The sequence below is a fragment of the Actinotalea subterranea genome (assembly GCF_008364845.1).
Taxonomy (GTDB): Bacteria; Actinomycetota; Actinomycetes; order Actinomycetales; family Cellulomonadaceae; genus Actinotalea; species Actinotalea subterranea.
Genome location: NZ_VTTP01000011.1, coordinates 1 through 54883 on the forward strand (window position 1 = coordinate 1; position 54883 = coordinate 54883).

59 protein-coding genes (1 of these 59 cut by a window edge) are annotated in these 54883 nt (G+C 73.5%); 29 read left to right on the top strand and 30 right to left on the bottom strand.

Annotation, left to right across the window (positions count from 1 at the left end):
- Positions 1-219: 219 nt before the first annotated feature.
- Together FZ988_RS15385 and FZ988_RS15390 are read right to left on the bottom strand one after the other, a co-directional pair.
- Positions 220-1404: a site-specific integrase gene (locus FZ988_RS15385; RefSeq protein ID WP_149204922.1), complete on the bottom strand. Its 1185-nt coding sequence runs from the start codon at positions 1402-1404 to the stop codon at positions 220-222.
- A gap of 300 nt (positions 1405-1704) precedes the next feature.
- The gene (locus FZ988_RS15390) at positions 1705-2055 is read right to left on the bottom strand and encodes a DsrE/DsrF/TusD sulfur relay family protein (protein ID WP_149204923.1); all 351 of its coding nucleotides are present in this window, start codon (positions 2053-2055) and stop codon (positions 1705-1707) included.
- 80 nt (positions 2056-2135) lie between these two features.
- Here FZ988_RS15390 and FZ988_RS15395 point away from each other — a divergent pair, with 80 nt between their 5' ends.
- From FZ988_RS15395 to FZ988_RS15400, 3 genes are read left to right on the top strand one after another with little or no spacing between them, the layout of a single operon-like run.
- Positions 2136-2804 carry an ArsR/SmtB family transcription factor gene (locus tag FZ988_RS15395; protein WP_149204924.1) on the top strand — a complete coding sequence of 223 codons (669 nt, stop codon included), beginning with the start codon at positions 2136-2138 and terminating at the stop codon, positions 2802-2804.
- The gene (locus FZ988_RS18605; protein ID WP_188079130.1) at positions 2801-2962 is read left to right on the top strand and encodes a hypothetical protein; all 162 of its coding nucleotides are present in this window, start codon (positions 2801-2803) and stop codon (positions 2960-2962) included. The genes FZ988_RS15395 and FZ988_RS18605 overlap by 4 nt, the downstream gene beginning before the upstream one ends.
- Positions 2959-4140 (top strand): cysteine desulfurase family protein, encoded by a 1182-nt coding sequence (locus tag FZ988_RS15400; RefSeq protein WP_149204925.1) that lies wholly within the window; start codon positions 2959-2961, stop codon positions 4138-4140. The genes FZ988_RS18605 and FZ988_RS15400 overlap by 4 nt, the downstream gene beginning before the upstream one ends.
- 207 nt (positions 4141-4347) lie before the next feature.
- Here FZ988_RS15400 and FZ988_RS15405 read toward each other — a convergent pair whose 3' ends face one another.
- Both FZ988_RS15405 and FZ988_RS15410 read right to left on the bottom strand, forming a co-directional pair.
- On the bottom strand, positions 4348-5037 hold the full coding sequence (locus FZ988_RS15405; RefSeq protein ID WP_149204926.1) for a response regulator transcription factor: 690 nt from the start codon (positions 5035-5037) through the stop codon (positions 4348-4350).
- A 17-nt stretch (positions 5038-5054) separates the two neighbouring features.
- A complete protein-coding gene (locus tag FZ988_RS15410) occupies positions 5055-6269 on the bottom strand; it encodes a sensor histidine kinase (RefSeq protein WP_149204927.1) in 1215 nt (404 codons plus the stop codon).
- A gap of 133 nt (positions 6270-6402) precedes the next feature.
- On the opposite strand from FZ988_RS15410, the gene FZ988_RS15415 reads away from it, so the two are divergent.
- From FZ988_RS15415 to FZ988_RS15425, 3 genes are all read left to right on the top strand, one after another.
- Positions 6403-7275, top strand: a complete 873-nt coding sequence (locus FZ988_RS15415) for an ABC transporter ATP-binding protein (protein ID WP_149204928.1) — start codon at positions 6403-6405, stop codon at positions 7273-7275.
- Positions 7275-9527: an FtsX-like permease family protein gene (locus FZ988_RS15420; RefSeq protein WP_149204929.1), complete on the top strand. Its 2253-nt coding sequence runs from the start codon at positions 7275-7277 to the stop codon at positions 9525-9527. Before FZ988_RS15415 ends, FZ988_RS15420 begins: the two co-directional genes overlap by 1 nt.
- A gap of 395 nt (positions 9528-9922) precedes the next feature.
- Positions 9923-11383, top strand: a complete 1461-nt coding sequence (locus tag FZ988_RS15425; protein ID WP_149204930.1) for a serine hydrolase domain-containing protein — start codon at positions 9923-9925, stop codon at positions 11381-11383.
- Between the two features lie 3 nt (positions 11384-11386).
- Here FZ988_RS15425 and FZ988_RS15430 read toward each other — a convergent pair whose 3' ends face one another.
- Positions 11387-12217 (bottom strand): MerR family transcriptional regulator, encoded by an 831-nt coding sequence (locus FZ988_RS15430; protein WP_149204931.1) that lies wholly within the window; start codon positions 12215-12217, stop codon positions 11387-11389.
- A gap of 78 nt (positions 12218-12295) precedes the next feature.
- Here FZ988_RS15430 and FZ988_RS15435 point away from each other — a divergent pair, with 78 nt between their 5' ends.
- Positions 12296-12649, top strand: coding sequence for a nuclear transport factor 2 family protein (locus FZ988_RS15435; protein WP_149204932.1), 354 nt, complete (start codon positions 12296-12298; stop codon positions 12647-12649).
- A 222-nt stretch (positions 12650-12871) separates the two neighbouring features.
- A complete protein-coding gene (locus FZ988_RS15445) occupies positions 12872-16018 on the top strand; it encodes an AfsR/SARP family transcriptional regulator (protein WP_149204933.1) in 3147 nt (1048 codons plus the stop codon).
- A 111-nt stretch (positions 16019-16129) separates the two neighbouring features.
- Here the strand turns inward: FZ988_RS15445 and FZ988_RS15450 are convergent, their stop codons facing one another.
- Genes FZ988_RS15450 through FZ988_RS15460 form a run of 3 tightly spaced genes read right to left on the bottom strand, consistent with a single transcriptional unit; the run spans position 16130 to position 18105 of the window.
- The gene (locus FZ988_RS15450) at positions 16130-16891 is read right to left on the bottom strand and encodes an ABC transporter permease (protein WP_149204934.1); all 762 of its coding nucleotides are present in this window, start codon (positions 16889-16891) and stop codon (positions 16130-16132) included.
- 9 nt (positions 16892-16900) lie between these two features.
- Positions 16901-17728, bottom strand: a complete 828-nt coding sequence (locus FZ988_RS15455) for an ABC transporter ATP-binding protein (protein ID WP_149204935.1) — start codon at positions 17726-17728, stop codon at positions 16901-16903.
- A gap of 20 nt (positions 17729-17748) precedes the next feature.
- Positions 17749-18105 carry a DUF1048 domain-containing protein gene (locus FZ988_RS15460; protein ID WP_149204936.1) on the bottom strand — a complete coding sequence of 119 codons (357 nt, stop codon included), beginning with the start codon at positions 18103-18105 and terminating at the stop codon, positions 17749-17751.
- Positions 18106-18359: 254 nt separating this feature from the next.
- Between FZ988_RS15460 and FZ988_RS15465 the strand changes: the two genes are divergently transcribed.
- From FZ988_RS15465 to FZ988_RS15480, 4 genes are all read left to right on the top strand, one after another.
- Positions 18360-18824, top strand: coding sequence for a fluoride efflux transporter FluC (locus FZ988_RS15465; RefSeq protein WP_246169560.1), 465 nt, complete (start codon positions 18360-18362; stop codon positions 18822-18824).
- Positions 18821-19213: a fluoride efflux transporter CrcB gene (gene crcB / locus FZ988_RS15470; RefSeq protein ID WP_342781345.1), complete on the top strand. Its 393-nt coding sequence runs from the start codon at positions 18821-18823 to the stop codon at positions 19211-19213. The genes FZ988_RS15465 and crcB overlap by 4 nt, the downstream gene beginning before the upstream one ends.
- A 124-nt stretch (positions 19214-19337) precedes the next feature.
- Positions 19338-19889 carry a universal stress protein gene (locus tag FZ988_RS15475; RefSeq protein ID WP_149204938.1) on the top strand — a complete coding sequence of 184 codons (552 nt, stop codon included), beginning with the start codon at positions 19338-19340 and terminating at the stop codon, positions 19887-19889.
- A gap of 123 nt (positions 19890-20012) precedes the next feature.
- Positions 20013-20372, top strand: coding sequence for a hypothetical protein (locus FZ988_RS15480; protein WP_149204939.1), 360 nt, complete (start codon positions 20013-20015; stop codon positions 20370-20372).
- Positions 20373-20403: 31 nt separating this feature from the next.
- Here the strand turns inward: FZ988_RS15480 and FZ988_RS15485 are convergent, their stop codons facing one another.
- Entirely contained in the window at positions 20404-21264 is an 861-nt protein-coding gene (locus tag FZ988_RS15485; protein ID WP_149204940.1) for a cytochrome c biogenesis CcdA family protein, read from the bottom strand.
- Between the two features lie 16 nt (positions 21265-21280).
- Complete coding sequence (locus tag FZ988_RS15490; RefSeq protein ID WP_246169561.1) at positions 21281-21985, bottom strand: DsbA family protein; 705 nt, start codon at positions 21983-21985, stop codon at positions 21281-21283.
- A 208-nt stretch (positions 21986-22193) separates the two neighbouring features.
- On the opposite strand from FZ988_RS15490, the gene FZ988_RS15495 reads away from it, so the two are divergent.
- Both FZ988_RS15495 and FZ988_RS15500 read left to right on the top strand, forming a co-directional pair.
- Positions 22194-22766, top strand: coding sequence for a hypothetical protein (locus tag FZ988_RS15495; RefSeq protein WP_149204941.1), 573 nt, complete (start codon positions 22194-22196; stop codon positions 22764-22766).
- The gene (locus FZ988_RS15500; protein ID WP_149204942.1) at positions 22759-23130 is read left to right on the top strand and encodes a BlaI/MecI/CopY family transcriptional regulator; all 372 of its coding nucleotides are present in this window, start codon (positions 22759-22761) and stop codon (positions 23128-23130) included. The genes FZ988_RS15495 and FZ988_RS15500 overlap by 8 nt, the downstream gene beginning before the upstream one ends.
- A gap of 68 nt (positions 23131-23198) precedes the next feature.
- Here FZ988_RS15500 and FZ988_RS15505 read toward each other — a convergent pair whose 3' ends face one another.
- A complete protein-coding gene (locus FZ988_RS15505; protein ID WP_223145160.1) occupies positions 23199-23570 on the bottom strand; it encodes a carboxymuconolactone decarboxylase family protein in 372 nt (123 codons plus the stop codon).
- Positions 23571-23665: 95 nt separating this feature from the next.
- Positions 23666-24526, bottom strand: a complete 861-nt coding sequence (locus FZ988_RS15510) for a damage-control phosphatase ARMT1 family protein (protein ID WP_149204943.1) — start codon at positions 24524-24526, stop codon at positions 23666-23668.
- A gap of 266 nt (positions 24527-24792) precedes the next feature.
- On the opposite strand from FZ988_RS15510, the gene FZ988_RS15515 reads away from it, so the two are divergent.
- From FZ988_RS15515 to def, 4 genes are all read left to right on the top strand, one after another.
- Positions 24793-25185, top strand: a complete 393-nt coding sequence (locus FZ988_RS15515) for a NifB/NifX family molybdenum-iron cluster-binding protein (RefSeq protein WP_188079131.1) — start codon at positions 24793-24795, stop codon at positions 25183-25185.
- 10 nt (positions 25186-25195) lie between these two features.
- Complete coding sequence (locus tag FZ988_RS15520; protein WP_149204945.1) at positions 25196-26080, top strand: nucleotide-binding protein; 885 nt, start codon at positions 25196-25198, stop codon at positions 26078-26080.
- Positions 26077-27000, top strand: coding sequence for a nucleotide-binding protein (locus FZ988_RS15525; RefSeq protein ID WP_149204946.1), 924 nt, complete (start codon positions 26077-26079; stop codon positions 26998-27000). Before FZ988_RS15520 ends, FZ988_RS15525 begins: the two co-directional genes overlap by 4 nt.
- A gap of 72 nt (positions 27001-27072) precedes the next feature.
- A complete protein-coding gene (gene def, locus FZ988_RS15530; RefSeq protein ID WP_149204947.1) occupies positions 27073-27558 on the top strand; it encodes a peptide deformylase in 486 nt (161 codons plus the stop codon).
- A gap of 28 nt (positions 27559-27586) precedes the next feature.
- Here def and FZ988_RS19245 read toward each other — a convergent pair whose 3' ends face one another.
- Positions 27587-28006: a Fur family transcriptional regulator gene (locus FZ988_RS19245; RefSeq protein WP_149204948.1), complete on the bottom strand. Its 420-nt coding sequence runs from the start codon at positions 28004-28006 to the stop codon at positions 27587-27589.
- A 107-nt stretch (positions 28007-28113) separates the two neighbouring features.
- Between FZ988_RS19245 and FZ988_RS15540 the strand changes: the two genes are divergently transcribed.
- Genes FZ988_RS15540 through FZ988_RS15550 form a run of 3 tightly spaced genes read left to right on the top strand, consistent with a single transcriptional unit; the run spans position 28114 to position 32113 of the window.
- Entirely contained in the window at positions 28114-29139 is a 1026-nt protein-coding gene (locus FZ988_RS15540) for a metal ABC transporter substrate-binding protein (protein WP_188079132.1), read from the top strand.
- Positions 29140-29146: 7 nt separating this feature from the next.
- Positions 29147-31441, top strand: a complete 2295-nt coding sequence (locus FZ988_RS15545; protein WP_149204950.1) for a metal ABC transporter permease — start codon at positions 29147-29149, stop codon at positions 31439-31441.
- Positions 31442-31453: 12 nt separating this feature from the next.
- Complete coding sequence (locus FZ988_RS15550) at positions 31454-32113, top strand: 3'-5' exonuclease (RefSeq protein WP_149204951.1); 660 nt, start codon at positions 31454-31456, stop codon at positions 32111-32113.
- Between the two features lie 60 nt (positions 32114-32173).
- Here the strand turns inward: FZ988_RS15550 and FZ988_RS15555 are convergent, their stop codons facing one another.
- From FZ988_RS15555 to FZ988_RS15565, 3 genes are read right to left on the bottom strand one after another with little or no spacing between them, the layout of a single operon-like run.
- Entirely contained in the window at positions 32174-32488 is a 315-nt protein-coding gene (locus FZ988_RS15555; protein ID WP_149204952.1) for a DUF6510 family protein, read from the bottom strand.
- Entirely contained in the window at positions 32485-33237 is a 753-nt protein-coding gene (locus tag FZ988_RS15560) for an FAD-binding oxidoreductase (RefSeq protein WP_149204953.1), read from the bottom strand. Before FZ988_RS15560 ends, FZ988_RS15555 begins: the two co-directional genes overlap by 4 nt.
- Positions 33207-33806: a sulfite oxidase-like oxidoreductase gene (locus FZ988_RS15565; RefSeq protein WP_149204954.1), complete on the bottom strand. Its 600-nt coding sequence runs from the start codon at positions 33804-33806 to the stop codon at positions 33207-33209. The genes FZ988_RS15560 and FZ988_RS15565 overlap by 31 nt, the downstream gene beginning before the upstream one ends.
- Before the next feature lie 242 nt (positions 33807-34048).
- Between FZ988_RS15565 and FZ988_RS15570 the strand changes: the two genes are divergently transcribed.
- Both FZ988_RS15570 and FZ988_RS15575 read left to right on the top strand, forming a co-directional pair.
- Positions 34049-34990 (top strand): NAD(P)/FAD-dependent oxidoreductase, encoded by a 942-nt coding sequence (locus FZ988_RS15570; RefSeq protein ID WP_188079133.1) that lies wholly within the window; start codon positions 34049-34051, stop codon positions 34988-34990.
- Positions 34990-35649, top strand: coding sequence for a class I SAM-dependent methyltransferase (locus FZ988_RS15575; RefSeq protein WP_188079134.1), 660 nt, complete (start codon positions 34990-34992; stop codon positions 35647-35649). Before FZ988_RS15570 ends, FZ988_RS15575 begins: the two co-directional genes overlap by 1 nt.
- Before the next feature lie 70 nt (positions 35650-35719).
- On the opposite strand, the gene FZ988_RS15580 is transcribed toward FZ988_RS15575, so the two are convergent.
- Positions 35720-36235, bottom strand: a complete 516-nt coding sequence (locus tag FZ988_RS15580) for a VOC family protein (RefSeq protein ID WP_149204955.1) — start codon at positions 36233-36235, stop codon at positions 35720-35722.
- Between the two features lie 63 nt (positions 36236-36298).
- Between FZ988_RS15580 and FZ988_RS15585 the strand changes: the two genes are divergently transcribed.
- Positions 36299-37123: a helix-turn-helix transcriptional regulator gene (locus FZ988_RS15585; RefSeq protein WP_149204956.1), complete on the top strand. Its 825-nt coding sequence runs from the start codon at positions 36299-36301 to the stop codon at positions 37121-37123.
- Here the strand turns inward: FZ988_RS15585 and FZ988_RS15590 are convergent.
- The 7 genes from FZ988_RS15590 to FZ988_RS19250 all read right to left on the bottom strand — a co-directional run bounded on the left by FZ988_RS15590 (position 37083) and on the right by FZ988_RS19250 (position 42286).
- Positions 37083-38204, bottom strand: a complete 1122-nt coding sequence (locus FZ988_RS15590; protein ID WP_149204957.1) for a sensor histidine kinase — start codon at positions 38202-38204, stop codon at positions 37083-37085. The genes FZ988_RS15585 and FZ988_RS15590 overlap by 41 nt on opposite strands.
- Positions 38201-38923 (bottom strand): response regulator transcription factor, encoded by a 723-nt coding sequence (locus tag FZ988_RS15595; protein ID WP_149204958.1) that lies wholly within the window; start codon positions 38921-38923, stop codon positions 38201-38203. The genes FZ988_RS15590 and FZ988_RS15595 overlap by 4 nt, the downstream gene beginning before the upstream one ends.
- 31 nt (positions 38924-38954) lie before the next feature.
- Positions 38955-40340: an urease accessory protein UreH domain-containing protein gene (locus FZ988_RS15600; protein ID WP_149204959.1), complete on the bottom strand. Its 1386-nt coding sequence runs from the start codon at positions 40338-40340 to the stop codon at positions 38955-38957.
- 178 nt (positions 40341-40518) lie between these two features.
- Positions 40519-41136, bottom strand: coding sequence for a flavodoxin family protein (locus FZ988_RS15605; RefSeq protein ID WP_149204960.1), 618 nt, complete (start codon positions 41134-41136; stop codon positions 40519-40521).
- Between the two features lie 48 nt (positions 41137-41184).
- Positions 41185-41691, bottom strand: coding sequence for a DUF4395 domain-containing protein (locus tag FZ988_RS15610; RefSeq protein WP_149204961.1), 507 nt, complete (start codon positions 41689-41691; stop codon positions 41185-41187).
- A gap of 1 nt (position 41692) precedes the next feature.
- The gene (locus FZ988_RS15615) at positions 41693-42148 is read right to left on the bottom strand and encodes a thioredoxin family protein (protein WP_149204962.1); all 456 of its coding nucleotides are present in this window, start codon (positions 42146-42148) and stop codon (positions 41693-41695) included.
- Positions 42149-42214: 66 nt separating this feature from the next.
- Positions 42215-42286, bottom strand: coding sequence for a putative leader peptide (locus FZ988_RS19250; RefSeq protein ID WP_425457998.1), 72 nt, complete (start codon positions 42284-42286; stop codon positions 42215-42217).
- Between the two features lie 122 nt (positions 42287-42408).
- On the opposite strand from FZ988_RS19250, the gene FZ988_RS15620 reads away from it, so the two are divergent.
- The gene (locus FZ988_RS15620) at positions 42409-44097 is read left to right on the top strand and encodes a long-chain-fatty-acid--CoA ligase (protein WP_149204963.1); all 1689 of its coding nucleotides are present in this window, start codon (positions 42409-42411) and stop codon (positions 44095-44097) included.
- A gap of 31 nt (positions 44098-44128) precedes the next feature.
- Here FZ988_RS15620 and FZ988_RS15625 read toward each other — a convergent pair whose 3' ends face one another.
- Genes FZ988_RS15625 through FZ988_RS15640 form a run of 4 tightly spaced genes read right to left on the bottom strand, consistent with a single transcriptional unit; the run spans position 44129 to position 48960 of the window.
- Positions 44129-46003, bottom strand: coding sequence for an alpha/beta-hydrolase family protein (locus FZ988_RS15625; RefSeq protein ID WP_149204964.1), 1875 nt, complete (start codon positions 46001-46003; stop codon positions 44129-44131).
- A gap of 11 nt (positions 46004-46014) precedes the next feature.
- On the bottom strand, positions 46015-47337 hold the full coding sequence (locus tag FZ988_RS15630; protein WP_149204965.1) for a lycopene cyclase family protein: 1323 nt from the start codon (positions 47335-47337) through the stop codon (positions 46015-46017).
- 58 nt (positions 47338-47395) lie between these two features.
- The gene (locus FZ988_RS15635) at positions 47396-47872 is read right to left on the bottom strand and encodes an ACT domain-containing protein (protein WP_149204966.1); all 477 of its coding nucleotides are present in this window, start codon (positions 47870-47872) and stop codon (positions 47396-47398) included.
- Positions 47869-48960 (bottom strand): lactate/malate family dehydrogenase, encoded by a 1092-nt coding sequence (locus FZ988_RS15640; protein ID WP_149204967.1) that lies wholly within the window; start codon positions 48958-48960, stop codon positions 47869-47871. The genes FZ988_RS15635 and FZ988_RS15640 overlap by 4 nt, the downstream gene beginning before the upstream one ends.
- Positions 48961-49380: 420 nt before the next feature.
- On the opposite strand from FZ988_RS15640, the gene FZ988_RS15645 reads away from it, so the two are divergent.
- The 4 genes from FZ988_RS15645 to FZ988_RS15660 all read left to right on the top strand — a co-directional run bounded on the left by FZ988_RS15645 (position 49381) and on the right by FZ988_RS15660 (position 52930).
- Positions 49381-50073 (top strand): hypothetical protein, encoded by a 693-nt coding sequence (locus FZ988_RS15645; protein WP_149204968.1) that lies wholly within the window; start codon positions 49381-49383, stop codon positions 50071-50073.
- Between the two features lie 369 nt (positions 50074-50442).
- Positions 50443-51036, top strand: coding sequence for a copper resistance CopC family protein (locus FZ988_RS15650; RefSeq protein WP_188079135.1), 594 nt, complete (start codon positions 50443-50445; stop codon positions 51034-51036).
- A gap of 32 nt (positions 51037-51068) precedes the next feature.
- Positions 51069-51689, top strand: a complete 621-nt coding sequence (locus FZ988_RS15655) for a copper chaperone PCu(A)C (protein WP_149204970.1) — start codon at positions 51069-51071, stop codon at positions 51687-51689.
- On the top strand, positions 51686-52930 hold the full coding sequence (locus FZ988_RS15660; protein WP_149204971.1) for a Dyp-type peroxidase: 1245 nt from the start codon (positions 51686-51688) through the stop codon (positions 52928-52930). The genes FZ988_RS15655 and FZ988_RS15660 overlap by 4 nt, the downstream gene beginning before the upstream one ends.
- A gap of 47 nt (positions 52931-52977) precedes the next feature.
- On the opposite strand, the gene FZ988_RS15665 is transcribed toward FZ988_RS15660, so the two are convergent.
- Positions 52978-54156 (bottom strand): acyl-CoA dehydrogenase family protein, encoded by a 1179-nt coding sequence (locus FZ988_RS15665; protein ID WP_149204972.1) that lies wholly within the window; start codon positions 54154-54156, stop codon positions 52978-52980.
- Between the two features lie 38 nt (positions 54157-54194).
- Positions 54195-54883, bottom strand: partial view of a nitronate monooxygenase gene (locus FZ988_RS15670; protein WP_149204973.1) — the 3' portion only. 778 nt of this gene lie beyond the right edge of the window; the window shows 689 of its 1467 coding nt (coding positions 779-1467); its start codon lies beyond the right edge, outside the window — the gene reads right to left on this strand; its stop codon occupies positions 54195-54197.

A 54883-nucleotide genomic window follows, 5' to 3' on the forward strand; every position in this document is an offset into this window, starting at 1 on the left:
CGATCACCCCTCCAGCGTCCCGGAGGGGGTCAGTCCCAATCCGTCGTCAGAGGGTCAGTCTCAACGCGTCGTCGACAGGGACTGGTGCTGGCCATCGGGACCACCTCCTTGGGCGAGACGGTCCATGCTCGTCCGGGCCAATAGCCGAGCCGATGACGGTCCGCGCCTGCCCCCGTTCGTCATCGGCCCGGTCATCGGGGGACGCTGTGCGGGCGGCCTTCAGCGCTCGGGCTTGGGTCGGCCCGATGGGAGGAGCAGGTCCATCGCTGCCATGTGACCGGAGCGCACGGGCGCGATCGGGTGGCGGTACACCTCGGCGGTGATCGCGACCGACCGGTGACCGAGGGTGTCGGAAATGTCCTCGATCGGCACGCCAGCGGCCGAGAGCAGGCTCGCCGCCGCATGCCGGAGCATGTGCGGGTGGAGGTGCTCGAGCCCAGCCTCACGCGCCAGGCGGCTGTACGTGCGTCGGACGTTCGACGGGTCGAGCGGTGTGCCGACCTCGGTCGTGAAGACCAGGTTCAACGTGTTCTGCCACCCCCGCGCAACTCGAGCACGGTCCCCCTTCTGCTGGGCGCGTTGAGCTTTGAGCGCCGCGACAACCGGGGGAGGGATCTCCAACGTGCGTCGGCTCGTGCGTGTCTTTGGCGGTACGAGAACGAGGGCGCCCATCGGGGTGCGTCGGAGGCTCGCGGCCACGGTGATCGTCGGGCGCTTGCCCTTGAGCTTGACCTGATCCCACGTCAAGCCGGCGGCCTCGCCGGGGCGAAGCCCGAGGAGCAGCGAGATCGTCACCAGGTTGCCCAGCCGATCCTCTGCGGCGACCTTGAGGAGACGACGCGCCTGCTTCACGGTCAGTCCGTAGCGCTCCGCCGTCGGACCGGCGGGCGCGCGGACCTTCGCGGCGACATTGCGATCGACGACGTCCCGGCGCACCGCGTAGTCCAGAACCCGCTCGGCGAGGCTCCGCGCGAGCCGCATGTAGCGAGCCGAGCGGCCGGCCTCTTGCATCTCGAGGAGCATCTTTTCGACGTCGGCTGCTCGTAGTTGCGAGACCGGGAGGTCGCCGAGTGATGCGGAGATCCGCCCACGCAATAGTGATGCGTAGTTGGAGAGCGTGGCGTCGGATACGTGTCCCTGGACATCTCTGGTCATCCATAGCTCGGCCGCTTCGCTGAAGGTGACGTGACGCGCATGGAGGTCCACGCCCTTGCGGCTGGTCTCCTGGAGGGCCAGGAGCTTCTCTTTGACGTCCTGCCTTGTGGATCCGACGACCTTGGGTCGTCGCCGACGACCGTCGGGGGAGGGACCGAGGTCGATCTGCCCGACCCAGCGGCGTCGATCGGCTTCGTAGTAGATCGCGCCGTCGCCTCGCTCGCGCCGTTGCCGCACCACTTCGCCCACCGCCCGTCTGCCTGGGGTGCCTAAGGGGGAGCCTAAGTAGGGGCGCCTGGCGTGGGCAAAGATGGACAGTGGTGGACCGCAATGGATGCATGACCTGCGGAAACGCCGCGAGAAGCCCCGGCCGTCGGCAGTAGGCCGGAGCCTGGGGGTCAAGGGGTCGCAGGTTCAAATCCTGTCATCCCGACAGTGAAAGAGCAGGTCAGAGGCCCGCACCGCTTCGGCGGGGCGGGCCTCTTGGCGTCCGGAAGGAGGTGGGTGGGTCTGCCCGGTGGGCACCGGGCGACGTCTCACCGGCTGGCGTCAGACGTTGATCACCTTGTCAGCCCAGAGGGTCCACTCGCCGAGCTCCGCCATCGACGAGCGGTGCACGCCCTCCAGGAGCCGGTCGTCGGTGATCCCGCGGGCGTCCATGCACGACGAGCAGGCGCCGACCACCCCGCCCGCGCGAACCAGGGAGGTCGTCTGCTTGCCGGTGTTGTAGTACCCGTTCGGCACCGACTGCCCCGTGACCGCGGAGGCGAGCGCGTCGCCGAAGAGGAAGACCCGGACCTCCTCGTCGGCCTTGGCCATCTGCAGCGCCCAGCGCAGGCCGTTGTAGACGCGCTCGGTGCCGTAGGGCGGGTCGTGCAGGGCGAACAGGATGCGCGCCATTGGACACTCCAAAGATCGTTGGAATACTGCACCTCGCACGCTAGGGTTCGCAGGGTCGTGTTGTCCAGCAGGAGGTCCGGATGAGCAGGCGCCAGGCGAAGGACGCGGTCTTCGAGCAGTTCGCGCGCATCGGCAAGGCGCTGGCCAGCGCCAGGCGCGTCGAGCTCGTCGACCTGCTGGCCCAGGGAGAGCGGTCTGTCGACGCACTGGCGCGGGCCACCGGCATGAACCTCACGACAGCCTCGGCGCACCTGCAGGTGCTGCGCCAGGCCCGACTCGTGGTGACCCGTCGCGACGGCGCCCGGGTCTTCTACCGGCTCGCCGGCGACGACGTCGCCGACCTGTACCTCGGCCTCCAGCGGGTGTCCGAGGCACACCTGCCCGACCTTGCCGCCGCCCGGGCCGACTACCTGGGTACCGACGACGCCGAACCCATCGACCGCGACGAGCTCTGGCGCCGCGCCGAGGCCGGCGACGTCACCGTCATCGACGTGCGCCCGGCCGAGGAGTACGCCGGCGGGCACCTGCCAGGCGCGATCTCGATCCCGCTGGAGACGCTCGCCGAGCGACTGGACGAGATCCCGACCGGCACGGAAGTCGTCGCCTACTGCCGCGGACCCTACTGCGTCCTGTCGTACGACGCCGTCCGACTCCTGCGTGAGCGCGGCCGCACCGCCCGCCGCCTCGCCGATGGCGTCCTGGAGTGGCGCGCCGCCGACCTGCCCGTCGCGACCGGCGGCGCCGCATGAGCAGCATGGGTGCCGTCATCCACCACCTCGACGGTGGCGACCTGGGGTGCGCACGCCTCCTCATCCGGACACGTGACGTGGTGGCCACCCTCGACGGCGGCGACGTCGTGCACCTGGCCACCACCGACCCCGACCACCCCTGGAGGGTGGCCCGGTGAGCCCCTCGCCGCCGCGTCCCGCCGCCCTCGATCGTGGGCCGATCTACCTCGACCACAACGCCACGACGCCCGTCGACCCGCGCGTCATCGAAGCGATGCTCCCCGTCCTTGGCGACGGCTTCGGCAACCCGTCCAGCGACCATGCCTACGGCGGTCCCGCGAAGGCGGCGCTTGCGCAGGCGCGCGCACGTGTGGCCGCCCTGATCGACGCCGCCCCCGAGGAGATCGTCTTCGCCGGGAGCGGCTCGGAGGCCGACGCGACGGCGATCCGTGGCGTCGTCGCGGCCGCGCGTCGCACCGCGGATGCCCGCCCGCACGTCATCACCCAGGCGACCGAGCACCCCGCTGTCCTGGCCGCCTGCGCGTACGCCGAACGCCATCACGGCGCGGACGTCACGGTCCTGCCCGTCGACACCATGGGACTGGTCGCCCCGTCCTCCCTCGCGGCCGCGCTCCGACCCGAGACGGTTCTCGTCTCGATCATGCATGCCAACAACGAGACCGGAACCATCCAGCCCGTCGCCGAGCTCTCACGCCTCACGCACGAGGCAGGCGCGCTGTTCCACACCGACGCGGCCCAGAGCGTCGGCAAGGTCCCGGTGAGCGTACGAGACCTCGGTGTGGACCTCCTCACGCTGGTCGGGCACAAGATGTACGCACCCAAGGGCATCGCCGCGCTCTACGTGCGCGACGGTGTCACGCTCGAGCCGCTGATCGGCGGTGGCAGCCAGGAACGGGGGCGCCGCGCGGGTACGGAGAACGTGCCCCATGCCGTCGCCCTGGGCGCCGCGGCGGAGCTCGCGCAGGCCGACCTGGAAGCGGGCTCCGTCGCGCGGCTCACCACCCTGCGCGACCGGCTCCAGACCGAGCTCGAGGAGCACCTGCCCGGGCGGGTTCACCTGAACGGGCATCCGGAGCACCGGCTGCCGCAGACTCTCAACGTCAGCATCGACGGCGTGATCGGCCACGACGTCCTCCAGACCTGCGCAGGTGTCGCGGCCTCGACCGGCTCCGCCTGCCACTCCGGCGACCGCACCCCGTCCCCGGTCCTGACGGCCATGGGCGTAGCGGCCGAACGAGGACTTGCGGCGCTGCGACTCACCCTCGGCCGCTGGACCACGGAGGACGACATCGTCACCGCGGCGCGGGCGTTGGCGTCTGTGGCGGATCACCCGTAGCAGAGCGTGACGGCACGAACCGGCCTCAGGGGCCTGCCGAGTGCCACCGGCCCTGGCGGCGATGGACGCGCCCACCTCCCGGTTCAGTGCTGGTCGACACCACACGAAGCGGAGTTGAGCTGGCCGTCGGGACCACCAGCGTGTCGAAGACGATCCACGCTCCACCGTGCCGTCAGCCGGCGACCAGCTACCGAGGACTCTTCGTCCTCACCGAGCGACGAGGCCCGCCTGGTAGGCGATGACCACGAGCTGCGCCCGGTCCCGCGCCTGGAGCTTCGTCATGGCGCGCTGGACGTGGGCCCGGACGGTGAAGGGGCTCAGGTACATCCGATCGGCGATCTCGACGTTGGACAGGCCCGTGGCCACGAGCGTGACCATCTCGCTCTCCCGGGGCGTCAGCGCGGCCAGCCGTTCGAGACGCTGCGGCGCGGGATCGACCGGCGTCGCGAGGAAGCGGGCGACGAGCGAGCTCGTGGCGGCCGGCGACAGGAGCCGGTCGCCGGCCGCGACCGTGCGCACGGCGTCGAGCAACCCGCGGGCATCGACGCCTTTGCCGATGAAGCCACTGGCCCCCGCACGCAACGCCTGGGCGACGTTCTCGTCCGTCTCGTACGTCGTCAGGACGAGCACACGGCTGCCGTGCAGGGCGGGGTCGGCGCAGATCGCAGCCGTCGCAGCCAGGCCGTCGGTGCCCGGCATCTGGATGTCCATCACCACCACGTCCGGATGCAGTCGCTGCGTCAGAGCGATCGCCTCGGCACCGTCCCCCGCTTGCCCGACGACCGTGATGTCCTCTGCGCTGTCGAGGAGCGTACGGAAGGCCTCGCGCAGGAGCGCCTGGTCGTCCGCGAGCACCACGCGGAGCGGGGCAGGTGCTCCGCCCTCGGTGCTCGGCATGCCCAACGCGTCCTCGCTCATCGCGCCCCGCCCGTGGTCGCGCCCTCGGCTGCGCGTCCCTCGGTTTCCTCGGCCGGCAGGGGCAGGTCGGCGGTGACGACGAAGCCTCCCTCGGAGCCCCCGGTGGCGGTGAGGGCGCCACCGACGGCGGCGGCTCGCTCGCGCATCCCGACCAGGCCGAAGCCGCGGCCCTCCGGCGGCGTTCGGGGGCCGATCCCGTCGTCGGTCACGGTGAGGCGGAGGTGCTCACTGCCCCAGGCGAGCCGCACCACGGCGCGCCTGGCCGCGGCGTGCTTGGTCACGTTCGTCAGGGCCTCCTGCACGATGCGGTACGCCGTGAGGTCCACGCCCCGCGGCAGCGATGCCGGCGCGCCCTCGTGCTCGACGGACACCGCCAGCCCTGCCCGACGCACCGACTCCGCAAGGATCGGCAGCTGTGCGAGGCCAGGCGCCGGCTCCGTCGCGGGACCGTCATCGGGCTGGCGGAGCAGACCGACAGTGGCCCGCAGCTGGTCGAGCGCGTGCCGGGTGGTCCTGATGACCTGGTCCACGCTCGCACGCGCCTCGTCCGGGCGGTCGTCGAACAGGTGGGAGGCGACGGCGGCCTGCGCGTTGGCCAGCGTGATCTCGTGGGCGACCAGGTCGTGCAGCTCGCGCGCGATGCGGACCCGTTCCTCGACGACCCTTCGGCGTGCCTCGCTCTCGCGGCTCTCCTCCGCTCGGAGCGCCCGCTCTTCGACGAGTGCCAGGTAGGCGCGCCGATGCCTCGCCGCCCGGCCGGCGATCGCCGCCACGAGTGGCGAGGCGGCGACCACCGTCAGCCGGCTCGCGTCTGCCCACGAGAGGTCGCCCTCGACGACGGGCGTCAGAGCGACGAGGAGCACGGCGGAGGCAAGGACCACCAACGTGGTTCGCCGCTCCGTGAACGCTGCGTGTCCGGCGCGGGCGGCGAACGCGTAGGCACCGATGACGACGGGCGCCACGGTGAGGGGCGTCGGCAGCAGGCCGAGCGGCGCGACGAGCATCCCGCACGCCGTCGTCACCGCCATCGTGGCGAGGGGCGCCCGGTGCCGTAGGAGCAGAGCCGCCGACGACACCAGGGCGACGACGTAGGCGGCTGCCGGGGGTGGCGCCAGCGTGTCGTCGGAACGGAGCCACGACACGAGTACGACGAGCACGGATGTGGCCAGCGCGAGCGTCCCCTCCCGCCGCCACCCCTCGGTCCTCAGCACGTCTCGGCCTTCAGCACCCCTTCACGCTACGGCCCGCACGTGCCGTGCGGGAGCGCCCGGAGATCGTGCGTCCGCACCAAGAACCGTCGTCGGCTGGTGCAGACGCACCAGCCGACGACGGTCTCGACGGCCGATGCCCCGGGCGCCGTTCGGCGACAGCGTTGAGGACATCACGTCCGGCACCGGGCCGGACAGCACCACGAGGAGCATCGTGACGACGACACACGACGGCGACGCCGTTCGGCTGACAGGAGTGCGTAAGGTCTATGGACGGCGCGGCAACGAGGTGGTGGCGCTCGACGACGTCACCACGCAGTTCGGACGCGGGACCTTCACCGCGATCATGGGGCCCTCGGGGTCCGGCAAGAGCACGCTGCTGCAGTGCGCGGCGGGCCTGGACCAGCCGACGTCGGGCTCGGTGCTGCTGGAGGGGCACGAGCTCAGCGAGATGGATGAGACCGAGCTCACGGAGCTGCGGCGCGATCGGATCGGCTTCGTCTTCCAGGCGTTCAACCTCCTTCCGGTCCTGACCGTCCGGCAGAACGTCTCCCTCCCGTTGCGGCTCGCCGGCCGGCCACCGGCCAAGGCCCGCGTCACGGCCGTGCTGGACCAGGTCGGCCTCGGTCAGCGCAGCAACCACCGCCCCGCGGAGCTGTCGGGCGGCCAGCAGCAGCGGGTCGCGATCGCGCGGGCGCTGGTCACCGACCCGGCGGTCATCTTCGCGGACGAGCCGACCGGTGCACTGGACACCCGGACCGCGCGGGACGTGCTCGCGCTGATGCAGCACGCGGCGCGGGCGGCCGGTCAGACGATCGTGATGGTCACGCACGACCCGGTCGCGGCGTCCTACGCCGACCGGGTCCTGTTCCTCGCGGACGGGCGGCTCGCCGGTGAGCTCCACGCCCCGACCGCCGAGTCCGTCGCCGAGCGCATGACCCACCTGGGTGCCTACGCCGACGAGACGCCCGTCCTCCGCCTGGAGACGGCTCGAGGAGGACGGCGCTGATGCTCCTGCTCGCCCTTCGCACCCTGCGCTTCCGTGCAGGAATGTTCGCGGCCGCCTTCCTGGCCATGCTCACCGCCGCGTCGATCATGATGGCGTGCGGTGGGCTGATCGAGACGGGGATCCGCACCGCCGTCCCGCCCCAGCAGCTCACCTCGGCCGACGTCGTCGTCGCGGGCGACCAGGAGTACCACCGCTCCGGAGGTGACACCGACGAGCCGCCGATCCTTCCCGAGCGCGTCCGCGTCGACGCGGCCCTGGAGGAGACGATCGCGACGCTGCCGGGAGTGCGTGACACCGACAGTCACGTCTTCGAAGGCGACCCGCCGGCGGGGACCGTCGACGCGATCGGGGTGGTCGCGGAACCCGGCGTGGACCTCGACGAGCTCCGAGCGAGGATCGACGCCGAGCTGGACGAGACGACCGTCACCCTCGTCGGCGACGAGCGTGGGCAGGCCGAGCGACGCGAGGCCAAGGCCGGCGGGGTGACGGTGATGGCGCTCGCCGGGCTCTTCACGGCGTTCGCGCTGCTGGTGTCGATCTTCGGGGTGGCCTCGATGCTCGCCCTGTCCATCACCCAGCGTCAACGGGACCTGGCGTTGCTGCGGGCCGTCGGCGCGACCCCCCGCCAGATCCGTCGGCTGATCCTGCGGGAGACCGTGCTGCTGTCCCTGGTCGCCACCGCCCTCGCCGTCGTACCTGGCCAGCTCCTGGGCGCGTTCCTCTTCGACCGGCTGGTCGAGCGTGGCATCGCCGCGGAGGGTGTCGTCTTCCACCAGGGGTGGGTCCCGACAGTGGTCGCGGCCGCGGTGGCGGTCCTCGCCGCGCTCGCGGGCGCTCTCGGTGCGGGAACGAGGGCCGCGCGCATCAGGCCGACGCAGGCGTTGGCGGAAGCTACGGGCGACGGTCCGCTGATCGGCCGAGGGCGCCTGCTCCTGGCCGGGGCGGTGGTCGCCGGTGGAGCGGCGCTGACACTGGTGACCGGCGCGGTGATGAGCGGACCTCTGATGCCGGCCACCGGCGCGCCCGCAGTGGTGCTCCTCGCTGTCGGGGGAGCCCTGCTCGCACCCGTGCTGGCGAAGGTGACGACGTTCGTCGTGCAGTGGCCGGTCCGCGCGTGGGGCGGCGTGACCGGGGAGCTCGCGGTGCTGAATGCCCGGGGACGCAGCGGCCGGATGGCAGCCGTGATGGCCCCCGTCATCCTCCTCACCACGGTGTCGACCGGGCTCCTGTACCTGCAGACCACCAGCGACCACGCGGATCGGCAGGCGTTCACCGCCAACCTCGTGGCGGACGCCGTGGTGACCACGGAGGGTGTCTTCGACCGTACCTTCGTCGATCAGCTCGACGACCTCGCGAACGTCGCCGGCGCCTCGGAGCACGTCGACAGCATCGGCTTCATCGAGGACCCGGAGGACAGCTCGCCCATGAACGAGGGCTGGAACCTCCTGGGCGTCACCGCGGACGGTGCAGAGGCCATCACACCCGTCGAGTTCACCGCCGGCGCGGTCGGTGATCTGCACGGCGACACCGTCGCGGTCGAGCGAGAGCACGCTCAGCAGCTGGGTGTCGGTCTCGGTGACACGATCACGCTGCGGATGGGGGACAACACGACCGCCGACCTGCGGGTGGCCGCCCTGTTCTCCGCGCCCGACGACTACGACACGCTGCTGCTACCCGCCGCGACCCTGGCCGCCCACACCACGGAGGGAGCAGCGACGCGCATCCTCGTCACCGCTGCGGCGGGCACCGACCCCGGGCAGCTGGAGGAGGACCTGAGCAGACTCGCCTCGACCGAGGACGGCATCGTCGTGACCGGTCGGGACGCCCTGCTGGGCGAGTACGACGAGCAGAAGACGACCGCGAGCTTCGCGATCTACATCATGGTCCTCATGGTTGCCGGGTACGCGGCCATCACCGTGGTCAACACTCTCGCCTCCAGCATGACCGCCCGGCGCCGCGAGCTCGGGCTCCAGCGGCTTGCGGGCTCGACCCGCCGCCAGGTGATGACGATGATCAGCCTGGAGGGTGTCATCGTCGCCGTGAGCAGCATCGCGCTGGGCACGGCGGCCGCGGGCGCGGTCCTCGTTCCCGTCAGCCTCAAGCGGCTCGACTCGATCATCCCGGCCGGCCCACCGTGGGTGTATCTCGTGACGGTGACCTCGACGGCGCTCCTGGTTCTCGCAGCCATGCTGCTGCCCGCATGGCGCGCCACCCGAGGTCGACCTGCGGAGGCGGCACTCGCGGTCGACTGACCGACGTGGTCCGAGGGAGGCCGTCGAGCACGGGTCCTCGACGGCCTCCCTCGCATCCAGGACGATCCGGCCGGGCGACGTCGTCCACGTGCCCGCCGGGGTGCTGCATCGGATCACGGCTCTGAGCGACCTGCTGTTCGCGGAGGCATCGACCGCCGGTCAGGGATGGCGCGAGGACGTGGTCCGGCTGTCGGACCGCTATGGAAGGGCCGGCACCGCCGCCCCCTGAGCCGAGTCGTGCCCGTCTCCACGTCCCAGGTGGTCCACGCCTCATGGCCGGCCGCCCGCGGCCGATCAGGAGGATGTGAGCGCGCGCGCGGCGAACCCGCACATGAGCTGGCCGCCCTGGGCCCGACCGTGACCGCCGACCGTACCGACCCGTGGTGTGGTGCCCTGTGACGAACCTTCCCCGGAGTACCCCTGCCGCCCAGGGCGTGGACCCGCGCGGCGTCCTCGCCTTCCTCGACGGCCTCGAGTCCGACGGCATCGAGATGCACAGCCTCATGGTCGTGCGGCACGGCCACGTGGTCGCCGAGGGGTGGTGGGCGCCGTACACCCACGACCGGCAGCAGCTCGTCTACTCGGTCGCCAAGACGTTCACGGCGACGGCCGTCGCCCTTGCGCTCGGGGAGGGGCTCCTCGAGCTCGACTCACCGGTGACGTCGTTCTTCCCGGAGAGCCTGCCGCTGAGCCTCGACCCGAAGGTCGAGGAGCTCACGCTGCACCACCTGCTCTCCATGTCGACCGGGCACGACCGGGACACGCTCCCGGTCATGGAGTCCGAGCTGGGCGGCGACATGGCGAAGGCGTTCCTGTCCACCCGGCCCCAGACCGCCGTCGGCTCCCGGCACGTGTACAACAACGGGTGCTCGGTGCTGCTGGGCCTCGTCGTCGAGCAGGTCACCGGCGAGCCCCTGGAGGACTACCTGCGTCCCCGCCTGCTTGACCCGCTGGGGATCGGCGAGTTCGTGTGGAGCCACCACCCGTCGGGAAGCGTGCGCGGCAGCACGGGCGTGCACACGATCACCGAGAGCCTCGCGACGCTCGGCGAGCTCTACCTGCGCGACGGCGTCTGGCGAGGCTCGCGGCTGCTCCCCGAGGGGTGGGTGGCCCAGGCCACGCAGGCGCACATCGTCCCCACGGACTTCCCCGACTCCCCGGACTCGGGTGTCGGGTACGGCTACCAGCTGTGGATGAGCCGGCACGGCTACCGGGCTGACGGTGCTTGGGCCCAGCTCGCGATGGTCCTGCCGGACCAGGACGCCGTGATCGCCACGACCGCTGCCGTGCCGCACTCGCAGCTGGTCCTCGACCACGTCTGGGCGGAACTGCTGCCCGCCCTCGAAGGCGCGACGACGCGACCGGACCCCGGCGCGCAGCGCGAGCTGGAGGCACGGCTCGCTGCCCTGACCCTGCCGGTCGGCCCGCGTCCCTCCCCGGACCGCGCCGGCTGGCACACCAACGGCATGGTCGTCGTCCAGCGCATCCCTGACGCCAAGGGCTGGTGGTACCCGTCGCTCTTCGACGTCGGGCTCCAGCCGATCGCGGAGGGGTGGGCGCTGTCGTTCGTCGAGGACGAGGAGCCTCTGAGCATCGACTGCGGCGACGGCCGCTGGCTCACCTCGGTCCTCGTGCTGCCTGATCGGTCCAGGGTGCCGATCGCGGCGACCGCGACGGCGTCCGGCGCGACCGCGACGGCGGACGTGGTCTTCCTCGAGACGCCGCACGTGCTGCACCTCGACCTGGCGCGCATCGACCCGAAGGCGGAGGGACGGCTCGCAGCCCTCGCGACGGCGAGCATGCGGTGGAACGTCCCACCGTTGCACCACCGCTCGCTCGCCGACCTGAGGGCGTGAGGGTCACACGTCCGTTCCACCGGGGAGGGGCGAGCCTTCTGCGCGGGTCACGTGGAAGACGGGCCAGCCGATCTCGGTCCGCCACGCCGACCGGTCTGGGGTGTCACGAGGCCCCACGAGGTACGTCTCCCGCACCGGTCCCGCGACGGCGAGCGTGTTCGCCACGACCCAGGTGCCCAGCTGCCCGTAGGTGACGTCGATGTCGTCGTGCTCGCCGGCATGGGTCGTGACGGCCAGCTCGACGGCCGGCAAGGTCACGGGGCGCACCCGGCCGGTGGTGGGCGGCATGGTGGCCGGCCGGTACACGAGCACGTGGCCGCGCCCCTCGGTGAAGAGCGAGTTGTCGTACAGCCCTCCGGGAGAGCCCGTCGGTTCGCCGACCACCGCGTCGAGCTCGGCCATGGCACCGGAGTACCAGCCGAGGACCTCGTCGTGCGTCACGTCGCCCTCGATCGCCGCAACGGTGGTTGCCGGCAGCACCCTGAGCTCGACGTCGAGCGGGGCGGGCTCCGGTCGCAGGAGGCGGCGCAGCGAGACGACCGCGGCGCGGGTCCGGTCGAGCTCCCGCTCGAGCCGCTGCAGGTGGTCGGCGACCAGCCCGGCGCGGGTCGCCGCGTCGGGGGAGTGCAGGATGCGCTGCACGTCGGCGAGCGGGACGTCGAGCTCGCGCAGGCGGTGCACGACCTGCGCCGCCGGGATCTGCTCCGGGGTGTAGTAGCGGTAGCCCGTCGTCCGGTCCACCGTCGCCGGCTCGAGGAGGCCCGCGTCGTGGTACCGACGAAGGGTGCGGACGCTCAGGTGGGTGAGCTGGGAGAACTCGCCGATCGTCAGCACCCCGTCATGATGCTGCCTCCCCCTGGGGGAGAGTCCAGTGCTTGACCCTCGCGCGCCGGGAGGCCGCACGCTCGACGCATGACCGCACCGACCAGCATCCAGCCCGCCGACCTCCCTCCGACCGTCCGGACCTACCTCGCCGCGCACGCCGCCCGGGACGTCGATGCGGCGCTCCGCTCGTTCGCACCGGCAGCGGTGGTCGTGGACGACGGCACCACCTACCGGGGGACGGAGGAGATCCGGCGCTTCCTCTCGAAGGCCGGCGCCGAGTTCACCTTCACGACCACGCTCGTCGGCGCCCGCCGCGTCGACGACACCCACTGGGTGGCCACCCACCGTCTGGAGGGCGACTTCCCGGGCGGCGTCGTCGAGCTCGACTACCGCTTCGCGATGGCGTCCGGTCTCGTCGCCGAGCTCGTGATCGGCACATGACTCCACCGCGCGGGCGCAGGTCAGCCCTCTGAGCTCGGCAGGGTGTGCCAGGTGTCGTACGCCAGTGCGGCAGCCGCCTCCACGTCCCCGCGGGCGCAGAGCCGGATGAGCTCGTCGTGCTGGGTGATCGACGCCCGGCCGTCGAGGGAGCCGAACCGGAGCCGCTCGGCGCGTTCCGCGCGGGGCGGCGGCGACCGGGTGCGGCCGTGGGACCATCGCTGGGTGCAGATCGGGGTGCTCGGGCCGTTCGAGGTCCGCGCGGACGGCGGGGCAGCCGTCGAGGTGCCCGGCGCACGCCTGCGCGGGCTGCTCGTCGCACTCGCGCTCCAGCCCGGCCATGTCGTTCCCCGGGCGACCCTGGTGGACTGGATCTGGGGTGAGCACCCGCCCGCGGACGCGGCCAACGCCCTGCAGCGGCTCGCGTCGCGGCTGCGCAAGGTGCTGCCCGACGGGGCGGTCGAGGGTGAGGGTGGCGGGTACCGCCTGACGGTGGGCCCCGACGACGTCGACGCCGTGCGCTTCGAGCGCCTCGTCGGCGAGGCGCACGGCGCCCGCACGGGGGACGACGCGCGACGGGTGGTGCTCCTGCGTCAGGCCCTGCGCGCCTGGCGCGGCACGGCCATGCAGGAGGTCGAGCTCGAGGAGAGCCCGGCGCTCGACGCGGCGGCCGCCCGGCTCGACGGGCTGCGCCTCTCCGCGACGGAGGACCTGTACGAGGCGGAGATCCGCCTGGGCCGCGCCGCCGACCTGGTCCCCGAGCTGACCGACCTGGCGGCGGCGCACCCGGTGCGGGAGCGACTCGCCGCTGCCCTCATGCACGCCCTCGTCGCTGCGGGCCGCGACACCGAGGCGCTCCTCGTGTTCGACCGCACGCGCGAGGCGCTCGCCGACGCGCTCGGCGTCGACCCGTCGCCCGAGCTGGTGGCGCTCAACGTCGCGCTCCTGCGCGGCGAGGTGACCGGTCGCGACGAGGGCCGCCGCACCAACGTCCGCGCCGAGCTCACGAGGTTCGTCGGCCGGGAGACCGACGTCGAGGCGGTGCGCGTCCTCGCCGCCGAGTACCGGCTGGTCACGCTCGTCGGGCCCGGCGGGCTCGGCAAGACGCGGCTCGCCACGGAGCTGGGCCGCGCAGTGCTCGACGACGTCCCCGACGGGGTATGGCTCGTCGAGCTCGCGCCCATCGGGCCCGCGGACGACGTCGCGCAGGCGAGCCTGTCCGCCCTGGGGCTGCGCGACGCGCTCCTCGGTGCCGCGCCCAGTGCGGAGCCGACCGAGCGACTCGTCACGGCGCTCCGCGACCGCGAGGCCCTCCTGATCCTCGACAACTGCGAGCACGTGATCGACCAGGCCGCGGCGTTCGCCCATCGTGTGCTCGGCGAGTGCCCGCGCCTGCGCATCCTCGCGACGAGCAGGGAGCCGCTCGGGATCACGGGCGAGGTGCTGTGGCCGCTCGAGTCGCTCGCCGTACCCGCCGAGGGTGCCGGTCCTGACGCGGTCGCGGCCTCACCCGCCGTACAGCTGCTGGTCGACCGGGCTCGTGCCGTGCGGCAGGACCTCCCGACGGATGCGGCGACCATGGCGACGATGGCGCGCGTGTGCCGTGAGCTCGACGGCATGCCCCTCGCCATCGAGATGGCCGCGGCCCGGCTACGGAGCATGTCCGTCGACGAGCTCGCCCTGCGGCTCGCCGACCGGTTCCGCGTGCTCACGAGCGGCAGCAGGACCGCACTGCCGCGGCACCGGACGCTGCGGGCCGTCATCGACTGGAGCTGGGAGCTGCTGCCCGACGCGGAGCGGACGGTGCTGCGCAGGCTCTCGGTCTTCTACGGCGGTGCGGGCCAGGACGGCGCCGAACGGGTGTGCGCAGGCGGCGAGGTCGGCGCGCAGGACGTCCCTGAGCTGCTCGCGTCGCTCGTCGAGAAGTCCCTGCTCGTCGCCCAGGACGAGGGTGCGCCGCGCTACCGGCTGAGCGGGACTATCCGCGAGTACGCCGCGCAACGCCTCGCGGAGGCGGGGGAGCAGGAGTCCGCGCGTCGCGCACACCTGGCGTACGTGACCGAGCTCGCCGAGGCCGCCGAGCCGCACCTGCGTCGCGTCGAGCAGCTCGACTGGATCCGGCGCCTCCAGGCCGAGCACGACAACCTCGCGGCCGCCCTGCGGGGAGCCATCGCCGCCGGGGAGGCGCAGGAGGCGATGCGCCTCGCCGCGACCGCCGGCTGGTACTGGTGGCTCGGCGGCCACAAGACCGAGGGCATGGAGCTCATCACGGCCGCCACGAGGATCCCGGGCGACGTCGCCGACGAGACCAAGGCGCTCGTCTACATGCTCCTCGTCCAGTTCGTCACGGCGGGCCTCAACGGCCAGCACGAGGCCGAGGAGTGGATCCGCAAGGCCCACCACTACGCCCGTCGCAGCGGGACGACGCACCCGCTGCTGGGCTTCGTCGGCGTGCTCGAGCGCATGCTCGACGGTCCCGAGGCCGCCGAGCCCGCCCTCGAGTCGTTGCTCGGCGACGAGGACCCGTGGGTGCGGGCCCTCGCCCGGCTGCACCTGGGGAAGATGCGCGTGCTCCTCGGCCACGGCGGGCGCGACGCCGACGCCTACCTCGAGGCCGCCCTGATCGAGTTCCGGGCGGTGGGTGAGCGGTTCGGCATCTCGTTCGCGCTCGCCGAGCTCGGCGAGCGCATCGCGACCCGCGGCGAGTTCGCCGGGGCCTGCGAGCACTACGAGGAAGCCATCGGCGTCGTCGCCGAGGTCGGGGCGGACGACGACGTCATCCGCATGCGGGCACGGCAGGCCCAGTTGTACTGGCTCCTCGGCGACGCCGAGTCCTGCGCTGCGGCGCTCGCCGACGCCGAGCGGCTCGCCGCACGGGTCACATGGCCCGACGCGCTCGCGATGCTCGCGCTCGCCAAGGCGGGCCTCGCGCGCTGGCGCGGCGACGTCGACGAGGCACGCCACCAGCTCGACGTCGCCACCGGTCACTTCGGGGACGACGCGACCCAGGCGCCCATCCGCACCGTGACGCTCGACCTCCAGGGCTTCCTGAGCGACGACCTCGAGCAGGCCCGGGCCGCCCGCGCCGCCGCGTGCGAGGCGGCGACCGAGGCGGGCTACCCGCAGGCGGTCGCCGCGGTGCTCGTCGGCGTCGCCGACCACGCGCTCCGGCTGGACGACGCGGAGCAGGCGGCGCGGCTCCTCGGTGCGAGCGTGGGGATGCGCGGGCTGCCGGACCGGTCGAACCCGGACGCGACGCGCATCGAGCGCACGGCACGTCGACGTCTCGGTGAGCGGCGGTACGCGGCGCTCACGCGCGAGGGCGCGCAGGCCGACTGGGCCGACCTCGTCGCGGCCACGCTCACGGCCTGACACGCCCCCACGGCACAGGCCCGCCGCCGTCGTCGGTGCCCCGCCCGCGCACGCGCGACGCCGACGCCCGCGGTGCGCGGGCGTCGGCGTCCGGGGTGTCGGGGCGTCGGGCTAGGAGACCGTGCGACGGTACGCGGACATGGCGAACGCGTACGCGACGACGAGGATCCCGACGCACCAGGCGAGCGCGACCCAGATGTCCGTCCCGACCGGCTGCTGCGCGAACAGGTTGCGCGTCGCGTCGACGATGGACGTCACCGGCTGGTTGTCGGCGAAGGCCCGCACCGGGCCCGGCATCGTGTCGGTGGGGACGAACGCCGAGCTGATGAACGGCAGGAAGATCAGCGGGTAGGAGAACGCGCTCGCCCCGTCGACGGACTTCGCCGAGAGCCCGGCGATGACGGCGATCCAGGTCAGCGCCAGCGTGAACACGACGAGGATCCCGGCGACCGCGAGCCATGCGAGCACCCCGGCACCCGAGCGGAAGCCCATGAGGAGTGCGACGAGGACGACGACCACGATCGAGATCATGTTCGCGACGAGCGAGGTCAGCACGTGCGCCCACAGCACCGACGAGCGTGCGATCGGCATGGACTGGAAGCGCTCGAAGATGCCGCCCTGCATGTCCAGGAACAGCCGGTAGGCCGTGTAGGCGATCCCCGAGGCGATCGTGACGAGCAGGATGCCGGGCAGCAGGTAGGTCACGTACGACTCGGACCCGGTGTCGATCGCGCCGCCGAACACGTACACGAACAGCAGCATCATCGCGATGGGTGTCACCGCGGTCGTGATGATCGTGTCCGGGCTGCGCGCGATGTGTCGCAGGGACCGTCCGAGCAGGACGGCGGTGTCACCGAGGGTGTGCTGGGCCATGGTGGCTCCTCACTCGTGCGAGCCGACGGCGCGGACGGCGCGGTCTGCTCGGTCTGCCGGGGAGTCGCCGGCGCCACCGCCGACGATGGCGAAGAAGACGTCCTCGAGCGTGGGCTGCTTCTCCACGTACTCGACCTTCGCCGGGGAGAGGAGCTGCTTGAGCTCCGCGAGGGTTCCGTCGACGATGATCCGACCCTCGTGCAGGATCGCGATCCGGTCGGCGAGCTGCTCCGCCTCGTCCAGGTACTGCGTGGTGAGCAGGACCGTCGTCCCGCCGGCCGCGAGCTCCTTGACCGCCTGCCACACCTCGATGCGCGCCTGGGGGTCCAGGCCGGTCGTCGGCTCGTCGAGGAACACGACCGGCGGGTCGCCGATCAGGCTCATCGCGATGTCCAGGCGGCGACGCATGCCCCCTGAGTAGGTGCCGGCCCTGCGTGCTCCCGCATCGGTCAGCGAGAAGCGCGCGAGCAGGTCGTCGGCGATGCGGCCCGGGTCTCTCAGGTGTCGCAGACGCGCGACCAGGACGAGGTTCTCCCGCCCGGTGAGGACCTCGTCGACGGCGGCGAACTGGCCGGTCAGGCTGATGGACTCGCGCACCTGCGGCGCCTCGCGGGCGACGTCGAAGCCGTTGACCGTGGCCGTGCCGCCGTCGGCCCGGAGCAGCGTCGCCAGGATCTTCACGACGGTCGTCTTGCCGGCGCCGTTGGAGCCGAGCAGTGCGACGATGCCGCCCCGCGGGACGTCGAGGTCGACGCCACGCAGCACCGCGAGCTCCTTGTAGGACTTCTCCAGACCCTGCACGTGGATGGCGGGGCCGTGCCCCTCGTGCGTTCTCATCTCGGTGTCCGTTCCTCTCTTCAGGGATGCGCGCCGGCGGCGCGGTCGATGTCGTGGCGCAGCCGCGCCTGCTCCCCGGCGAGCCAGCCGCTCGTCGGGTAGCCGCTCAGCAGGGCCTCGACGAACGTCAGCGGGTCCTGCCCGACGACGTCGCGCACGGGCGTGCCGTTCGCGACGGCCTGCTCGAGGAGGGTGGCGAGGTCCTCGAAGACGGATGCGGCGTCGTCCGCGTCCGTCAGCCCCACGTACATGAGGTAGCGCTCGACGGCGTCGACGGCCGCGCGGTACTCGTCGGGCAGCCGGCGCGTGCGTGCCTTGTACGCGCGCCAGCGCCTCTTGTCGCCGATGACCTTGGCGGTGAGGTCGGAGAGGGACATGGTCAGGAACCTCCTGTGCCCGGGGCGCCGGGCTGGGTGTCGGATGTGGGGAGCAGCCGTCGGGCTACGCGTGCTGTGTCGTTCATGGCCCCACCGTCGACCGATCGGCTGACAGCCGGCTGACACCCGCCTGACACGACCGCTGACACGCGGCGCCGCGAGGTGGGGCGGGGCACTCGCCGGTGGCTGGTTGGATGGGTGCACCGAGGCGCGACGCTGGTCGCGCATGCCCCTGCATCCCTCCTGGAGGTTCCGTGAGCCGGCCGGCCCATCGGCGCTGGGGCCTGGTCGCCCTCGTCGGTCTGGGCGGTGCCGTGGGCACCACGGCGAGGTTCGCCGTGTCCCACGCGGTCCCCGCAGCAGGTGGTTGGCCTGCGGCGACGTTCGTGGTGAACCTCGTCGGCGCCTTCCTCCTCGGGGTGCTGCTCGAAGCCCTCGCGCGCCGCGGACCCGAGTCCCGCCGCGCCCAGCGTCTGCGGCTCACGCTGGGGACGGGCGTGCTGGGAGGCTTCACGACGTTCAGCAGCCTGGCGATCGAGATCGAGCGACTCGTGGCCGACGGACGCGCTCCGCTCGGTGCCGTCTACGGCGTGACGAGCATCGTCCTCGGGTTCGCCTGCTGCCTGACCGGTGTGGTCGTGGCAGCCCGGCAGCACCGCAGGCGCGCGGCACGCCTGCCGGTGGACCCCGACGCCGCCGACCTGTCGGAGGACACGTGACGGCTGTGAGTCCCGCGCTCGTCCTCGCGGTCGCGCTCGGCGGTGGTCTGGGCGCGTCGGCGCGGTTCGTCGTGGACGGGCTCGTCCGGACCCGGTGGTCGGGTGTGCTCCCGCTCGCGACCGTGCTGATCAACGTCACGGGGTCGCTCGCGATCGGCCTGCTCGGTGGGGCGGCGGCGTTCCACGGCCTGGGCCCGACGTGGCTCGTGGTGAGCACGACCGGGTTCTGCGGCGGGTACACCACGTTCTCCACCGCGATGGTCGAGACCGTGCGGCTCGTCCAGGCCGACGAGTGGCGATGGGCCGTCCTCAACGCCTTCGGGTCTCTCATGCTGTGCGTGGCGGCGGCCGCCGCCGGCATGGGCGTCATGTGGGTGACGGGCACATAGGTCACGGCCCGCTCGGCGCACGCCGGCACGGTGCCGGTTGCTAGGGTCGCGACAAGGCCAGGTACGCACGCGGACCCTGCCCGGGCCCGCGCCGTGCGGTCGGCCGCCGCGGAGGTGACGCACGGTGCCCACTCACCAGGTACCCCAGCCCGGCCTCGACCGTCTGGTCCCGCTCCGTGGTCATCCGCTCGTGGTGGGCGTCACCCCGGGGCAGCCCGACCTGGTCCCGCTGACCGCCGCCGCGTGGGCCCGTGACGCGGGCGTCTCCCGGCTCTTCTGCGCCTACGTCGACGGCTCACGCTTCACGCGCGAGGAGTACCCCGACGGCACCGTCCTGCACGACGCGGTCGACCCGGACGGGGACGACGAGGCGTGGCAGGACAGGGAACGCGCACTGGCCGACACCCTCGTGCGTGTGCTGGGGTACGACGGCGTCCCGTGGGAGCTCCGATACCTCGCCGGCCGGCCGGACAGGGCGCTGACGCACCTCGCACGAGCGGTCGACGCGGCGGGCTTCGTCGTCGGTACGCGGGCCCCCGGTGCGGGCTCCCGCATGCGCGAGCTCGTCGAAGGGTCCGTGGCAGTGCGGCTCACGCACCACCAGCACCGCCCGGTCCTCGTCGTGCCGCTCCGGGTCGTGGACTGGCACGCGCGCCCCCTGACGGCCGACGGCTGACCGGCCGGATGCCTGCGCACCGCCGGCGCCGCGCGGACCGGCACCCGCGACGCGTGCCGGTCGTGACGCCGACGTGGCAATGCCGGTGTCCCGGTACGCGCAGGCGCGCTAGCCTCGCGGACCATGCTGCCCCAGGACTGGATCGAGCACCGTCGCACCGACGGTGAGACCGTCGGCTGGATCGTGCCCGACGGCGACGGGTTCCGCGCCGTCGACGTCCTGGGCAGGCCGGCCACCGACGAGCCCGTCGACTGGCTGGCCGCGGAGGAGGCGCTCGAGGGGCTCGGCATCGGCTTCCTGGCCGACCGCTACGTCCTGCGCCTCCCCGACGGCACGGAGCGGCCTGTCCGCATCAGCGAGGTCGGCCCGCGTGGCGTGACGGTCGTCGCCGACGAGCTCGGATCTGCTTCCGCCGTCGGCGCGCGCGTCGATCGCTTCCAGCTCCCGTTCCCCGTGCCGGGCACCCTCCGGGCTGCTCCCTGATCGCCACCCCGTCGACGGCGGGTCAGCCGGTTCACGGGTCCACGGACTCGTCGGCCTGTGCGTGGCGGGGGCGACGCCGCGCCAGCCACCAGACCAGCGCGGCAGCGACCGTGAGGACGGCGACGACGGCGACGTCCGGCACCGCCCCGCCCCAGGCGGCGGCCTGCCGCTGAAGGCCCGCCTGGACGTGCGCGGGAACGAGCTCAGGTGCGGCGACCATCCCGTTGGTGGTCAGGAAGACGATGCCGACGGTGACGAGCAGCCCTCCGGTCACGACCGACGTGGTGTGGAGGCGCAGGCGCCCCAGGCGGAGCTCGCGGCCGCGCAGCCACGTGCGCCCTACGGTCGCTCCGCTCCGCGCCCACAGCCACGCGATGGCGAGGAGCGGGAGGACCATCCCGGCGGCGTACACGGCCAGCATCGTCCCGCCGAGAACGGCGGACCCCTGTGCGGCCGCCAGCGTCAGGACGGCACCGAGGATGGGCCCCGCGCAGAACCCGGCGACGCCGGACAGGGTGCCGAGGACGAACGTCCGCGGCATGCCCTGGCGTCGCCCCTGCGACGCGGCGAGCCGGTCGGCACCGGGGAGGAGCCGGCGCAGGTCGAACCCGAGGCCCATGACCTGCAGGAGGCCGAAGACGATGATGAGCCAGCCCGCGGTCGTCACCAGGAGGTCGCGGTGCTGCGTCAGCGCGGCACCGAGCAGCGCGGCACCGAGGCCGAGGGGCACGAGCGTCACGGCGAGCCCGAGGTAGAAGACGCCGCCATGGGCGAGGAGGCGCGGCCCGGATCCCACGGTGCCCGCGAAGAACGCGGGCAGCAGCAGCGCCCCGCAGGGACTCAGGAGCGCGAGGGCGCCGCCGAGCAGTGCGGTGAGGTAGCCGATCTCCATCAGCAGTGCCTCGCCCTCAGCGCTGGGCCCTGGCGAGGGCGTCCTCGACGGCGGTGACGAACACCTCGGTCGGCTGGGCGCCGACCACTGGCGTCCCCCCGACGAGGAAGGACGGGGTGGAGAACGCGCCGATGGAGGCCGCCTCGTCCGCGTTGGCGGTCACTGCGGCATCGACCTCGGGTGAGGCCAGGTCAGTGGCGAACCTTCCCGTGTCCAGGCCCAGGGAGCCGGCGAGCTCGAGGAGGGCCTCGTCGGTGAGCATCTGCGCGGGACGTTTCTCACCGTCGGCGAACAGGGCCTGGTGGTACTCCCAGAACCGGCCCTGGAGCCCCGCGGCATAGGCGGCGCGGGCCGCACGGGCCGAGTCGGGGCCGAAGACCGCGATGTCGCGCCACTCGATGCGCAGGTCGCCGCCGTCGACGTACGGCTGCATGGCCGGGAGCGTCTCGTCGGACCAGACGGCGCAGAAGGGGCACTGGTAGTCCGAGTACACGACCATCACGACCGGTGCGTCGACGGGTCCGGCCGTCAGTGGGTCGTCGGGGTCCCGGCGCGCCATGTCGAGCGTGGGGGAGTCCTGCGGCTCGGCGGTCCCTGCGCCCGGGCCGTCGTCCCGGGACCGGGCGTCGTCGGGCGTGCCGACCGTGGGTCCCGTTGCTGTCGGGGCTGCCGGGTCGTCCCCGGGCCGGGTCAGGGCGACGGTGACGAGCGCGGCCGCCACCACGACGATGAGAACCAGGACCGCCCAGGACCGGCGGAGGGTGGACGGTGCGTCTGAGCGAGGAGGGGTCACGGGCTGCTCTCGGTGAGGGGAATCGGCTTGCTGAGGGGCTGGTGTCGATCGACTCGCATCTACTATGCCAAGTAGTAGCCGACTATGCTCCATAGTAGACACGGCGACACCACCCGACCCGACACGGAGCGCATCGATGAACCTCACCGCGGTTGCAGCCGCCCGCGCGGAACCGCAGCGGACCATCGAGGCCGTCCAGCTCGCCCTGAGGTCGTGGACGCGACGACAGGCGTGGGCCGCGGTGCTCTTCACGATCGTCTTCGGGCTGCTCATCGGCGTGTCGACGGTCCTCATCCCGAACCCTGTGTTCGGGCGGGAGATCCCCGTCGTGGCGTGGAACTACCCGGTCTGGGTCGTTACCTCGGTGCTCGCCGGCATGCTCGCGGCCACGTACGTGCGGGCCGGCCGGGCTGATGCGTCGGCCGGGTCCGACGGTGCCGGCGCGGCGACGGAGGTCGACGATGACGCACCCGTCGACGCCGCGAGCCGCCTCGGCATGGCCGGTGGCGTCCTGACCTGGTTCGCGGTCGGCTGTCCCGTGTGCAACAAGATCGCACTGCTGGCGCTCGGCTACTCCGGAGCGCTCACCTGGTTCGCACCCGTCCAGCCCTACCTCGCCGGCGTCGCCATGCTGATGACCGCCGGGGCGCTCGTCTTCCGGTTGCGCGGCCAGGTCTTCTGCCCGATGCCGGCGGCACGCCGTGCGTGACGAGCTCCCGCGGCTCGGGACGCTCGAGCACCAGGTCATGGACGTGCTCTGGGACTGCCCGGACGAGCTGTGCGCGCGGCGTGTCCTTGAGCGACTCGCCACCGGGGCTCTCGCGTACACGACCGTCGCGACCGTGCTCACGAACCTCACGCGCAAGGGCATGCTCGAGCGGACGAGCACCCCGCGCTCCTGGGCCTACCGGCCGAGCATGAGCCGCAGCCAGTACGTCGCAGGCTGCATGGTCCAGACGCTGCGCGGCGCCGAGGACCGGACGGCAGCGCTCGGGGAGCTGGTCCGCACGCTCGAGCCGCGCGAGCGCGACGCTCTCCGGGCCGCGCTCGGCACCGCGGACGCCACCGTCTGACGCCGTCGGTGCGCCGTCTCCCGGCGGTCGAGGTCTGGTGCGACGTCGACCGCCGGTGCTGCGTGAGCTCAGCCGGCCGCGGCGGTCGATACGGCGGGGGCGAGCTCGTCGAGCGCCTCGAGCGCCTCGCACGCGTAGACGACGGACGGCCCACCACCCATCAGGACGGCGACGCCGAGCACCTCCTGGATCTCCTCCCTCGTCGCGCCCAAGGTGAGCGAGTCCTGCACGTGGCAGACGATGCAGCCCTCGCAGCGGACCGTCACCGCGATGCCGAGCGCGATGAGCTCCTTGGTCTTGCCGTCGAGTGCTCCGTCAGCCCCTGCGGACCTGTGCAGCTGGCCGAAGGCTGCCATCGGCCCAGGGACGGCCCCTCCGAGAGCGCTCATGCCGGCCATGAGTGCCGTGTAGCGGTCGTGGTACCTCGTCATCGTGTCCATGCCCTTCCCTCACCTGGATCGCGCCGGATGCGCCCTTCCGGCATATCCCTCGTCGCCTGTGGGGAGGGAGGACGTAAGGACCGTGATCAATCGGGTCAATGCTCGGGCGAGAGGGTGCTCTGCCTCACGACCGCGCTACCGACGGGCGCGCCGATGTCGCTCGCGATGACCGGGCACTTGACCTGGAGCATGCAGAACACCTTCGGACCCGCGTCACTCAAGGTCTCGTAGTGAGCCTGGCCCTTGGCGATGACCAGAGGGGCCCTCGTGAAGGCGTCGCGGAATCCGGCCGAGCAGGCGTCGAGAACCGTGCCGGGGGCGTCGGAGCCGTTGTCCTCGACGGTGGCACAGGCATGGAGCCCTGCCGCGTGCGCGTCCGCCCGTGTCGCGTCGTTGAGCACGGCACCGGCTTTGACGACGTAGCGCACGGGTACCGGGAGACGCTCGACGAGTACCCGGTCGAAGACCGTCTCGCCGGCGTTGTCCGCGAGGAAGAGGACGTGATCCGCGGTGGTGAGCGCCGCGCGAAGTGCCGCCATGTCGTCGATGGCGAGCGGGGCCCGGACGGCCCTGTCCACGCTCGCCTGGAGGTCAGGCACGTCGTCGTAGGCTCCGAGGTCGATGACGTTGCCAGCGATGCTCACCCGCACGGCAGCGTCCAGCGGGTCCGCGCTCTGCGCGACGAGGTCCCTGAGCCCTGGGTACAGGGCGAGCGCCGCTCTCGTGCTCGCCGCCTTGGCCTCGGCATACGGGTCGCGGTTGCCCAGCCGCGATCGCACGACTCGATGGACCGCATGAGCGATCTGCGCCGGGTTCGACTCCGGCGGCACGGTCTGCAGCAGCGCGAGCGTGTCGACGACCACCATGCGCTGCTCGTCGTCCTCAGCGCCTGCGTTCCTCGCGGCGCTGAGGGCCTGCCGCACGAAGCACGCGTAGCAGTCGAGGTAGGTGTGCACCCGATCGATGCTCCTCGGGGCGGGACGCGGGCAGCGAGCCGAAGGTCCCGATCGGCGGTCGACCTCCGGGGTGATGATGTTTTCGACATCTAGATGAGAGCGGGGACTGCGCGATGCCGCGATGTGACGGGACCGGACCACGACTCGACGCGCGAGGTGGCGACGGTGGGCGCACGTGCCACGGGGGGAACGACGCGGACGGACGTTGCGGGAGAGGCCGACGTCGGGCCGACGGCTCGCGCCGACGAGAGGCCGAGAGCGCCACGGTGTCGGGTGCGGCGTCCGGCCCCGGGCTCCCTCCGCCGTGGACCGCTCCCGCTCTGGTCGCCGTCTGTGCCGACGGCCGCGACCTGTCGGACCGCGTCCACGCGCGCTTCGGCCGCGCCGGGTTCTTCCAGCTCGTCGACCCCGAGACCATGGCCGTCACGCTGATCTCCAACGATGAGAACCGGGCCGTCGCACAGGGCGCGGGCACAGGCGCGGTGGAGCTCCTGGCCGAGCGCGGGGTGACGGCGCTGATCGCCACCCGGGTCGGGCCGAAGGCTGCGGAGGCACTCCGGTACGCCGCGATCCCCGTGTACGCGGCCGCCGACGTGACGGTCGGCGAGGCGGTGGCTGCGTTCTGCCGCGGCGGGCTCGCGCGCGTGGACGAGGTGTGAGAGGTCGTCCATGACGCCCGTCACGGTTGCGGTCGCCTCGGGCAAGGGTGGCACCGGGAAGACGCTCGTCGCCACGAACCTCGCGGCACACGTCGCACGCACGGGCCTCCGGGTCACCCTCGCCGACTGCGACGTGGAGGCGCCGAACGCGCACCTCTTCTTCGACGTGCGCGCGGCCGTCGCACCGGTGGAGATGCCTGTCCCGGAGATCGTCGGGGCCTGCCCTGCACGGTGCACGGCATGTCGTGACGCGTGTCGCTTCGGTGCGATCCGGATCCTCGGCGGCAGGCCCGTCGTGCTCCCGGACCTCTGCCACGGCTGTGGTGCGTGCACGCAGGTGTGCCCGTCAGGGGCCTTGCACGAGCGACAGGTAGCGGTCGGGAGCGTCGGTGTGGGGCGGGCTCCGGACGGGATGAGACTCGTCACCGGGCAGCTGCACGTCGGGCAGTCGAAGGCGCCCGCCGTCATCAGGGCGACCCGCGAGCACGCGCTCAGCGAGGTGTCCGACGTCGTGCTCCTCGATGCGGCACCCGGCGCCGCGTGCACTGCCGTCGCAGCGGTCCACGGGACCGACTTCCTTCTGCTCGTGACGGAACCGACGCCGTTCGGCCTGCACGACCTGACGGCGATGGTGGACCTGGCGGGGGAGCTGCGGCTGAGGGCGGGAGTCGTCCTGAACAGGGTGGGCACCGGCGAGGTGGACATCGGCGCGTACTGCCGCACGGCGGGTGTCCCGTTGCTCGCCTCTCTACCCTTCGACCGGGATGTCGCCGCCTGCTATGCGGACGGCCGGCTCCTGATCGACGGGCATCCGGCCGGCGACCGGTGGTTCGCGGACCTGTGGAGCACCCTGTGTGACCACCTGGCCACGAGCAGCGCGGGGGTGCCGGCATGAGAACGCTCGTCGTGGCCTCGGGAAAGGGTGGCACCGGGAAGACGACCATGACCGCCGTCCTCGTCCACGTCGCCGCGCCGAGCCGGCCGCTGGCCGTGGCCGACTGCGACGTCGAGGGATCCAACCTCCCCCTGGCGCTCAGCGTGGACGTCGTCTCGCGCACGGCGTTCGCCGGGAGACCGCGCGCCGTCGTCGACGAGGAGGTGTGCGCCGGCTGCGGAGTCTGCCTCGACCGCTGTCGGTTCGGCGCACTCTCGTTGTCCGACGACGGGCTTGCCGTGATCGATCCCTGGCTGTGCGAGTCCTGCGGGGCGTGCACGTGGGGATGCCCGCTCGATGCCATCAGCTTCGAGCCGCAGCAGGCCGGGGAGGTCCTGGTCGGCGAGGGTCCCGCCGGGCCGATGGTGTTCGGGCTGCTCCGGCCGGGCGAGGACCTCTCGGGGAAGCTCGTCACGAGTGTCCGGGAACGCGTCGCAGCCCTCGCGGACGAGCGAGGCGTCGGCCTGGTCATCGTCGACGGGCCGCCCGGGGTCGGGTGCCCGACGATCGCGTCGATCACCGGCGCGGACGGCGTCCTCGCCGTGAGCGAACCGACTCTCTCGGGGGAGCACGACCTACGGCGGCTCGTCTCCCTCGCGCACCAGCTCGGCGTACCGGTCAAGGTCGTGCTGAACAAGGCGGACCTGTCCGAGACCGGCGCGCAGCGGATCCGATCGGCGTGCTCCAGCCTCGGCGTCGAGCTGGTGGGCGAGCTCGACTTCGACACCGATCTCCCGCGCGCGCTCGGGGCCGTCGCGCGGGGAACCCGGCCGCCGTCGAGCCTCGACTCGTCGTCGTTCGTGCACTCGGTGCGCGCGATCTGGCCCCGGGTGGATCCTGAGCGCGCCGACTGGGCACTGCCGGACGACGGCTCGGGCTGACAGCTGACGGAGCCCATCCATGCCCGTCCTCGGTCCTCCGGGCGGGTCCATCGACAGGAGGGAAGAACCACCATGACGATGCGGCGCATCCGCACGATCGGCGACCCCGTGCTGCGCACACCGTGCGAACCGATCGCGGTGGTCGACGACCGCGTGCGCCGGCTGGTCGACGACCTCCTCGAGACCGTCGACCAGGAGGGGCGGGCCGGCTTGTCGGCCAACCAGATCGGCGTCGGACTGCGAGCCTTCTCCTGGAACATCGGTAGCGAGATCGGGTACGTGATCAACCCGCGACTCGTCGAGGTCTCGGAGGACGACCAGGACGGGCCCGAGGGCTGCTTGTCGGTACCGGGCCTGTGGTACCCGACACGCCGTGCCTTGTACGCGCGTGTCGTCGGGGCGGATCTCGACGGCAACGAGGTCGTGGTCGAGGGCGCTGGGCTGATGGGCCGCTGCCTTCAGCACGAGACCGATCATCTCGACGGGCGCCTCTACCTGGACAGGCTTGACCGGGCGACCCACGGCGAAGCGATGCGCGCGCTACGCGCCCGGCTCTGAGCACCCGTGCAGCCATGAGGCGTGCGGTCTAGGACGGGCCGGAGCCTCTGCAGGCACTGCACGTCCCGAACACCGTCAGCGCGTGGCTGACGTCCGCGAACCCGGCGCGGGTGGCGACCTCGACGGTCCATCTCTCGACCATCGGCTCACTGATCTCGGTGACACGCCCACAGCTGCGGCAGACGAGGTGATGGTGGTGACGATCGGACCCTCGGACGTAGGTGGCCTCGCCGTCGTCATGCATCAGGACGTCGACCGCGCCTGACCGGACGAGGCGTGTCAGCCACCGGTACACGGTCGCCAGCGCGATCCCGCTGCCCTGTCGGTGCAGCTGGGCGTGGATTTCCTGAGCGGTGAGGCATCGGTCGGCCTGCGCGAGGAACGTCAGGAGCGCGCGACTCTGCACCGTCTGCCGCGACTCGCGCGCTGGGGCGAGGTCAACGCGCATGCGGCCTCCCAGCGTGTCTCCAGGTCCAACGACCCAACGCCGATCTATCGATAATGACTATCATTATGGACACAGACCAACCGACGATCAAGACTGAAGGTCCCACCATGGTGACTGTGAACGGCAAGGACCGCCGCGAGGGCGCCGCCGCGCGCCCGCGGATCTCGGCGCGCGCGAGGGCAGCTCTCGGCTCAGGGGCGGTGCTGATGGTTGCCCTTGTGCCCGCCGCGTGCGGCGAGGCGGGGCAGGGCCACGGATCGAGCAGGCCCACGATCGTGGCGACGACGACCATCCTCGGTGACGTCGCAGGGCGCGTCGCCGAGTGCGGTGGTCTCGAGGTGTCGACACTGATCCCTCGCGGCGCAGATCCGCACGACTACGCCCCGTCCTCCGCGGACGTACGAGACATGGTCGAGGCCGACCTGGTCATCGCCAACGGGCTGGGCCTGGAGGAGGGCCTGGCCTCAGCGCTCCAGTCCGCACGAGACGACGGCGCCGTCGTGCTCGAGGTCGCTCCGCTCCTCGAGCCGCGGCCCCTGGGCTCCGGCGAGCACGCGGACACCGCCGAGGCCGACGCCGACGGCGGGGACGACGATGGTGACGCAGCGCTCGACCCCCACGTGTGGCTGGACGTGTCACGCATGGCTGACGCGGCCGAGATCATCGGGGCCGAGCTCGCGGCGTCGACCGGTGACGACGGTCTGGTCCGGTGCGGTGAGCAGGTCGCCGCAGAGCTCATCTCCACCGACGGCGAGGTCCGGGACGTCCTCGCGTCGATCCCCGCAGGGTCACGGGTCCTGGTGACCGATCACGACGCCTTCGGGTACTTCGCGCAGGCGTACGGCTTCGAGGTCATCGGTGTGGTGGTGCCCGGGGGGTCGACCCTGGCAGAGCCCAGCTCCGAGGAGCTCGCGACGCTTGCCGACGTCGTCCGCACCGCGGGGGTCGGTGCCATCTTCGCGAACTCGGCCCACCGCACCGTGCTCATCGAGGCGCTCTCCGCGGAGGTCGGCGACGTCGACGTCGTCGAGCTCTACGTCGGGAGCCTCGGCGCTGAGGGCTCCGGTGCCGAGGACTACGCCGGGATGATGCTCACGGACGCGCAGCTCATCGCGCGGGCCTTGGAGGGCTGAGAGACCCGTGGCCTTCGTGGACTGGTGGGTCGAGCCGTTCGCCCTCGGCTTCGAGCAACGGGCACTGCTGGGCGGGATCCTCGCCGGCCTGATGTGCTCCGTCGTCGGTACGTGGCTCGTGCTGCGCGGCATGAGCTTCTTCGGCGACGCCTTCGTCCACGGGGTCGTGCCGGGGATCGCCGCCGCGGTCGTCCTCGACCTGCCTCCGGCGCTCGGCGCTGCTCTCGCGGCGGTCGTCATGGTGGCCGGGATCGAGCTCGTCAACAGGCAGTCCCTGCTGGGAGAGGACACCGCGATCGGGCTGCTCTTCGTGGGGATGCTGGCACTCGGCGTCGCGATCATCTCGAGCGTCGACTCCTACACGGGCAGCCTGACCTCGATGCTGTTCGGCGACGCACTCGGGGTGACTCAGGAGGACCTTGTCCAGCAGGCGATCCTCGGTCTCGTCGTCCTGCTGACGTCGCTCGTGATGTACCGGCCGTTCCTCGCCCTGGCGTTCAACCGGCAGAAGGCCGCTCTGCTGGGCATGCGGCCCGGCCTCGCGCACGCCGTGCTGCTCGCGCTCATCGCGGCGGCCGTCATCGGGAGCTTCCAGGCTGTCGGGACCCTCCTCGTCTTCGGCCTGCTCATCGGCCCGCCGGCGACGGCTGTGCTCCTGGTGCGCACCGTTCCTCGGATGATGATGACGGCATCAGGGATCTCCGTGGTCTCGGTGTGGCTCGGCCTGGTGCTGAGCTACCACCTCGGGACAGCCGCGTCGGCGACGATGGCGATGGTGCCGATCGTCGGGTTCTTCATGACCCTCACGTGGGTGCGCATCCGCACGAGGCTGCGTCTCCGCAGACGCGCTTCTCACACGCCACCGCCGCGGTGGCGGCGGTCCGCTGCGGACACGTGGCCGACCGAGGCCGAGGTGGAGGAGTCGGGGGGTGCCCTCGGCCGAGCGCGGGCCCAGGACGCGACCGCCGTGCACGACGCGACGGGTGGCGTCGTCCGCGGGAGCGACGTCGTCCTGCGCTACGACGGGCACACCGCCGTGACGCGCGCCACCTTCACGGTCCCGGCCGGCAGGATCACCGCGGTGATCGGCCCGAACGGCTCGGGGAAGTCCACCCTGCTCAACGCGATGGCCGGTCTCATCCCCGTCGCTGAGGGGTCGCTGGAGACGTTGGGACAGGTACCGGCGCGAGCACGTCAGGAGATCAGCTACGTGCTCCAGTCGATGGTGGTGCCGGCGACCACGCCGATGACGGTCCGGGAGACCGTCGCCATGGGGCGGTACCCGAGCCTCGGATGGTTCCGCCGAGCGACACCTCACGACCGGGAGCGGGTTCGCGACGCCATGCGTCGCCTCGAGATCACCGATCTGGCCGGACGGCACCTCCACGAGCTCTCCGGCGGGCAGCGGCAACGCGTCTACGTCGCACAGGGCCTCGTGCAGGACCACCGCCTGCTCCTGCTCGACGAGCCGCTGACCGGGCTGGACATGGTCTCGGCCCGCACCATCGACCGCATCATCCACGACGAGCGGGCGAGTGGCGGGTCGATCGTCCTCACCACGCACGACCTCGAGGAGGCCCGAGCGGCGGACCATGTCCTCCTGATGAGTGGCCGGGTGGTCGCGTCCGGGCCGCCCGCCGCGGTCTGCTCCCCGGGGAACCTCGCCGAGGCGTTCGGCCTGGGCAGCGTGCACGGCTGGCATGGCTTCCTCGACGACCCGGCACATGATCCCCACGGTGAGCAGGCAGTGCACCACGAGCACGGTACGGGCCCGCTGACGACGCCGCGGGATGAGGTGGCGGCCGCTCGCCGGGTGCGCGCCGTACCTCGGGGCGCCGACGGGACGGGTCGAAGGTCCCGCGTTCCGCTGCGCCTGCCTAGATGTAATCGGCACGTAGATGGAGGCGAGATGAACCAGGGATGTGAAGGCCGCGGCGCCGGCTGCGGACGCCGGGGTCGACCGGTCGGTGGAGGAGCCGGGCTCCTCGACCCCGCCATCCTGGCGTCCCTGGGTCTCGTCCCCGCGCACGGGTACGACCTGCGGTCCTCGATCGAGGAGCTCACGGGCGGATTCCTGAGCGTGGACCCGGGCGGTCTCTACCGGGCCCTGCGCCGCCTCGAGGAGGACGGCCTCGTCGAGTCCGCGTGGGCGCAGGGCGATCACGGACCGCAGCGACGCATCTACCGGCTCTCGGCGGACGGCCGGGAGGCGCTCGCGCAGTGGAGCGACGGCCTCGTCGCGCGTGGGCGTGCCATCGACGGCATCCTGCGCGCGCTCTCGGAGGCGGCACCGAAGGCATAGGAGGGTTCACGGGTGGCAGTGGATTTCGTCGCGCTCGACTGGGAGACGGCCAACGGCGCGCGGGGTTCGGCGTGCGCAGTCGGTCTGGTCCGTGTCGAGGCGGGTGCGGTCGTCGACACGTGGTCGACCCTGCTGAGACCGCCCGAGTGCTTCAGCGGGTTCGACGAGAACAACACCGCGGTGCACGGCCTTCGTGCCGCCGACGTCGCCGACGCCCCTCGGTTCATCGACGTCTGGCCCACCATCGAGTCGTGGTTGCGTTCCTCGACGGTGGTGGCCCACAACGCGCCCTTCGACCTCGGCGTCGTACAGGACGCGACATGGGCTGCGGGTGCGTGCTGCCCGCGCCTGCGCGTCGGTTGCACCCTCGCGCTGGCTCGGCGCCACTACGACCTGCCCTCCTACACGCTGGACGTCGTCGCCGAGGCCGCTGGTGTCTCCCTGGCCCAGCACCATGAGGCCCTCGCCGACTCGCTGGCGGCCGCCGAGATCCTCATGCGTATCGCGGAGGAGTCCGCCGCCTCGTCGGTCGACGAGGTCTTCGACCTGCACGGGCTCGCGCTCGGCTGGTCGACCGGCCCGGACGCGGCACCGTGTCGGGTCGTGGGCCGGTCCCGATGGACGAAGGTCGTGCCCGGCACGGCTGGATGGGCCGAGTCGACGCTCTGGTGAGCCGGGCCTGCCCCTCGCGCCGGTGGACCGTGCGCCGTGCAGTGCCCGCGGCGGGGTGCCTCAGTCGGGCAGGCGGGCGCTGATCGACCGCAGACCCGCGAGGTCGACGACCACACGGTCGGGGGCCCGGACGATCCGGCCGAGCACGTGCGAGCAGCCTGCGCAGCGCAGGACGACACCAGGGGCGCGCCGGTACACGCGTGCCGCAGCGAGGACCGCGGTGCGGCCGCACCCGCCGCAGGTGCCGACGGCCGTCGTCATGTCCATCGCGAAGATCTCGAGGAGGTCGCCGGCGAGGGCGTTCCCGTCGACGTAGGCGTCGTCGACGGCGGCCTCGTCGGCGTCGGTCAGGTGCGTGGGCTCGTGGTCGGTCATGCCTGACCTCCGGTCGGGCCGAACCGCTCGGCGCGGATGCGTGCGGGGTCGTGGCCCAGGTCCACGAGGAGCGCCGTGATCGCCTCGACGAACGGTGTCGGCCCGCACACGAAGCACGTCGGGCGCGCGGACGGCGCGAACGTCGCCGCGCGGAGCACGTCGGCGTCGATCCGCCCCGGGGCGCGACCCGGCGGGGCGACCCGCGTGTGCTGCCACGTGACGGCCACGCCGCCCGCCCGCGTCGACTCGAGCGCGAGCTCCGCGGAGTAGAGGGCCGAGCCCGGGTCGCGGACCGAGCAGAGCAGTCGCATGGGAGTCCGGGCCCCGGCGCGGGCTCGTGAGCGCACCATCGCCACGAGGGGCACCAGGCCCGTCCCCCCACCGACGAGCTGGACGGGCGCGGCGTCCTCGGGCCGCCAGACGAACCACCCGCCCAGCGGCCCGCGCACCTCGACCTGGTCCCCGGCCTCCATCGCCCCGGCGAGGTAGCCGGAGACCTCTCCACCCGGGACCTCGGCCACCGTGATGCTCACGAGGTCACCGTTCGTGGCGTCCGCGATCGAGTAGGCACGCGTCGCCGTGTACCCGTCAGGCGCGGTGAGGCGGACGTCGACGTGCTGCCCGGGCAGGTGGCCGGGCCACCCCGGCACCTCGAGCACGATCGTCCGGGCGGACGCCGTCTCGGCGGTGAAGGAGCGGGCGGTCGCGGTCCGCCAGGTCAGTCGCCCCAGTAGCGCTGCTCCCGCCACGGGTCCCCCTCGTTGTGGTAGCCGGCGGTCTCCCAGAAGCCGGGCTCGTCGACCGGTGTGAGCGTCAGGCCCGTGAGCCACTTCGCGCTCTTCCACAGGTAGAGGTGGGGGACGAGCAGACGCGCAGGCCCTCCGTGCTCGGGGCTCAGCGGCTCGTCGTCGTACGTGTGCGCGACCCAGGCCTTGTGGTGCAGGAGCTCGTCCAACGGCATGTTCGTGGTGTAGCCGCCGTACGAGTGCGCGACGACATGGTCCGCGGAGGTCTCCACGTCGGCCAGGAGGGTGTCGAGCGACACCCCGCGCCAAGACGTCCCCAGCTTCGACCAGCGCGTGACGCAGTGCAGGTCGACGACCACGTCCTCCTGCGGGAGCGCGTGGAAGGCGTCCCAGTCCCAGCGGAGCTGTTCACCCGTCTCGCTGGTCACCGTGAGCTCCCAGCGGTCCGGCGGGACGTGCGGGGTGGGCCCCGCGGACAGGACGGGGAAGTCCTCGACGAGGTACTGGCCGGGTGGGAGCTCGGGCTGCTGGGCGTGCTGCCGGCCGCCGAACCCGCGCGTCACAGGTGCCATGAGCGTGTCTCCCTCACCCCGGGGTCGCGCCCGGTCCGGCGGGTGGAACGTGCCCAGTGTCGTGGCGGGTCAGCCTGTGCGACAAGGGTCAGGCCGCACCGATCTGCGCAGTGCGGTCGTCGTGGGCCGGTCGCGGGGGATCCGCCTCAGTCGGCATGCTCGCCCGGACGCCGATGCCCGGGTGTTGCCGGACCGGCAACGATGCTTGTCACAGATCGACGCCAGACCGCAGGCTCCCGCACATGGACATCTCAGAGTCGTACGACGTGGTCGTCGTGGGTGGGGGAGCGGCCGGCCTCAACGCGGCCCTCGTGCTGGGCCGGTCCCGCCGTTCGGTGCTCGTCATCGACGCCGGGGAGCCCCGCAACGCCCGTGCGGGCCACATGCACAACTACCTCGGCCGGGAGGGCACGCCGCCCGCCGAGCTGCTCCGCATAGGCCGCGCCGAGGTCGCGCGCTACGGCGTCCTGGTGCGCAGCGGCAGAGCCGTCTCGGCGGCCCGGACCGAGGCCGGGCTCGTCGTCGGGCTCGAGGACGGGACCGCCGTCGCCGCGCGCCGGCTGGTGCTCGCGACCGGCGTGGTGGATGTGCTCCCCGAGGTGCCTGGTCTCGCCGAGCGCTTCGGCCGCGACGTGCTGCACTGCCCGTACTGCCACGGGTGGGAGGTCGCCGGCCAGCCTCTCGGAGTCCTCGCGAGCGGCCCGGACTTCGTCGAGCGTGCCCTGCTGTTCCGTCAGTGGAGCGACGACGTGGTGATCTTCCTGGACGGGCAGCCCGCGCCGCCGGGAGAGGACGCCGAGCGGCTCGACGCGCGGGGCATCGGCGTCGTGACCGGCCGGGTCGCGCGGGTCGTCGTCGACGCCGACGCGATCACGGGCGTCGAGCTCGTCGGTGGAGAGGTCGTCGCCCGGTCGGCGCTCGTGGTCACGACGCAGCCGGTGGCCGACACGACGCTGCTCGACGGCGTCGGCGGCCCGGAGGCACCGGGAGTGGTCGTCGTCGGGAACGCGGCGGCCCCGCACGCAGGCGTGATCGCCGCGGCCGCGGACGGCATGATGGCCGGGACGCGCCTCAACCACGACCTGATCATGGAGGAGACGGCCTCGGCCGTCGCGGACCGGCGCAGGGCACGGCAACGCGCGAACGACGACCGCACGACCGAGCAGCGAGAGGACGTCGCCTGATGAGTCGGCACGAGCACGGAGACCAGCCCAGCGAGGCCGACGCCGCGGCGATGTTCGAGCCGTCCGGCTGGGAGGAGCGGTACTCGGGGGAGGGGCACGTCTGGAGCGGGAACCCCAACGCGCAGCTCGTCACCGAGGCGGGCCGGCTCACGCCTGGCACCGCGCTCGATGTCGGCTGCGGCGAAGGCGGCGACGTGATCTGGCTGGCGCGGCAGGGCTGGCACGTCACGGGTGCGGACTTCTCGGAGAACGGCCTGGCGCGTGCCGCGCGGCACGCGCAGGAGGCGGGGGTCGGCGACCTGGTCCGGTGGTGGCAGGTCGACGCGCGCACCTTCGCGGCAGGGGACCAGCTGTTCGACCTCGTGACCACGCACTTCTTGCACCCGCCGGACGGCGGCATGGTCGACGTCACGCGTCGGCTCGCCGGGGCCGTCGCTCCGGGCGGTCACCTGCTGGTCGTCGGGCACGCGCCCTCCTCCCAGCACACCGTGCTCACGGCCGCGCACCGGAGGGCGATGTTCGTCGCCGAGGACCTGCTGCCCGCGCTCCCCGACGGCTTCGAGGCGCTCGTCGTGGAGCAGCGACCGCGCACGATGACGCGGGACGGCGTCGAGATGGAGGTCGACGACTCGACCCTGCTCGCCCGCCGCGTCCGCTGACGCGGCGGCGGCCCCGCGACCGCGCGAGCTGAGGGAGCGCCGCAACCACCCTCACCCACGCGGGGCGGGGTCACTCCTGCGCGGGAGCTGCCTGTGCCGCCGCCCACTCACGGACGCGGCGCGCGCTCTCGTCCTCGGAAAGGTCCTCGACGCGCGTCATGATCGACCAACGCACGCCGAAGGGGTCCCGGATGCTCGCGTAGCGGTCGCCCGAGACGAACGTGCTGAGCGGCTCCCGGACGACAGCACCCGCGGCGACGGCCCTCGCGACCACGCCGTCCGCGTCGTTGCAGTACAGGCCCAGCGAGTAGCAGTCGCCCTCCGGGGCCGCCACGAGCCCGTACGCGGGGTTCGGCTCACCGACCTGGAGGCACCCGTTCCCGAGGTCCAGGCTCGCGTGCGCGACGACGCCGTCGAGCTCGGTGACGTCGACGACGCGCGCCCCGAAGACCGCCTCGTAGAAGGCGATCGCCTCGCGCGCCCGTGGCACGGTGATGAAGGGCGTGATGCTGGTCGAGCCGTGCGGGACGCCGTGCGTGGTGTGGTCGCCGTGGGCGCCTACGATGCCTGCTCCGTCGAGGTTCATGCGGGTCACGCTAGGAAGCGTCCGGCCGGGCGGGCTTGAAGATTCGCGACAGCGGGAGGTCCGATGGACGACGAGTGGCGGGGGCCCCTCTACCCGACCCGGCTGCCCACGTTCCACCGGTCCGCGCCGCCCGCCGAGGTGGCCGACCGCGTCGCGTGGTTCTGGGTCCCCGAGTGGGACGTCGCGCCAGGCCGGGTCTCCCGGCAGGAGGTGCTGCCGCTCCCCGCGCTCAACCTCGTCGTCGAGCAGGACGCTGTCAGCCTGTCGGGACCGTCCACGCGTCGCTCGTCCCGCGACCTGACGGGGCGTGGCTGGGCTGTCGGGGCGCTCCTGCGCCCCGCGGCGACGCCGCATCTCGTCGACGCCCCGGCCGCGATCAAGGACGCGACCGTGACCGTCGACGCCCCCGAGCTGCGGCGGGCCGTCGCCGCGGAGATGACGGCAGGGCACGACGGCGACCGACGACGGACGGGCGCCGTGGCAGCAGCAGCCGCCTGGATCCAGCACAACGTCCCCCCGGCGGGCGCCGAGGGCCGGCTCGCGAACCGGATCGACACGCTCGTCCGCACCGAGGCCTCGATCACCAGGGTCGACCAGGTCGCCGAGCAGCTCGGCGTGTCCACCCGCACGGTCCAGCGGCTCGCCCGCAGGTACGTGGGGCTCACGCCCCTCGCGGTGATCCGCAGGTACCGCCTCCAGGAGGCGGCCGACCGCCTTCGCGCCGGGGCCGGGGCCGGGGCGAGCATCGCCGACATCGCGGCCGAGCTCGGGTACGCCGACCACGCGCACCTGGCCGCGGCGTTCCGGGACGTCCTCGGCCTCGCACCGAGCCACTACCGGCGGGAGGTCACGACCGATCCGCCCGGGGCGGCGCGACCGGGAGGGTGACGAGGAACCGGGCACCCGAGCCGGCGCCCGCGCTCCGCGCCTCCACGCGCCCGTCGTGCGCCTCGACGAGGGCCTTGACGATGGCCAGGCCGACACCGGACCCACCGCTCGCCCTGTCGCGCGCCGAGTCGGCCCGGTAGAAGCGCTCGAAGACGTGCGGCAGGTGCTCCGCGGCGATGCCCTCCCCGGTGTCCGACACCGAGAGCACCACGGCCCCGGCACCCGCGGTGGCCCCGAGCACCACGTGCCCACCGGGCGGCGTGTGCCGCAGCGCGTTGTCCACGAGGTTGCCGAGCACCTGGGCCATGCGCTCCGGGTCGGCGAGCACCCGCGGCAGCCCCTGGGAGGCGTCCACGGTCAGCTCGACCCCCGCGGCCGCGGCGCGGTCGCACGCGGCGAGGCACGCCAGGCGCACGAGGTCCCCCGGGTCGGTCGGCCGCGGCGCGAGGGTGAGCTCGCCGCTCTCCGCCCGCGTCACGGCCGCAAGGTCCTCCGCGAGACGTGTCAGCCGCGCGCCCTGCGCCCGCAGGACCTCGAAGGTCTGCGGGCCCAGCTCGGTCACGCCGTCCTCGATGCCCTCGAGGTGCGCGGTCAGCGTCGCGACGGGCGTCCGGAGCTCGTGCGCGACGTCGGCGAGCAGGCGGCGCCGCAGGTCCTCGCTCGCCTCGAGGCGCCCCGCCATCTCGTTGAACGCCGCGACGAGCTCGGCGAGCTCCCGGCCCATCCCGGGCGGGGGGACGCGACCCGCGTAGCGACCACCCGACACCTCGCGGGCCGCCGCGGTGAGGCCCGACAACGAGGCGCCGATGCGCCGGGCTAGCACGAGGCTCACCACCAGCGCGACGATCGTCGCGACACCCAGGGCGAGCGCGAGCGCGAGCCCGCTCGCCGTCCGGAAGGCGGCCTCCGCGTGGACGACGGCCTGCTCGGCCGTGCGGATCCCGGTCACCACGAGGTGGTCGTGGAAGATCGCCGGCCCGACGGCGCCCGCGACGAGCCAGGCGGTGACGCCCGCGACGGCCAGGACGAGGGCGAGCGCCGCGAGCAGTCGCTGCGCGAGCCCGCCGCCCGCGCCGTTCACGTGCCGTCGCCGATCCGGTAGCCGACGCCACGCACGGTGCGCACGTAGCGCTGGCGCTCAGCCGTGTCGCCGAGCTTCTGCCGGACGTGCAGCACGTGGACGTCCACCAGGTGCTCGTCGCCCACCCAGCCGCTTCCCCAGACGGCCTCGATGAGGGCGGCCCGGCTCATCACGGCCCCGGGCCGGGACGCGAGTGCCGCCAGGACGTCGAACTCGGTGCGCGTCAGGTGGACGAGGGCGCCGCTCACGCGTGCCTCCCGCGCCGCGACGTCGAGCGTGAGGTCACCGGCCACGAGGACGACGCCGGGTGTCGGCGTCGGGCCGGAGGTGCTCACGCGGGGCCGCCGCAGCATCGCCCGGATGCGGGCCACGAGCTCACGCGGGCTGAACGGCTTGGTCAGGTAGTCGTCGGCCCCGACCGAGAGGCCCACGAGGGTGTCGACCTCGTCCGCGCGAGCCGTGAGCATCACGACGTAACAGTCCGAGAACGTGCGCAGGCGCCGGCAGACCTCGATGCCGTCGGTCCCCGGCAGGCCCAGGTCCAGGACGACGACGTCCGGGTCGCGGGTGCGTGCGCGGTCCAGCGCGTCCGACCCGTCGTGCGCCACCTCGACCTCGAACCCCTCGCGCTCCAGGTAGCCCGTCACGACGGCCGCGAGTGCGGGCTCGTCGTCCACTACGAGCGCTCGGAGAGGGTCCGTGCGGGGCGCTGCGGTCATCGGACCATCCTCCCGGTCCTGCGGTGGGCCATCAGGTCGTGGGAAGGATGTCCGGCTCCTCGACGACCGTGATCGACCCCCAGTACATGCCCATCGCGCACGAGTAGCGCAGGGTGCCGACCTCCGACGGGGTGAACGTCAGCACGTTCGTCCCCGGCTCGAGCACCATCGGCTCGATGCCCAGGTCGGGTGCGTACAGGGACGCGGCACAGCTGACCGCCACGGAGTCGATCTCCCAGCGCACCTCGCGGCCGGCGTACACGGTCGCCGACGCGGGCTCGTAGCCGCTCGCGACCTGACGGGTCCTCAGCACCTGCACGTCGCCGTCGAGCGTGACGTCGACCTCACCGGTGCCGGCCGTGGGACCTGAGGCCGCGGCGGGCGCCACGAGTCCGGGAGCGAGGACCCCCAGAGCCCCGGACACGTTGATCGCCGCGAAGGCGAGGACGGCCACGCCGGCGAGGCGGAAGAAGGGTGCCGCGCGCGGGCCACGTGCGGCAGCGGTGAGCCCGCCGAGGCCGAGGAGGCCGGGCGCGGTGCCCAGGGCGAACACGCTCATGACCAGTCCCGCGCGCAGGGGGCTCCCGGTCGACATGGCGTACACCTGGACGGCCTGGGTGAAGCCGCACGGCAGCAGGAACGTGCCCGCACCCAGCAGCGCGGCTCTGCCGTCGCTGTACGGACCGTCGGCCCGGTCCAGGCGCAGGGTGGAGGCGAGCCCCGCGGGCAACGTGAGGGTCCCGCCCCGGGACAGCCGCGGAGAGACGCCTGTGAGCTTGATCCCGACAGCGGCCATCACGAGCGAGACCAGGACCATGACGACCGCGAGCGTGCGCCCGGTGAGGGTGAACGCCGAGCCGAGCAGTCCGACGAGCGCACCCAGGAGCCCGAACCCGACGATCCTGCCGGCGTTGAACGCGAGCTGTGGCCGCAGGCGCTGGGCAGCCGTCTCCTGCGGGTGCGTCTCCGCGTGCCGCGCGGAGATCGCCAGCACGAGACCGCCGACCAGGGCCATGCACGTCGAGAGACCCGCCGCGACGCCGAGGACGGCGACCATGCCGAGGCTGCCCGACGACGCCAGGCCCCCCACCTGGTCGGCGACCTGTGTGAGCCCCGTGACCTCCAGGGTGAGCGCGACCGCGCCGAGCAGCGCGACGCCGACGGCCACGTCACGCCACACCGTGCGGTCGGATGCGAGCCATGCCGCGTCGTCGGGTCCCGGCTCGTAGCCCGCCGCGCGGATCGCGGCGTCCAGCCGTCCGCGGGGCACCGGTGCGGCTGTGCGTACCCGCGCGCCCCCCCGCCGGACCGAGACCTTGACGCCCTCGACGCCCGGGACCCGGCGCAGGTGCTTGGCGACGCGCACCTCGCACGCCTGGCAGGTCATGCCCCGGACGGGCACGTCGATCACCGGCATCGGGGGCTCCTCGGTGCTCGTGGCCGCCCGTGGCCGGGCCGTGGCTCGTCGGCGCGGGTGCAGCCGACGTCCGAAGGTAACCGGGGGGCGGAGCGCTGGGCACGGGCCGGAGGGCCCGCGGGCCCGATCTTCAGCAACTCTTCATGGACGGCGGACCGCGGTCACGCGAGCGCGGCGCTCACACCGGTGGGTACGGCGCGGCCTTGAGCAGACGCGCGAGGTGCGCCGCGTTGGACGCGGCGGTGGCCGTCGTCGTCGCGACCTTCTCCGGGATCCCCTCGAGGTCCTTGTAGTCGACGCTGCCCATGGCCTCGCCCACCCAGTAGGTGACGGCGCCCGCGGGCAGGGTGAAGCCGACGTCGTCGAGCGCCTGGAACACCTCCGCGCTCACGTGGTGCGCGCCGTCCTCGTTGCCGACCACCGCCACGAGCGCGACCTTGCCCCAGGTCAGCATGCGGCCTTCGTCGTCGGTCTCTGACAGCTCGGCGTCCAGGCGTTCGAGGGCCCGCTTGGTCACGCTGGACGGCTGCCCCATCCAGATCGGGGTCGCGACCACGAGGATGTCCGCGGCAAGGACCCGCGCCCTGAGCGCGGGCCAGGCGTCACCCGCGCCCATGTCGACCTCGACGCCGGGTCGGATGTCGTGATCCGTCAGACGCACGACGTCACCGGTGACCCCGTGGTGCCCGAGCGCCTCGAGCACCTGCCGCCCGAGCACCTCGCTGCTGGACGGTTGGGACGACGGCTTGAGCGAGCCCACGAGCACGACGGCGGACAGGTTCTCGGCTGTCTCCATGCCCGCATCCTCGGCAGCCGTGGTGCGACCCGCAACTGCTCGCCCGGCTCAGCGGCGGGCTGCCCGGAGCCGGGCGAGCAGGAGGTAGAGCTCGCAGCCGAGGCAGAAGCCGAAGGCCGCGTTGAGGAAGGCCGCCGCCAGGGCGATCGCGGCGGCGACGGGGACGGCCCCCTCGAGCCCGGTGAGCCCGAGCGCGACCCCCGAGCCCGTGACGACGAGGCCGACGAGCTGTGCGAAGCGCGGGGGAGCCGGGGCCTCGAGCTCGCGCGGCGGGGCGAGCCTGGGCCTGACGAGCGCCCGGAACAGCAGACCCTGGACGGAGCCCTGGGCGCCGCGCGCCGTACCGACGAGGAACAGGGCCGCGCTCACCCCGAGCAGCAGGAGCGCGGCCGGCTGGGTGCCGAGCAGGAGCGTCGCCGCGAGGAGCGTCGCGCTGATCGCCGCGCCGAAGCGTGGGCCACGGGGGTCGATGCCCGCGGCCGGTGTCGCGAGCGACGGCCCGGACGGCCTCGGTGTGACGGCGGTCGTCAGGGGGTCGGAGGAGGAGAGGGGCATGTCAGATCCTTGTCGGGTCGGGCGAGCCGGGGAGTGTCGCGAGGCCCGCGAGCGCGGCCCGGGCCTGGCCGGCGCTGAGCGGGCCCGACGTGCGCGTACGGACCGCGCGGTCGACGTCGAGCAGGAGGACGGTGGGCGTGCGCAGGATCCCGAGGGAGCGCACGACGTCGGGGTGCTCGTCGGCGTCGAGCTCCACGAGACCCACGGGCTCGGCCGCGGTCACCGACTCGAGGACGCGACGCGCCTGCGGGCACGTGCTGCAGGTCGCGGACGAGACGAGCACGAACGTGGGGACGTCGGCGGGTGGGACCAGGGCGAGGAGGGCCTCGGCCGCGGCGCCGGCCCGCGGCCCCACGTCCCGCACGGTGCGCACACGACCTGCGTGGGCCTGCAGGAGGAACCAGGCGGCCGTGGCCCCCGCGAGGACCGCGACGAGGATGAGGAGCTGCTGGGGCATGGGTGTCTCTCGGTCGTCCCCGTCATGGGGGCCTTGTGGTCGGCTGGCTGGGGGCGTCGAACGACGTCAGACCCGACACAGGCAGCCGGCGGTCCGCAGCAGGTCCACGTGGACGCGGCGCACCAGGACCAGAGGCATGGCGGCACTGTACGTCCAGGGGCCGCCCGCGCACAGGCGGTGTCCGCATCGCAGTCGGCCGTCCGGGAGGCACTGCGCCGGACGTCCCGCGCAGGAAGATCGGTTCACGGCAGGATGGACCCATGCCGATCGCCGCTGAGCAGCCCTGGGTCAAGAACTACCAGCCCGGGGTCCCCGCCCGGATCGAGATCCCCACGGAGTCGCTCGTGGCGATGGTCGAGCACTCCGTGGCCGAGGCGGGCAGCAGCCCGGCGATGGAGTTCTTCGGACGACGCACGACGTACGCCGAGCTCGGCGACCAGATCTCGCGCGCAGCGGAGGGCCTGCGCCGGCTCGGCGTCCGCGCGGGCGACCGGGTCGCGCTGATCCTGCCGAACTGCCCGCAGCACGTCGTGGCGTTCTACGCGGTGCTGCGCCTCGGCGCCGTCGTCGTCGAGCACAACCCGCTCTACACGTCGCGCGAGCTGCGCCACCAGTTCGAGGACCACCAGGCGCGCGTCGTCATCGCCTGGGACAAGGCGGTCGCGGCGGTGCGCTCGTTCCCGGGCGACATCGAGATCGACCACGTGGTGTCCGTCAACCTGCTGACCGCGTTCCCGGCCGCCAAGAGGCTCGCGCTGAGGCTCCCGCTGCCCTCCGTCCGCGCATCGCGTGACGCGCTGACGGCGCCTGCGCCCGGCGCCACGCCGTGGGAGGCGCTCCTCGGCCACGGTCCGATCGCGGAGGACCACCCCCGCCCGGGGGTCGACGACCTCGCGGCCATCCAGTACACGTCCGGCACCACGGGCCGGCCCAAGGGCGCGATGCTCACCCACCTCAACCTCTACGCGAACGCCCTGCAGGGCGAGGCATGGATGCACGGCGCGGAGTACCGCAAGGAGATCTTCTACGCGATCCTGCCGATGTTCCACGCGTTCGGGATGACGCTCTACCTGACGTACGGCGTCCGCAAGCAGGCCCTGCTCGTGCTGTTCCCGAAGTTCGACCCGGGCCTGATCCTCGCCGCGATGAAGAAGTCGCCCGCGACCGTGTACTGCGCCGTCCCGCCCATCTACGAGCGCACCGCGATGGCCGCACGCGAGAAGGGCGTCTCGCTGCGCTCGTGCCGGTTCTGCATCTCCGGGGCGATGAACCTGCCCGACCACGTGGTCGAGCTCTGGGAGTCCATGTCCGGCGGTCTGCTCGTCGAGGGCTACGGCATGACGGAGTCCTCGCCCGTCGCGCTCGGCAACCCGTTCCACCCCAGCCGCCGCACCGGGACCATCGGGGTGCCGTTCCCCTCCACCCTCATGAAGGTCGTGGACCAGGACGACCCGACGCGCGAGGTCGCGCAGGGTGAGCCCGGCGAGCTCCTGCTCCAGGGCCCGCAGGTGTTCCAGGGCTACTGGAACAACCCGGAGGAGACCGCGAAGACCCTGCTGCCCGACGGGTGGCTGCGCACGGGCGACATCGTCACGGTCGACGAGGACGGGTTCACCACGATCGTCGACCGGGCGAAGGAGCTCATCATCACCGGCGGGTTCAACGTCTCGCCCTCCGAGGTGGAGGCGGTGCTCCGCCTGCACGCGGACGTGGTCGACGCCGCCGTCGTGGGCAAGCCGCTCGAGCGTGGCGGCGAGATGGTGGTGGCGGCCGTCGAGCTCGAGGCCGGTGCCGTGCTGGACGAGGCCGCCCTACGGGCGCACTGCCGCGACCACCTCGCCGCGTACAAGGTTCCCCGCCGGGTCGTCCAGATCGAGGACACGCCGCGCTCGATGCTCGGCAAGGTGCTGCGCAAGGAGGTCCGCGAGCGGGTGCTGCCGCTCGTGTGACCGGCGCACGTGCCTTCGGTCGCGGCCGGCCTCAGGGCCAGGCCGCGACGCGCTCGACCTCCTCGCGCCGCAGCGCCGCCTCGACGGACGCGAGCTGCTCGTCGGTGCAGCCGAGGCCGAACGCGAAGCGGACGGCGCTCGCCGTGTCCGCCCGGTAGTCGTGCCCGCTCGACGCGAACTCGCCGGGCGTCATGTCGACGGCGTTCTTCACGTCGATGGCCGCCTGGAGGAACGTGATGGGGCTCGACCACTCGGCGTGCGGCGGCACGACGGGCGGGCGGGTCGGGCCGAGCCACGCGGGGCTCCGCACGAGGAGGTCAGGGCTGAACAGCGTCACGCCGTCGTCCTCGTGGGCGAGCAGGACGTAGCGCGCCGCGTCGCGCGCCTCGGGGCTCAGGTCCGCCAGGTCCCGCGCGTCGCGGAGCACGAGGACCTCGCCAGGCCGGACGTCGCCCCGCAGCGGGTCGCGGACCTCCCGGGCCCAGCCGCTCACGTAGGGCGTGCCCAGCCAGAGGGCGCGCTCCACGTGGTGCAGCCGCAGGCCACGCGTCCCGGTGTGCAGGAACGCGTCCTGGCTGGTGTGCGCCCCGAGGCTCTCGCCGAACAGGACGACGCGCGGGCGGCGCTCGGGCGGACGGCTGCCGATGAGCTCGGCGACGGCCATCCAGACGGCGGCGTTCTGCTCGCGACCGTCGTCGACCCGGTCGAGCGACAGGATGGAGGGGCGCACCGAGTACTGGAGCGTGAGCGAGGCGCAGTCGCCGCGCGTGAGGTACTCCCACGTCGAGCTCGCCGCGTAGTTGACGTACCCCGTGCCCGTCGGTGAGCACAGCACGAGCAACGACCGGTCGAGGGCACCCGTGCGCTCCAGCTCCGTGAGGGCGAGCGAGACCCGTTCGGAGACCGTCGGTGCGCTCGTCAGACCCACGTAGACCCGGATCGGCTCGACCGCGGGCTCACCCATGACCTCGCGGATCCGTGCCGCGGGCGTCACCGAGGCGAGGTGCCGGCGTGCCTGCCTCGTCAGGGGTGCCCACCTGACGGCGCTGCCCGGCCCACCGCTGACGAGAGGCGAGGTCGGCGGGTCGACGAGCGCCGCGTCGGGTGCGGAGACCACCGTCTCGATGCGCTTGTACATGCGCGCACCGACCCCGTAGAGCGCGCCGCCGATCATGCCGGCTGACAGGAGGTGGCTCGCGACGGATCCGTGCCCGGGCGACCCGGTCACGCGGCGCACGACGACGTCGGCGCCCTGGGCGATCCGTCGCTCGACCGCGGCGAGCGCCACGGCACCGCCCGCGGTGAGCGCTCCGACGCCGAGCGAACGCGCGACGGGTGCCCCGCCGTCGAGCGGGAGCCGCCCGCCCGCCGCGCCGAGCCGTCTCACCCGCACGACCTGCCCGACGGCGGCGACGCCGGCACCCGTCGCCACGGCGACGGGGAGGGTGCGCAGCGCCACACCGACGGGACGGTCGTGGTCCGGCATCGCGTCGAGCATCCCCGGGACGAGGCCCGCGAGGGAGGCCACCCCGACCCGGTGCGCGGCCGTGCGGGTCAGCGCGCGGAGCGTCGGCTCGCCGTCGCGGTGGGGGAGCGCGGCCCGGACCGCGGCCGAGACGGCGAGGGCCGCGACGTCGACGACGAGCGTGGTGCGCGCGGTCGACCCCGTGTCCACGCGCGCACCGGTGAGCCGCAGCAGGCCGCGCGACGTGCTCAGCACGGCGTCGTGCACCACGGTCGTGAGCGCGTAGCTCATGGCTGCCGACAGGCCGGTGACGACGCCCTGGTCGACCGCCGAACGGCGGCGCAGCAGGGGCACGAGGCTCCTGGGGACGGATGCCGACGCCGCGACGATCCCGGCGCGCTGGCTCGCCGAGAGGCGCAGGTAGAGAACGTCGGGCCGCATGCGTGCCTCCGTCAGGGGTGGGTGGTGCCGGGATCGGACCCATCCTGGCGGAGCGGCCGGGCGAGGGTGGGGACCGGCGCGCGCCGCCGACGGGTCCGGGGCCGGGTCAGGTGACGGACGGCCGCGCGCACGAACGGCGCGACGGGCAGGCTCGTGCACAGGGTCAGCTGCCCGACCACGCCGAGGTCCTCGTCCAGGAACGCGAGGACCCGCTCCGGCGGGTTCGCGACGAACAGGCGGGCGAACACGCGCCTCGCCACCTCGGGCTCGTCGCGGACGACCGCGAGGAGCCACCGGTCGAGCAGCGCGAACCAGGCGCTCGGTGCGGCGACGTCGTACGGGTGGCCCCAGCGGGTGAGGGAGTCCGTGATCGCTCGGGCATGACGCTGCATGCGCTCGAACCCGTAGCCCGTGCTGGCCCTGACCATGCCCGCCCGCGCGCCGATCGGCACGACGGCCCCCCGCGGGCCCGCGGGCCGGCCGGTGCGCAGAGGGATGACGCCCTTCTCGGTGCCGACGACCGACCAGGACCCCGCGCCGACGACGGCGCTGAGGTACTCGTCCACCGCCACGGCGTGCACGGTGGGGGTGGGCGCTGGTGCGGGGACGGCCGCCGGGGGACCAGGGACGACGAACGTCGTGTGCTCGACGAGCGCGCACCGCGGCGTCTGCGGCAGCACGTACACGAAGGAGAGGCCGCCGGCCTGGTCCGTCCGGAAGTCCATCAGCGTCGGCGTGGCGGGGTCGAACACGTCGGTGTCGCACTCGACCCGGTGGCCGAGGAAGGACAGGTGCGGACCCGCGGTCACGTCGGACGTCCGGTGGCCGATGCCGACGCTGTCGAACACCCATCGGGCGCGCACCGTCCTGGGGCTGCCCGGGGAGCCGGCGAGGATCAGGCCGACGCGTGCCCCGGCGCCCTCGTCGGTGACGGACGTGACGACGCCGCGCACCAGCTCGACACCCGACGCGGACGCCGACGCGACCTGCGTGCTCACGGCACGGATCAGGCCCGGTCCACTCATCGTCCGGTAGCGGTAGCGACCGAGGGCGAGCCGGCGCGTCAGGCCGGGGGCGCGGACCAGCACGTGGTCGACACCGATGCCCGCGGCGGGGTCGAGGAGGTGCTCACCGCGTGACCAGTAGGCCCACGCACGGGCCTCGACGGGTACGGCTCCGTCGTCGACGACCAGCACGCTCCGGCCGTGCCAGGAGGCCGCCAGGTGGCACGCGAGGGACAGCCCTGCGGCGCCCGCCCCGACGATCACGGCATCGACTGCTGCCGGGACGGACGTGGCGCGGTCCGCGTCTGCGTGGTCGGGGTTCGCACGCACACCGTCATCCTCCCGCGACGTGCGCCGCGGCCACGGGTCGAAGGGCCCGCCGGTGCGGCTACGGAGCGGGCGGGAGCACGAGCGTCGTGACCGAGGACGCGCCCCGGCGACGCGCGTCCTGCGCGACCCGCTCGACGTCGCGCAGCGTGCCCTCGACGACGAGCGGCCGGCCGGGCACCTGGTCCGCCGGACCGGGGACGCCGGCGTCGTCCGCGGCGTGGGACGCGGCGCCCACCTGGTGCGACACGACCACGACCGCCCGGACCACCGGGTCGTCCGCCGCGACGACCCGGACGTCCCGCACGGCTGCGAGCCGCTCGAGCGTGCGGGCGAGGAGCCGCCGTCGCCGCTCCGTGGCCCGGAAGGTGATGACGACCAGCCCGGTCTTACCGTCGATGTCGCTCGTGGAGAGCGAGTCGAAGTTGACGCCGCGGGCGGAGAAGACCTGGGCGAGGGCCGTGACCGTCCCGGTGCGGTGCGCGCCGAGGACGTACGCGACCCATTGCGCGTCGCGCTCCGGCGCGGCGCCGGTCATCGGGCCTCGCCCCCCGCCCGTCCCGGTCGCCACGGGCTCACGACGGCGTGGATCCGTGCCACGGTCCGCGCGAGCCGCGCCTCCTCGTCGGGCGCGAGGTCGTCCAGGAGCACGCGGGTCCAGCCGTCCGGGCCCAGGACGACCGGCACCCCGAGGACGCCCCGCACCGGTGACCCGGCCAGGGTGATCTGCCCGTCGAGCGCCACCTGGCCGGCGACCACGATCTCCCGGCCGTCGAGCACCGTGTCCAGGAGGTCGACGGTCGCACTCGCGGTCGCCGCGGCCGTCTTCGCGCCGCTCTGGTGCGTGAGCCAGGGCCTGGCGACCGCGCGCAGGTCCGGCGGCCAGGAGTCGACGAGCGCGAAGGCGGCCGCCGTGTCGCTGCCCACCAGGCCGAGAAGGTGACGCTGGGCCTCCTCGATCTCCGCGCCGAAGCCGTCCAGCGTGCGCGCACCCCGCACGGTCCGCAGCGCCGCCGCACGCTCTGAGCGGTCCAGCCCGCTGATCCGGACGGTCGACCAGAGGGGCACCAGGTCCTCCCCGTGCTGGCCCGCGACGAAGCCACCGATGCGGTGCCGGCGTAGACCGAGCGACACCGCGATCTCCCTGCGGAAGCGCAGGGTGTCGAGCCACGCGCCCATCCCGACGACCCGGTGCGCGCCGAGGGCGTCGGCGAGGACGGCGACGCCCAGCTCGACGGGGTTGGAGACCACGACGACGACCTCGTGGCCCGAGCCGTGCGTGGCCAGGGCCCGCGCGTACTCGGCGAAGACCGCGTGGTTCTGGGCGGCGAGCGCGGTCCGGTCCGTCGAGGCGCCTGCCCGGGCGGGGGAGGTCAGGCCGCCGGCGAGCACGACCACGTCGGCGACGACGTCGTCCGGGCTGAGCGCGACGTCCAGGAGCGGGGCGTGCTCGTCGTACGCGTCGATGAGGTCGGCCCGCAGCCCGTGCGTCGCGTGCGCGGAGGCGCCGTCCGCGCGTCCGACGAGCTGGAGGCGTGACGACGGCGGCAGGACCCGGCGCTCGATGAGCTGCGTGCAGATCTGACGGCCCACGTCCCCGGTCGCCCCGACCACCGCCACGTCCACCCGGCAGAGCCTAGGGGCTCGCCCCTCGGGGCACGCGCGAGCGGGTGAAATCGACGGCGGCGGCGCACTCGTGCGCGATCTGTGCGGTAGGTCCCAGAGGAGGCGGGCGACGCCTTGGCACCCTGGTGTGGTCAGCCCGTCCACACAGCCCACGAGGTGACTCACCATGAACGAATCGGCGCCGGCAACCTCGGCCCGGTCCGTCGACGACGACGACCTGCCTCCCTTCTGGGACTGAGCTCACCGCTCATGGCAGGGCGCCCATCCCACGGCCCCTCCTGAACACCCGCCCGAGCACGCAGGTCGTGCACGGGCGGCCCCACGTCACCGCGCCTCGCGTGCGCGATGAGCACACCGACCGACGGTGACCCGGAGGTCCCGCCGCACCGACGCGCACCCAGGCGCAGGTACCCTGCTCCGGTGGAGGCAACGCACGGGCGCGCGGCGACGCTCGCGCGCGCGGTCGCCCTGACCGCCCCCGTGGTCACGATCGGTGTCCCCGCACACGTCCTGGGTGGCGGCGCCCGGCCGTCGGCAGCCGTCCTTGTCGTGCTCGTCGCGCTCCTGCTCGTCCCCGCGACGCTCCTCGCGCGCCACCGGCTCCGCCCCGGGCCGACGCTCGTATGGCTCGCGGCGACGCAGGGTCTGCTGCACGCGACCCTCGCGGCGGCCGCCACCGGGCCCGCTCCGTCACTCACCCGAGCTGCGGCAGCCCGCGCGTCCGACCACGCGCACGCGCACCTCGCGCCCACCCCGGGCTCGTCCTCCGCCGCCTGGGCCGGTGACCTCGTCGCCGCGGCCGAGGGTCACGCCCACCTCGGCGGCACACCCGGCCCGATGCTCCTCGCGCACGCCGCGGCCACCGTCGTCATGGCGGTGCTCCTCGCCGCGACCGACCGCGCGGCCGTCCTCGCGCGCCACTGGCTCCGCACCGTCCTGCCCCTCCTGCTCAGGGCACCCGGCGTGCCCGTCGCCCGGGGGCGTCAGGTGCTCGCGCACGCGGCACCGTCGGGCAGCCGCACCGTCCTGCTCCTGCGTGCGAGCCCGCGCCGCGGTCCTCCGGCGACCGCCGTCGCCACCCTCGCCACGTCCTGGCGCGTCGCGGCCGCCTGATCCTCGGGCGGCGCCGTACGCGCCTCGCGCCACCCGCCCCGACGGACAGCCGGGCCGTGCGTGCGCCCCGTCGCCGACCCGCCGGACCGTCCCCCTCGACGCCCGGGACGGGCTCGACGTGGTGGCCCCTCACACCCGACACCCACGCCTGCCCCCGGTCCCGCCGGTCCCCGCGCCCACCCACGGCGTCCCGGACGGCGGGCGCCGTGCGGGCCGAGGACCGGAGGACCGACCATGCCCAGCCCTGCCCCGCCTTCACCCGCCCCTGCACGGCCGACCGCATCGAGAGCTCGGCGCGCACGCCGACCGACACGACCGCGACGAAGCCCCGAGGGGTCCTGGGCGACGCGCACGCGGGCCCGGCGCACCTTGTCCGCCGTCCTCATGGTGCTGGGTGCGCTCGGCACCTCGCTGCTCACCGCAGCACCGGCGGGTGCGCACGAGGACCTCGTCTCGTCGACACCGGCCGAGGGTGAGGTCCTCGAGGCCGTCCCGGCGGTCATCGAGCTGACGTTCACGGCGGACCTCCTCGACATCTCGACGCTCGTCGTCGTGACAGGCCCCGACGGCGAGCCCGTCGAGGTGCCGAGCACGGTCGACGGCGCCGTGGTGAGCGCGCCGTTCCCCGAGGACCCGGCGGACGGCGCCTACACGGTCGCCTGGCGGGTCGTGTCGGGGGACGGCCACCCCATCCAGGGCTCCTTCGGCTTCCTGCTTGCGGTCGCGGGACCTGGAACGGCAACCGCCACCGCACCGTCCGGGGCGGCACCGGGGGCCGACTCGCCTGCGGCTGACCCGTCCGACGCACCGACATCAGCCGGGGCGACGGCACAGGCCCGGGAGGCGGACCAGTCGGGCGCGGCCGCGACCTCAGGTCGCGGTGCGCTCTTCTTTGCCATCGCGGGCGCCCTCCTCGCCGGGGCGACCGCCGCCACTCTCATCCACCGTCGCCGCGCCGCCTGAGGCGCGCGGCCCCCACCGTCAGGAGCACTCCCATGGCTCGACCGCACCGCAGCGCGACCTCCAGGACCGTCCTCACCCTCGTCGGCCTCGCCGTGACGCTCACCGCGTGCTCCGGCGGCGCCGACCCCGCTTCCTCTGCCACGACGACCGCCGAGCAGGCTGCTGTCCCGTCGGACACGGCCGCGACCGCGACCCCTCAGCCTGACGCGCCGGCACTCCTGGACGCGTGGGTCAAGGCCGCGGACTCGGGCATGACCGGCGTGTTCGGCACCCTGACCAACCCGACGGCGTCCGACGTGCGCGTCGTGGAAGGGCGCACCGAGGCCGCCGGGATGCTCGAGCTCCACGAGACGGCCGACGACGGGACGGGCAGCATGGTCATGCGCCCCAAGGAGGGCGGCTTCCTCGTCCCGGCGGGCGGCGAGCACGTGCTGGCCCCGGGCGGGGACCACATCATGCTCATGCAGCTCACCGGCCCCGTGCTGCCGGGTGACGAGGTGACGGTCGTCCTCGAGACGGACGCGGGCACCGAGCTGACGGTCACCGCGGTCGCGAGGTCGTTCTCCGGCGCTGACGAGGACTACCCGTCCGACGGCATGTCCTCGATGCCCGACGGCTCGGGGTCCGGGCACGGCATGGCGGGCGACTCGTGAAGGAGCCTCGCCTGGACCGCCGCGCGTTCCTCCACGGGGGTGCCGGTGCGGTCGCCGGGGCGGCGCTCGCGCTCGGCGGCCGTGCGGCGTGGGACGCGGGCAGCCGCCCCGGCGCTGAGCCGGCCGTCGACGACCCTGGCGCGCGTGCCGCGGGCCACGAGGACGTCGGGCGGGCCACGGTGCCCTTCTACGGCGAGCGGCAGGCGGGCGTCGCCACACCCGCGCCCGCGTTCGCCTCGTTCGTCGCCCTCGACCTGGTCGCGGGCACGGACCGGGACGCGCTCCGCCGCCTGCTGCGGATCTGGACGGACGACGCCGCACGCCTGACGGCCGGCCGGCCGGGCCTGGCGGACACCGAGCCCGAGCTCGCGCTGGTGCCCGCGTCGCTCACCGTGACGCTCGGCCTGGGCCCGGGGGTCTTCGCCGTCCCGGGCCTCGAGCCGTCGCGGCCCGAGTGGCTGGCACCGCTGCCGCCGTTCGCCGTGGACCGGCTCGAGGAGGCGTGGTCCGGCGGCGACGTCCTGCTTCAGGTCTGCGCGGACGACGAGGTGACGGTCGCGCACGCCGTCCGCGTGCTGGTCAAGGAGGCGCGTACGTTCGCGACGGTCCGCTGGGTCCAGCGGGGCTTTCGCCGGGCGGCGGGCACGACGGCGCCCGGGACCACCATGCGCAACCTCATGGGCCAGGTCGACGGCACACGCAACCTCGTGCCCGGGCAGGACGACGCCCTCGTGTGGCACGACGCCGCCGCGCCGGCGTGGCTCGCGCACGGCACCTCCGCCGTCGTGCGGCGGGTCGCGATGAACCTCGACACGTGGGACGAGGTGGACCGGCCCGCGCGGGAGGTGGTCGTCGGACGGCGCCTGGACGACGGCGCACCCCTGACGGGGTCGAGCGAGCACGACGAGCCGGACCTCGAGGCGGTCGACGCCGTCGGCCTGCCGGTGATCGACGTGGCGGCCCACATCCGGCGGGCGCGCACCGCCGACCCTCAGGAGCGGTTCCTGCGGCGCTCCTACAACATCGACGACGCCCCACCGCCCGGCGCGCTCTCGGCCTCCGGCCTGCTCTTCGTCGCGTACCAGCGCGACCCCGTCCGGCAGCTCGTCCCCGTCCAGACGCGACTCGCGGAGCTCGACCTGCTGAACACCTGGACGACGCCGGTGGGCTCGGCGGTCTTCGCCGTGCCGGGCGGCTGCCGGGAGGGGGAGTACCTGGCCCAGCGCCTCGTCGAGCCCTGAGAGCCCGTGCCAGGGCGAGGCGTGGACCGGACCCTGGCGCGCCGGGGTCACACGAACGCGGCGTGCCCCGTGATCGCCCTGCCCACGATGAGGCTGTTCATCTCCCGCGTCCCCTCGTAGGAGTAGATCGCCTCCGCGTCCGCGAAGTGCCGGGCGACGCCGTGCTCGAGGACGATCCCGTTGCCGCCGAGCACCTCGCGCGCCCACGCCACGGTCTCCCGCATGCGGGTCGTCGTGAACGCCTTCGCCATCGCCGAGTGCTCGTCCCGCTGCCGCCCCTCGTCGAGCAGCCTGGACACCTGGACGCACACGGCGATCGAGGCCGTGATGTTGCCGAGCATCGAGGCGAGCTTGTCCTGGACGAGCTGGTGCGCGGCGATCGGCTTGCCGAACTGCTCGCGCCGCAGCGCGTACGCCAAGGCGGCCTCGTAGGCGCCGATCGAGTTGCCCACGGCCTGCCAGGCGACCTCGGCACGCGTGAGCCGCAGGATCGTCGCGACGTCACGGAAGGACGAGACCCGCTGCAGGCGCAGCTCCTCGGGCACCACGACGTCGCGCAGCACGATGTCCGCGTTCTGCACGCTGCGCAGGGCCTGCTTGCCCTCGATCTTGGTGGCGCTGAAGCCGGGCGTCGTCGTCGGCACGAGGAAGCCCTTGACCTGCTCGTCAGCGGTGTCCCGCGCCCAGGTGACGACGACGTCCGCGAACGTCCCGTTGCCGATCCACCGCTTCTCGCCCGACAGGACCCAGTCCTCGCCCCGCCGGGTCGCGGTCGTGCGCAGGCCGCGCGCGGAGTCGGAGCCCGACAGGGGCTCCGTCAGGCCGAACGCGCCGATCGTCTCGCCGCTGCCCAGGCCGGGGAGCCAGCGGGCGCGCTGCTCGGGCGAGCCACCCACCCCGATCGACCCCATGACGAGCCCGCTCTGCACGCCGACGAACGTCGCCACGGAGGTGTCGACGCGCGCCATCTCGAGCGCGGCCCAGCCGCGGAAGACGGCCGAGTTCTCGAAGTGCCGCGTCTCGTCCCAGGACGGCCCGAGGACACCCAGGGCGGCGATCCCCGGCACGAGGTGGCGAGGGAACTCGGCGCGCGTCCAGTGGTCGTCTGCGACCGGACGCACCTGCGTCTCGAAGAAGTCGCGCAGCGCGAGGACGGCCTCGGTCTCACGCGCGCTGAGGTGGTCCTGGAACGAGTAGAAGTCGCTCTCGAGGGTGTGTCGCCGCATCGGTGGCTCCGTTGCTCGTACGGGACAGGGTGCCGCCACTATGCCATCGGGACGAGGAGCCACTCGATCGCCTGCGCGGCGGTCCACCCGCCGGGGTGCGCGGCCGCGAGGCGACGTGCGCCGTCGAGGTCGGCGCCGAGCGTCACGAGCGCCTCCTCCTCGTAGCCGTCGGGGCGCACCTGCCCCATGCCCACGTCGGCGCTCAGGGCGTTGCACAGGCACGCCCGGCCCTCGGTCTGCTCGACGCTGCCGCCCTTGCGCACGAAGGTGTGGACGGGCTCGGCCGGGCAGCGGTAGCCGACGGCACCGCCGTCGCGCAGATAGGGGGTGCGCAGGTAGCCGAGGTCGCACAGGCGGGGACGGTCGGCGCGGAGCCCGAGGTCGGACAGGGTGCCCGTGAGCTGTGCGACCTTGAAGGGGAACCCGGTGGGGGAGGCGTCGGCGTCCGTACGGACCTGGAGCGTGCCGGCGCGGAGCCCGTCGGTCAGCCGACGGCGCAGGTCGGGGCGCAGGCCGGACTCGGCGCTCAGAGCGAAGACGGTCCCGACCTGGACGCCCTGCGCGCCTGCCGCTCGGGCGGCCCGCAGCGCCTCCGGGGTGCCGACGGATCCCGCGACCCAGAAGGGCAGGCCCACCGCGGCGACCTTCGCCAGGTCGGCGTCGTCCCGGGGGCCGAAGACGGGCTGGCCGAGGTCGTCACGGGTCGGTCGCCCGCGGGGCGGGGCGT

Excerpts from the sequence above, each read along its gene's own strand:
- FZ988_RS15405 (WP_149204926.1), bottom strand. The coding sequence starts at position 5,037 with ATGCCGAGCACCGAGGGCGGAGCACCTGCCCCGCTCCGCGTGGTGCTC.
- FZ988_RS15580 (WP_149204955.1), bottom strand. The coding sequence starts at position 36,235 with ATGAACCTCGACGGAGCAGGCATCGTAGGCGCCCACGGCGACCACACC.
- FZ988_RS15420 (WP_149204929.1), top strand. The coding sequence starts at position 7,275 with ATGCTCCTGCTCGCCCTTCGCACCCTGCGCTTCCGTGCAGGAATGTTC.
- FZ988_RS15450 (WP_149204934.1), bottom strand. The coding sequence starts at position 16,891 with ATGGCCCAGCACACCCTCGGTGACACCGCCGTCCTGCTCGGACGGTCC.
- FZ988_RS15525 (WP_149204946.1), top strand. The coding sequence starts at position 26,077 with ATGAGAACGCTCGTCGTGGCCTCGGGAAAGGGTGGCACCGGGAAGACG.
- FZ988_RS15520 (WP_149204945.1), top strand. The coding sequence starts at position 25,196 with ATGACGCCCGTCACGGTTGCGGTCGCCTCGGGCAAGGGTGGCACCGGG.
- FZ988_RS15570 (WP_188079133.1), top strand. The coding sequence starts at position 34,049 with ATGGACATCTCAGAGTCGTACGACGTGGTCGTCGTGGGTGGGGGAGCG.
- FZ988_RS15505 (WP_223145160.1), bottom strand. The coding sequence starts at position 23,570 with ATGGACACGATGACGAGGTACCACGACCGCTACACGGCACTCATGGCC.
- FZ988_RS15460 (WP_149204936.1), bottom strand. The coding sequence starts at position 18,105 with ATGTCCCTCTCCGACCTCACCGCCAAGGTCATCGGCGACAAGAGGCGC.
- FZ988_RS15595 (WP_149204958.1), bottom strand. The coding sequence starts at position 38,923 with ATGACCGCAGCGCCCCGCACGGACCCTCTCCGAGCGCTCGTAGTGGAC.
- FZ988_RS15585 (WP_149204956.1), top strand. The coding sequence starts at position 36,299 with ATGGACGACGAGTGGCGGGGGCCCCTCTACCCGACCCGGCTGCCCACG.
- FZ988_RS15540 (WP_188079132.1), top strand. The coding sequence starts at position 28,114 with ATGGTGACTGTGAACGGCAAGGACCGCCGCGAGGGCGCCGCCGCGCGC.
- FZ988_RS15485 (WP_149204940.1), bottom strand. The coding sequence starts at position 21,264 with ATGGAGATCGGCTACCTCACCGCACTGCTCGGCGGCGCCCTCGCGCTC.
- FZ988_RS15655 (WP_149204970.1), top strand. The coding sequence starts at position 51,069 with ATGGCTCGACCGCACCGCAGCGCGACCTCCAGGACCGTCCTCACCCTC.
- FZ988_RS15615 (WP_149204962.1), bottom strand. The coding sequence starts at position 42,148 with ATGCCCCAGCAGCTCCTCATCCTCGTCGCGGTCCTCGCGGGGGCCACG.
- FZ988_RS15625 (WP_149204964.1), bottom strand. The coding sequence starts at position 46,003 with ATGCGGCCCGACGTTCTCTACCTGCGCCTCTCGGCGAGCCAGCGCGCC.
- FZ988_RS15575 (WP_188079134.1), top strand. The coding sequence starts at position 34,990 with ATGAGTCGGCACGAGCACGGAGACCAGCCCAGCGAGGCCGACGCCGCG.
- FZ988_RS15635 (WP_149204966.1), bottom strand. The coding sequence starts at position 47,872 with ATGACCGGCGCCGCGCCGGAGCGCGACGCGCAATGGGTCGCGTACGTC.
- FZ988_RS15600 (WP_149204959.1), bottom strand. The coding sequence starts at position 40,340 with ATGCCGGTGATCGACGTGCCCGTCCGGGGCATGACCTGCCAGGCGTGC.
- def (WP_149204947.1), top strand. The coding sequence starts at position 27,073 with ATGACGATGCGGCGCATCCGCACGATCGGCGACCCCGTGCTGCGCACA.
- FZ988_RS15495 (WP_149204941.1), top strand. The coding sequence starts at position 22,194 with ATGAACCTCACCGCGGTTGCAGCCGCCCGCGCGGAACCGCAGCGGACC.
- FZ988_RS15455 (WP_149204935.1), bottom strand. The coding sequence starts at position 17,728 with ATGAGAACGCACGAGGGGCACGGCCCCGCCATCCACGTGCAGGGTCTG.
- FZ988_RS15610 (WP_149204961.1), bottom strand. The coding sequence starts at position 41,691 with ATGCCCCTCTCCTCCTCCGACCCCCTGACGACCGCCGTCACACCGAGG.
- FZ988_RS15665 (WP_149204972.1), bottom strand. The coding sequence starts at position 54,156 with ATGCGGCGACACACCCTCGAGAGCGACTTCTACTCGTTCCAGGACCAC.
- FZ988_RS15620 (WP_149204963.1), top strand. The coding sequence starts at position 42,409 with ATGCCGATCGCCGCTGAGCAGCCCTGGGTCAAGAACTACCAGCCCGGG.
- FZ988_RS19245 (WP_149204948.1), bottom strand. The coding sequence starts at position 28,006 with ATGCGCGTTGACCTCGCCCCAGCGCGCGAGTCGCGGCAGACGGTGCAG.
- FZ988_RS15565 (WP_149204954.1), bottom strand. The coding sequence starts at position 33,806 with ATGGCACCTGTGACGCGCGGGTTCGGCGGCCGGCAGCACGCCCAGCAG.
- FZ988_RS15395 (WP_149204924.1), top strand. The coding sequence starts at position 2,136 with ATGAGCAGGCGCCAGGCGAAGGACGCGGTCTTCGAGCAGTTCGCGCGC.
- FZ988_RS15480 (WP_149204939.1), top strand. The coding sequence starts at position 20,013 with ATGCTGCCCCAGGACTGGATCGAGCACCGTCGCACCGACGGTGAGACC.
- FZ988_RS15555 (WP_149204952.1), bottom strand. The coding sequence starts at position 32,488 with ATGACCGACCACGAGCCCACGCACCTGACCGACGCCGACGAGGCCGCC.
- FZ988_RS18605 (WP_188079130.1), top strand. The coding sequence starts at position 2,801 with ATGAGCAGCATGGGTGCCGTCATCCACCACCTCGACGGTGGCGACCTG.
- FZ988_RS15390 (WP_149204923.1), bottom strand. The coding sequence starts at position 2,055 with ATGGCGCGCATCCTGTTCGCCCTGCACGACCCGCCCTACGGCACCGAG.
- FZ988_RS15435 (WP_149204932.1), top strand. The coding sequence starts at position 12,296 with ATGACCGCACCGACCAGCATCCAGCCCGCCGACCTCCCTCCGACCGTC.
- FZ988_RS15415 (WP_149204928.1), top strand. The coding sequence starts at position 6,403 with ATGCCCCGGGCGCCGTTCGGCGACAGCGTTGAGGACATCACGTCCGGC.
- FZ988_RS15605 (WP_149204960.1), bottom strand. The coding sequence starts at position 41,136 with ATGGAGACAGCCGAGAACCTGTCCGCCGTCGTGCTCGTGGGCTCGCTC.